58 protein-coding genes, 3 tRNA genes and 1 pseudogene (2 of these 62 cut by a window edge) are annotated in these 57482 nt (G+C 48.7%); 16 read left to right on the top strand and 46 right to left on the bottom strand.

The features are described 5' to 3' along the window. From R6242_RS09545 to R6242_RS09520, 6 genes are all read left to right on the top strand, one after another. Window positions 1-295, top strand: partial view of a hypothetical protein gene (locus tag R6242_RS09545; RefSeq protein WP_318426213.1) — the 3' portion only. It extends 197 nt beyond the left edge of the window; the window shows 295 of its 492 coding nt (coding positions 198-492); its start codon lies beyond the left edge, outside the window; it ends in the stop codon at window positions 293-295. After that, the gene (locus R6242_RS09540) at window positions 295-2169 is read left to right on the top strand and encodes a replication endonuclease (RefSeq protein WP_318426212.1); all 1875 of its coding nucleotides are present in this window, start codon (window positions 295-297) and stop codon (window positions 2167-2169) included. Before R6242_RS09545 ends, R6242_RS09540 begins: the two co-directional genes overlap by 1 nt. Window positions 2170-2238: 69 nt before the next feature. Continuing rightward, window positions 2239-2490, top strand: a complete 252-nt coding sequence (locus tag R6242_RS09535) for a hypothetical protein (protein WP_318426211.1) — start codon at window positions 2239-2241, stop codon at window positions 2488-2490. Beyond that, a complete protein-coding gene (locus R6242_RS09530) occupies window positions 2412-3554 on the top strand; it encodes a DNA cytosine methyltransferase (RefSeq protein WP_412099885.1) in 1143 nt (380 codons plus the stop codon). The genes R6242_RS09535 and R6242_RS09530 overlap by 79 nt, the downstream gene beginning before the upstream one ends. After that, window positions 3554-3769 carry a hypothetical protein gene (locus tag R6242_RS09525; RefSeq protein ID WP_318426209.1) on the top strand — a complete coding sequence of 72 codons (216 nt, stop codon included), beginning with the start codon at window positions 3554-3556 and terminating at the stop codon, window positions 3767-3769. Before R6242_RS09530 ends, R6242_RS09525 begins: the two co-directional genes overlap by 1 nt. Window positions 3770-4003: 234 nt before the next feature. Next, complete coding sequence (locus R6242_RS09520; RefSeq protein WP_318426208.1) at window positions 4004-5167, top strand: tyrosine-type recombinase/integrase; 1164 nt, start codon at window positions 4004-4006, stop codon at window positions 5165-5167. 28 nt (window positions 5168-5195) lie between these two features. On the opposite strand, the gene R6242_RS09515 is transcribed toward R6242_RS09520, so the two are convergent. The 10 genes from R6242_RS09515 to R6242_RS09470 all read right to left on the bottom strand — a co-directional run bounded on the left by R6242_RS09515 (window position 5196) and on the right by R6242_RS09470 (window position 13110). Beyond that, window positions 5196-5272, bottom strand: a tRNA-Pro gene (locus R6242_RS09515). Between the two features lie 39 nt (window positions 5273-5311). After that, a complete protein-coding gene (locus R6242_RS09510) occupies window positions 5312-5677 on the bottom strand; it encodes a MerR family transcriptional regulator (RefSeq protein WP_318426207.1) in 366 nt (121 codons plus the stop codon). Further along, a complete protein-coding gene (locus R6242_RS09505; RefSeq protein WP_046352592.1) occupies window positions 5643-5960 on the bottom strand; it encodes an integration host factor subunit alpha in 318 nt (105 codons plus the stop codon). The genes R6242_RS09510 and R6242_RS09505 overlap by 35 nt, the downstream gene beginning before the upstream one ends. 29 nt (window positions 5961-5989) lie before the next feature. After that, window positions 5990-8344: a phenylalanine--tRNA ligase subunit beta gene (pheT, locus tag R6242_RS09500; protein ID WP_318426206.1), complete on the bottom strand. Its 2355-nt coding sequence runs from the start codon at window positions 8342-8344 to the stop codon at window positions 5990-5992. Between the two features lie 106 nt (window positions 8345-8450). Continuing rightward, window positions 8451-9437, bottom strand: a complete 987-nt coding sequence (gene pheS, locus R6242_RS09495) for a phenylalanine--tRNA ligase subunit alpha (RefSeq protein WP_318426205.1) — start codon at window positions 9435-9437, stop codon at window positions 8451-8453. A gap of 139 nt (window positions 9438-9576) precedes the next feature. Further along, complete coding sequence (rplT, locus tag R6242_RS09490; RefSeq protein ID WP_130105454.1) at window positions 9577-9936, bottom strand: 50S ribosomal protein L20; 360 nt, start codon at window positions 9934-9936, stop codon at window positions 9577-9579. A gap of 16 nt (window positions 9937-9952) precedes the next feature. Beyond that, a complete protein-coding gene (rpmI, locus tag R6242_RS09485) occupies window positions 9953-10150 on the bottom strand; it encodes a 50S ribosomal protein L35 (RefSeq protein ID WP_046352269.1) in 198 nt (65 codons plus the stop codon). A gap of 166 nt (window positions 10151-10316) precedes the next feature. Continuing rightward, window positions 10317-10850 (bottom strand): translation initiation factor IF-3, encoded by a 534-nt coding sequence (gene infC / locus R6242_RS09480; RefSeq protein ID WP_374759883.1) that lies wholly within the window; start codon window positions 10848-10850, stop codon window positions 10317-10319. 42 nt (window positions 10851-10892) lie between these two features. Then, a complete protein-coding gene (gene thrS, locus R6242_RS09475; RefSeq protein WP_318426204.1) occupies window positions 10893-12797 on the bottom strand; it encodes a threonine--tRNA ligase in 1905 nt (634 codons plus the stop codon). A 236-nt stretch (window positions 12798-13033) separates the two neighbouring features. After that, window positions 13034-13110: transfer RNA gene (locus R6242_RS09470), tRNA-Val, on the bottom strand. A gap of 505 nt (window positions 13111-13615) precedes the next feature. Between R6242_RS09470 and R6242_RS09465 the strand changes: the two genes are divergently transcribed. Together R6242_RS09465 and R6242_RS09460 are read left to right on the top strand one after the other, a co-directional pair. Then, complete coding sequence (locus R6242_RS09465; protein ID WP_293935643.1) at window positions 13616-14317, top strand: NF038120 family PEP-CTERM protein; 702 nt, start codon at window positions 13616-13618, stop codon at window positions 14315-14317. Beyond that, on the top strand, window positions 14314-17457 hold the full coding sequence (locus R6242_RS09460) for a S8 family peptidase (RefSeq protein WP_318426203.1): 3144 nt from the start codon (window positions 14314-14316) through the stop codon (window positions 17455-17457). The genes R6242_RS09465 and R6242_RS09460 overlap by 4 nt, the downstream gene beginning before the upstream one ends. A gap of 71 nt (window positions 17458-17528) precedes the next feature. On the opposite strand, the gene R6242_RS09455 is transcribed toward R6242_RS09460, so the two are convergent. The 19 genes from R6242_RS09455 to tpiA all read right to left on the bottom strand — a co-directional run bounded on the left by R6242_RS09455 (window position 17529) and on the right by tpiA (window position 34082). Next, window positions 17529-17879 (bottom strand): hypothetical protein, encoded by a 351-nt coding sequence (locus tag R6242_RS09455; protein ID WP_318426202.1) that lies wholly within the window; start codon window positions 17877-17879, stop codon window positions 17529-17531. A gap of 76 nt (window positions 17880-17955) precedes the next feature. After that, a complete protein-coding gene (locus R6242_RS09450; protein WP_293935640.1) occupies window positions 17956-18252 on the bottom strand; it encodes a DUF2818 family protein in 297 nt (98 codons plus the stop codon). Next, the gene (nuoN, locus tag R6242_RS09445) at window positions 18252-19706 is read right to left on the bottom strand and encodes an NADH-quinone oxidoreductase subunit NuoN (protein WP_318426201.1); all 1455 of its coding nucleotides are present in this window, start codon (window positions 19704-19706) and stop codon (window positions 18252-18254) included. The genes R6242_RS09450 and nuoN overlap by 1 nt, the downstream gene beginning before the upstream one ends. A gap of 91 nt (window positions 19707-19797) precedes the next feature. Beyond that, the gene (locus R6242_RS09440; RefSeq protein ID WP_318426200.1) at window positions 19798-21297 is read right to left on the bottom strand and encodes an NADH-quinone oxidoreductase subunit M; all 1500 of its coding nucleotides are present in this window, start codon (window positions 21295-21297) and stop codon (window positions 19798-19800) included. An 84-nt stretch (window positions 21298-21381) separates the two neighbouring features. After that, window positions 21382-23436 (bottom strand): NADH-quinone oxidoreductase subunit L, encoded by a 2055-nt coding sequence (gene nuoL / locus R6242_RS09435; protein WP_318426199.1) that lies wholly within the window; start codon window positions 23434-23436, stop codon window positions 21382-21384. A 16-nt stretch (window positions 23437-23452) separates the two neighbouring features. Beyond that, window positions 23453-23758, bottom strand: coding sequence for an NADH-quinone oxidoreductase subunit NuoK (gene nuoK / locus R6242_RS09430; protein ID WP_099398500.1), 306 nt, complete (start codon window positions 23756-23758; stop codon window positions 23453-23455). A 14-nt stretch (window positions 23759-23772) separates the two neighbouring features. Continuing rightward, window positions 23773-24408 carry an NADH-quinone oxidoreductase subunit J gene (locus R6242_RS09425; RefSeq protein ID WP_318426198.1) on the bottom strand — a complete coding sequence of 212 codons (636 nt, stop codon included), beginning with the start codon at window positions 24406-24408 and terminating at the stop codon, window positions 23773-23775. 9 nt (window positions 24409-24417) lie between these two features. Further along, window positions 24418-24906, bottom strand: a complete 489-nt coding sequence (nuoI, locus tag R6242_RS09420; protein ID WP_046352280.1) for an NADH-quinone oxidoreductase subunit NuoI — start codon at window positions 24904-24906, stop codon at window positions 24418-24420. A 12-nt stretch (window positions 24907-24918) separates the two neighbouring features. Then, complete coding sequence (nuoH, locus tag R6242_RS09415) at window positions 24919-25965, bottom strand: NADH-quinone oxidoreductase subunit NuoH (protein ID WP_318426197.1); 1047 nt, start codon at window positions 25963-25965, stop codon at window positions 24919-24921. A 12-nt stretch (window positions 25966-25977) separates the two neighbouring features. Then, window positions 25978-28275 carry an NADH-quinone oxidoreductase subunit NuoG gene (gene nuoG, locus R6242_RS09410; RefSeq protein WP_318426196.1) on the bottom strand — a complete coding sequence of 766 codons (2298 nt, stop codon included), beginning with the start codon at window positions 28273-28275 and terminating at the stop codon, window positions 25978-25980. A gap of 22 nt (window positions 28276-28297) precedes the next feature. Then, on the bottom strand, window positions 28298-29587 hold the full coding sequence (gene nuoF / locus R6242_RS09405; protein ID WP_318426195.1) for an NADH-quinone oxidoreductase subunit NuoF: 1290 nt from the start codon (window positions 29585-29587) through the stop codon (window positions 28298-28300). Beyond that, window positions 29587-30060: an NADH-quinone oxidoreductase subunit NuoE gene (nuoE, locus tag R6242_RS09400; RefSeq protein WP_318426194.1), complete on the bottom strand. Its 474-nt coding sequence runs from the start codon at window positions 30058-30060 to the stop codon at window positions 29587-29589. The genes nuoF and nuoE overlap by 1 nt, the downstream gene beginning before the upstream one ends. Further along, on the bottom strand, window positions 30060-31316 hold the full coding sequence (locus R6242_RS09395; RefSeq protein ID WP_318426193.1) for an NADH-quinone oxidoreductase subunit D: 1257 nt from the start codon (window positions 31314-31316) through the stop codon (window positions 30060-30062). The genes nuoE and R6242_RS09395 overlap by 1 nt, the downstream gene beginning before the upstream one ends. Continuing rightward, complete coding sequence (locus R6242_RS09390) at window positions 31306-31890, bottom strand: NADH-quinone oxidoreductase subunit C (RefSeq protein WP_318426224.1); 585 nt, start codon at window positions 31888-31890, stop codon at window positions 31306-31308. The genes R6242_RS09395 and R6242_RS09390 overlap by 11 nt, the downstream gene beginning before the upstream one ends. A 28-nt stretch (window positions 31891-31918) precedes the next feature. After that, the gene (locus R6242_RS09385; protein WP_293936876.1) at window positions 31919-32431 is read right to left on the bottom strand and encodes a NuoB/complex I 20 kDa subunit family protein; all 513 of its coding nucleotides are present in this window, start codon (window positions 32429-32431) and stop codon (window positions 31919-31921) included. A 4-nt stretch (window positions 32432-32435) separates the two neighbouring features. Further along, window positions 32436-32804, bottom strand: coding sequence for an NADH-quinone oxidoreductase subunit A (locus tag R6242_RS09380; RefSeq protein ID WP_293936879.1), 369 nt, complete (start codon window positions 32802-32804; stop codon window positions 32436-32438). Window positions 32805-32878: 74 nt separating this feature from the next. Continuing rightward, window positions 32879-32963: transfer RNA gene (locus tag R6242_RS09375), tRNA-Leu, on the bottom strand. Window positions 32964-32997: 34 nt separating this feature from the next. Continuing rightward, entirely contained in the window at window positions 32998-33318 is a 321-nt protein-coding gene (secG, locus tag R6242_RS09370) for a preprotein translocase subunit SecG (RefSeq protein ID WP_293936881.1), read from the bottom strand. A 53-nt stretch (window positions 33319-33371) separates the two neighbouring features. Then, window positions 33372-34082 (bottom strand): triose-phosphate isomerase, encoded by a 711-nt coding sequence (tpiA, locus tag R6242_RS09365; RefSeq protein WP_318426192.1) that lies wholly within the window; start codon window positions 34080-34082, stop codon window positions 33372-33374. A 223-nt stretch (window positions 34083-34305) separates the two neighbouring features. Here tpiA and pstS point away from each other — a divergent pair, with 223 nt between their 5' ends. From pstS to pstB, 4 genes are all read left to right on the top strand, one after another. Further along, a complete protein-coding gene (gene pstS / locus R6242_RS09360) occupies window positions 34306-35346 on the top strand; it encodes a phosphate ABC transporter substrate-binding protein PstS (RefSeq protein WP_293936885.1) in 1041 nt (346 codons plus the stop codon). 105 nt (window positions 35347-35451) lie between these two features. Continuing rightward, entirely contained in the window at window positions 35452-36408 is a 957-nt protein-coding gene (gene pstC, locus R6242_RS09355) for a phosphate ABC transporter permease subunit PstC (protein ID WP_318426191.1), read from the top strand. Further along, window positions 36405-37253, top strand: coding sequence for a phosphate ABC transporter permease PstA (gene pstA, locus R6242_RS09350; protein ID WP_293936890.1), 849 nt, complete (start codon window positions 36405-36407; stop codon window positions 37251-37253). Before pstC ends, pstA begins: the two co-directional genes overlap by 4 nt. A gap of 25 nt (window positions 37254-37278) precedes the next feature. Next, window positions 37279-38049 (top strand): phosphate ABC transporter ATP-binding protein PstB, encoded by a 771-nt coding sequence (gene pstB / locus R6242_RS09345; RefSeq protein WP_318426190.1) that lies wholly within the window; start codon window positions 37279-37281, stop codon window positions 38047-38049. Window positions 38050-38176: 127 nt separating this feature from the next. On the opposite strand, the gene R6242_RS09340 is transcribed toward pstB, so the two are convergent. The 5 genes from R6242_RS09340 to rlmE all read right to left on the bottom strand — a co-directional run bounded on the left by R6242_RS09340 (window position 38177) and on the right by rlmE (window position 43734). After that, window positions 38177-38479, bottom strand: coding sequence for a BON domain-containing protein (locus tag R6242_RS09340; RefSeq protein ID WP_293936892.1), 303 nt, complete (start codon window positions 38477-38479; stop codon window positions 38177-38179). 201 nt (window positions 38480-38680) lie between these two features. Beyond that, complete coding sequence (gene glmM / locus R6242_RS09335; RefSeq protein ID WP_318426223.1) at window positions 38681-40042, bottom strand: phosphoglucosamine mutase; 1362 nt, start codon at window positions 40040-40042, stop codon at window positions 38681-38683. Window positions 40043-40149: 107 nt separating this feature from the next. Continuing rightward, window positions 40150-40974 (bottom strand): dihydropteroate synthase, encoded by an 825-nt coding sequence (gene folP, locus R6242_RS09330; protein WP_318426189.1) that lies wholly within the window; start codon window positions 40972-40974, stop codon window positions 40150-40152. Window positions 40975-41084: 110 nt separating this feature from the next. Further along, a complete protein-coding gene (gene ftsH / locus R6242_RS09325; RefSeq protein WP_318426188.1) occupies window positions 41085-43001 on the bottom strand; it encodes an ATP-dependent zinc metalloprotease FtsH in 1917 nt (638 codons plus the stop codon). 112 nt (window positions 43002-43113) lie between these two features. Further along, window positions 43114-43734 (bottom strand): 23S rRNA (uridine(2552)-2'-O)-methyltransferase RlmE, encoded by a 621-nt coding sequence (gene rlmE / locus R6242_RS09320; RefSeq protein ID WP_318426187.1) that lies wholly within the window; start codon window positions 43732-43734, stop codon window positions 43114-43116. A gap of 37 nt (window positions 43735-43771) precedes the next feature. Between rlmE and yhbY the strand changes: the two genes are divergently transcribed. Beyond that, the gene (gene yhbY, locus R6242_RS09315; protein WP_293936901.1) at window positions 43772-44086 is read left to right on the top strand and encodes a ribosome assembly RNA-binding protein YhbY; all 315 of its coding nucleotides are present in this window, start codon (window positions 43772-43774) and stop codon (window positions 44084-44086) included. Window positions 44087-44190: 104 nt separating this feature from the next. Here the strand turns inward: yhbY and R6242_RS09310 are convergent, their stop codons facing one another. From R6242_RS09310 to R6242_RS09290, 5 genes are all read right to left on the bottom strand, one after another. After that, window positions 44191-44634, bottom strand: a complete 444-nt coding sequence (locus tag R6242_RS09310) for a DUF4149 domain-containing protein (RefSeq protein WP_318426186.1) — start codon at window positions 44632-44634, stop codon at window positions 44191-44193. Between the two features lie 19 nt (window positions 44635-44653). Continuing rightward, window positions 44654-45136: a transcription elongation factor GreA gene (gene greA / locus R6242_RS09305; protein WP_046352301.1), complete on the bottom strand. Its 483-nt coding sequence runs from the start codon at window positions 45134-45136 to the stop codon at window positions 44654-44656. A gap of 125 nt (window positions 45137-45261) precedes the next feature. After that, window positions 45262-48483, bottom strand: coding sequence for a carbamoyl-phosphate synthase large subunit (gene carB / locus R6242_RS09300; protein WP_318426185.1), 3222 nt, complete (start codon window positions 48481-48483; stop codon window positions 45262-45264). A gap of 72 nt (window positions 48484-48555) precedes the next feature. Beyond that, complete coding sequence (carA, locus tag R6242_RS09295) at window positions 48556-49689, bottom strand: glutamine-hydrolyzing carbamoyl-phosphate synthase small subunit (protein WP_318426184.1); 1134 nt, start codon at window positions 49687-49689, stop codon at window positions 48556-48558. 168 nt (window positions 49690-49857) lie between these two features. After that, on the bottom strand, window positions 49858-50337 hold the full coding sequence (locus R6242_RS09290) for a glutathione peroxidase (protein ID WP_318426183.1): 480 nt from the start codon (window positions 50335-50337) through the stop codon (window positions 49858-49860). Window positions 50338-50360: 23 nt separating this feature from the next. Here R6242_RS09290 and R6242_RS09285 point away from each other — a divergent pair, with 23 nt between their 5' ends. Next, on the top strand, window positions 50361-50795 hold the full coding sequence (locus R6242_RS09285) for a DUF1841 family protein (RefSeq protein WP_318426182.1): 435 nt from the start codon (window positions 50361-50363) through the stop codon (window positions 50793-50795). Here R6242_RS09285 and R6242_RS09280 read toward each other — a convergent pair whose 3' ends face one another. The 3 genes from R6242_RS09280 to cyaY are packed head-to-tail and all read right to left on the bottom strand — an operon-like array spanning window position 50796 to window position 52946. Continuing rightward, on the bottom strand, window positions 50796-52226 hold the full coding sequence (locus tag R6242_RS09280; RefSeq protein WP_318426181.1) for a M48 family metalloprotease: 1431 nt from the start codon (window positions 52224-52226) through the stop codon (window positions 50796-50798). It abuts the gene before it with no gap. A 1-nt stretch (window position 52227) separates the two neighbouring features. Continuing rightward, complete coding sequence (locus R6242_RS09275) at window positions 52228-52635, bottom strand: DedA family protein (protein ID WP_318426180.1); 408 nt, start codon at window positions 52633-52635, stop codon at window positions 52228-52230. After that, a complete protein-coding gene (gene cyaY / locus R6242_RS09270) occupies window positions 52635-52946 on the bottom strand; it encodes an iron donor protein CyaY (protein WP_318426179.1) in 312 nt (103 codons plus the stop codon). Before cyaY ends, R6242_RS09275 begins: the two co-directional genes overlap by 1 nt. A 62-nt stretch (window positions 52947-53008) precedes the next feature. Between cyaY and lptM the strand changes: the two genes are divergently transcribed. Then, a complete protein-coding gene (lptM, locus tag R6242_RS22280) occupies window positions 53009-53134 on the top strand; it encodes an LPS translocon maturation chaperone LptM (RefSeq protein WP_412099867.1) in 126 nt (41 codons plus the stop codon). A gap of 185 nt (window positions 53135-53319) precedes the next feature. On the opposite strand, the gene R6242_RS09260 is transcribed toward lptM, so the two are convergent. Beyond that, the gene (locus tag R6242_RS09260) at window positions 53320-53760 is read right to left on the bottom strand and encodes an Lrp/AsnC family transcriptional regulator (protein WP_318426177.1); all 441 of its coding nucleotides are present in this window, start codon (window positions 53758-53760) and stop codon (window positions 53320-53322) included. 127 nt (window positions 53761-53887) lie between these two features. Between R6242_RS09260 and lysA the strand changes: the two are divergent. After that, a pseudogene (lysA, locus tag R6242_RS09255) lies at window positions 53888-55123 on the top strand (diaminopimelate decarboxylase); the annotation flags it as partial. A gap of 46 nt (window positions 55124-55169) precedes the next feature. Here the strand turns inward: lysA and R6242_RS09250 are convergent. The 3 genes from R6242_RS09250 to R6242_RS09240 all read right to left on the bottom strand — a co-directional run. Then, window positions 55170-55934 (bottom strand): class II glutamine amidotransferase, encoded by a 765-nt coding sequence (locus tag R6242_RS09250; RefSeq protein ID WP_318426176.1) that lies wholly within the window; start codon window positions 55932-55934, stop codon window positions 55170-55172. Between the two features lie 61 nt (window positions 55935-55995). Next, window positions 55996-56781 carry an enoyl-ACP reductase gene (locus R6242_RS09245; RefSeq protein WP_318426175.1) on the bottom strand — a complete coding sequence of 262 codons (786 nt, stop codon included), beginning with the start codon at window positions 56779-56781 and terminating at the stop codon, window positions 55996-55998. A 150-nt stretch (window positions 56782-56931) separates the two neighbouring features. Next, window positions 56932-57482: the 3' portion of a folate-binding protein gene (locus R6242_RS09240; protein ID WP_318426174.1), read on the bottom strand. Its footprint extends 433 nt past the window's final position; only the last 551 of its 984 coding nucleotides appear in the window; its start codon lies beyond the right edge, outside the window; it ends in the stop codon at window positions 56932-56934.

Below are 57482 nucleotides of genomic sequence, written 5' to 3'. Positions count from 1 at the left end.
CAAGCAAGCCGACTTACCGCTTAGCTCAGACAACCGCGCTTTACTCGCTCAAATACAGAATCTAGTCATTGAGTTTAATGCGCAGCTACGCCCACTGATCCAAGGCGCTACCTTCAGAAATATTGATGGTTTAAGCATGCTGCCCCTTACCCATTTATTGAATGCTTGCGGAGGTGGACTGGCTGAAATTAATCAGCGCTTTGATATAGACACCGCCGCCCGCATGAAGGCGCTACGCGCTTCACCACTCACTCGTGGCGAAGACCGCCGAGCACCACAGGCGATGGACGCGTAATGAGCGCCGCCGCACAAAGTCGCTGGCATCAGCAGGTTTACGCACAGCAAGCGCGTCAAGAAGCCGCCAATGTTGAAAAGCTTCTCATTGGCATGCCCGATCAGCTCAAGCACAGCTTGCGTAGTAAGTGGCGCAAATTAAGCAAAGCAGCGGGCCTCGCTGCTGTGCCCAACGCCAACGACTTTGTCCGCAAGTTTGCTAATAAATTACGCGCCACCTTGCTGCCAATTGAGTGCGACGACATCGAGCTGGGCGATATTGCCCGCAAGGCCGCAGAACAATGTGGCGATGTGGTGAGTAAGGCTAAAGCAGGCCGTAAAGACGATAGCTTGCTACGCCCCTATTTTATGCTTGAGGCGGTCAACATCGCTGCCGATCATGGGCTAGAACTCGATTTAAGCGGCATGGAGCCAGAGCAATTTGAGGCCATGACCAAGCGCTTATGCGATCCAACTTGGTGGCGTGGCCGTTTAAAACGTGCAGTGACGTTTACCGTAGAACATGCCCATATCAGGTTAGGCGATGTAGGTAAGCATCAAGATGCTTATGTCACAGCAGCCACCGCTTTACGCATCCGTATTCGTAATGAAAACAATAAAAAAGCACTGCAAAAGGCCGAAGCGACCAACGAGAAAGGCTTTACCGCCACGCTTGAAGAGCTAAGCCGTCGTGGTGTTTCTAATCCTGCTATTCGCCGCACTGAGCTAATGGTGCGGGTGCGCGGCATGGAAGAACTAGCCACCGAGCTGGGCATGCCTGGCTTCTTTGTCACATTAACTGCGCCGTCTAAATATCACGCTTGCAGCAAGAAATATAAAGCCTTTGGCGAGCCATCCCCACGCGATACCCATCAATATTTATGCAAATTGTGGGCCAATTTACGCGCCCTATGGAAGCACCGCGATTTATCCCCGTTTGGTATTCGTGTTGTCGAGCCACACGCCGACGGCACGCCGCATTGGCATTTGCTGCTGTGGTGCGAAGCCGACCGCGCCGATTTGATGCTGGCACTGTTTGAAGCCAAAGCGCTAGAAGAAGATGGCGACGAGGCAGGCGCTGATGAGCATCGCTTTACTATTGAAAACATCGACCCTAGCAAGGGTTCGGCGGTGGGTTATATCGCCAAGTATCTGTGCAAGAACATCGATGGCGCACATATGGATTTAGATTTTGAATCGGGTTACTCAGCCCCAATGGGTGCCGAGCTGGTTCGTGCCTGGGCAAGTGTCAACCGTATCCGCCAATTTCAAACCATTGGCCAGCCACCGGTCACGATGTGGCGCGAGCTGCGCAAAGCCGATTTATTCGAGCAAGAAAACCTCATTATCTTAAACGATTTGCACCGTGCTGCTGACGTGGGCGACTGGGCCAAGTTCGCTAAAGCATTTAAGCGTGTGCAGCACGGCTACAAGATTGGCTATGAAAATGCCTTAGTGCCGGATGAAAGCACCGGCGAACTCATCGACCCAGTTAACAAATACGGTGAAGTGCGCTCGATTGTCTCTGCCGTGGTGGTGCGTGCACCGAATGGCGTGATTGTTGAACGCATCAAAACCAAGTTACACGAATGGGACGTGAACTGGGGCCGTGACGACACGCTCAGCAAAGTCATAGAAAAGTCAGCCCTTGGTTTTGACTTGGCTGTTGATTCTCAGCGCAGCGGCGAAGCCGCGAGCACTTGGACTTGTGTAAATAACTGTTCGACCCCTGAACATAAAGCCGAATTTCAGAGGCTTACCGAGGTATTCCGCGCCGAAGATGCGGACTTTAAAGCAGAGTTTCCCGCTTTGATTGCAGCCGGTAGCTGGGGAATCAATGCCGAAGGCAAAACAGCATGGCTTCCCCCCGTATTTGATGAAGATTGGGGGGAGTAAGCAGCCTTGCATCTGTATTTGAATACGCAAAAACCAGCCGCAATAACCATCAATGAAAAGGAATTAACTATGAGCGACTCAATTGACCGCACATGTGATTTAGAAGAGAGGATGCGCAGCGATACCATCGCCCGCCATTTTGAAGCCGCCAAGCTTAGCCAAGACAAAACACCCCTGCCTAATGGTGAATGCCGCTGGTGCAGCGCTGTGGCCACAAACGACGCCGTCTTCTGCTGTGAGGAATGCGCCAAAGACTGGCAAGAACAAAACGCCAAGCGAATAAAAGCAAAGCAAATTGCAGGCATTACACATTATGGATAAGGAATATGAATGAGCTGGCTCTTTTCGCAGGCGCTGGTGGCGGAATACTCGGGGGTAAATTGCTCGGATGGCGCACTGTCTGCGCCGTTGAGCGTGATGCCTACGCCGCACAAGTTCTGGCGCAACGACAAAATGATGGCTGCCTCGCGCCTTTCCCAATTTGGTCTGACGTGTGTAGTTTTAACGGACGACCGTGGCAAGGAATTGTTGACGTCATATCTGGCGGATTCCCGTGCCAAGATATATCCGCAGCGGGATCTGGAACTGGAATTAATGGGGAACGGTCTGGACTCTGGCGAGAAATGGCACGAATTATCAGTGAAGTACGACCTAGCTTCGTCCTCGTGGAGAACTCACCAATGCTTGTTTCCAGAGGCCTTGCCTTGGTCATCAGTGATCTTGCCCAAATGGGGTATGACGCGCAATGGGGTTGTATATCAGCATCCGACCTTGATGCGCCCCATAAGCGAGACCGCATCTGGATTTTGGCCCACTCCAACAGTATGTGGAAATTACAATCTTCCGGGCAGCTCAAAGAATGCCGGCATGGGATTAGCAAGTGCAGTGAAAATGTGGAGCACCCCATCAGCAACCGACGGGACGAGGGGTGGAAAAATAACAGAGGGGATGAGCGGGACAAGCCTAGCTCAACAAGTAAATACACCTACAAAGTGGCCAACGCCACGCGTTTCAAGCAAGAACGGATCTGGGCCATCAAGAGTTGGCCATCGAATAGATCTTCAAACGGCGGTGAAAATGTGGCCTACACCAACCGCCAGCGATCATCACGACAGGGGGAATCTTTCCAACCCGTGCATCCAACGCCGAATAGCGATAAAAAAACAAATAGGCCTATCAATGTGTGTATCAGCAGAGAGTGGCCAACTGAACCCCGAGTGGGTCGAGTGGTTAATGGGCTGGCCTATCGGGTGGACAGAATTAAAGCCCTTGGGAATGGACAAGTTCCGAGAGTGGCAGCAACAGCACAACATATCTTAGGGCGTCCATATTTTAATGGTAAAGAACTCTTAGTAAAGCAATGCAAAGAAATAGCAGGTAGGTAATGGATATATTGCGAATAAAGGATCTAACCGAGAGCGGCCACTACTGGTGGCGTGCTCACCTAAAGCAGGAATGGCAGATTCTATATATCGCCAATCCAAAACGATTAACTTATGGCATGGCAGCTTTTGAATTCATCGGGCCAATACCCACACCAACACAAAATAATCAAAGGCAAGAAAATGCAGATACTGCCCAGGCTAATCAGAAAGCGTGATGCCCCAGCTTACTTGGGAATGGATGAACGAGAGTTCAATAAAAGCGTAGAGCCGCGTGTTCTAGCCGTCCCGATTGGCAACCAAGGGGTAGCCTTCGACAGGCTAGATTTAGATGAATGGGTCAAAGACTATAAGGCCTCATGCGGCTACCTAAAAATTGACGGCCAAAAAATACCCATGCAGACTGGCGATCGCAAAAGTGAGCCAGTTGATAAGCAAGCAAAGGAATCGACGTGGCAACAAAAGGGATTACAGGCCTCGTGCTCAGGTCGGGTACGTGGCACATCGATAAGCAAATCAAGGGGTACGGTCGACTTTGCGAAAGCACTGGAACAAGCAGCAAAGAAGAAGCGGAACGCTTCTTAATTCATCGCTTAGAAGGCTTACGCAAGTCGATTGTTTATGGCGAGCGCCAAGGCTGGATCTGGCGCGAAGCTGCAACTAAGTACCTTATTGATTTTGTAGACCAGCCGTCTATTAGTTTAACGGCATTGATCTTTTCACAACTTGATAGTTTTATCGGCGACTTGCCATTAAACAGAATCCACGATGGAACGCTGGGCGAATTCATTGCGGCCAGAAAAAAAGAAGTGGGTAACCGAACCATCAATATGGCAATTGAAAAAGTAATTCGTGTTTTAAACCTTGCTGCAAGAAAGTGGCGAGATGAGCAAGGGCTGACATGGCTCGAATCATCGCCGATGATTACCAAGCTGGATGAAAAAATAGATAAGCGCCAAGCCTACCCGCTTAATTTTGATGAGCAACGCTATTTGCTGCAAGAATTACCAGCACATCTTGAGAAAATGGCTTTGTTTAAAATGAATACAGGGACACGCGAGCAGGAGGTTACAAAACTGCGTTGGGAGTGGGAGATCAACATCCCAGAGCTAGAAGCCAGTGTTTTTGTAATACCGTGGAACTTTGGCGGACGATCAACAGCAAGGGGCGTTAAAAATGGTGAAGACCGCGTGGTAATCCTAAACGACGTAGCAAAAAGCGTCATTGAATCAATGCGAGGGATTAACGATGTTTATGTTTTTTCGTATAAAGGCGGCTGCTTAAACCGCATGAGCGACCATGCATGGCGAAAAGCACGCGTAAGAGCAGCCGAAAAGATGGCGCTCGAAACAGGAAGGTCGGTAAGTGAGGGATTTTCAAATGTAAGGGTGCATGACTTAAAGCACACATTCGGAAGAAGATTACGCGCCGCAGGTGTAAGCCACGAAGACCGACAAGTACTACTTGGCCACACCAACGGAAACGTAACAACACACTATTCAGCAGCAGAAATCGACCAACTAATCAAAGCAGCAAATACGGTCACGGACTTGATGTCCCGCAAAAGTCCCGCATTGACCTTAATTAGAAGCACTGCAAAAAGGAAAATAGCATGATAAAAACCTTATAAAACAAGACCTTAACTGGTCGGAATGAGAGGATTCGAACCTCCGACCCCTCGCACCCCATGCAAGTGCGCTACCGGGCTGCGCCACATTCCGAACTCAGGGACGCATTATATCTTACGGCCCCTTGCTTGGCTAGTCATCCAGCCACGCAAGTAGTGCTTCTAATTCATGACGCAATTCTGTCACTGTGGTGCCCTCACCTCTACTATCCCCTTCTGCTCGAAGTGTGGATAGTTGGTTGCGGGCACCGCTGATGGTAAAGCCTTGTTCATAAAGTAGTGAGCGGATTCGACGCACCAATAGTACTTCATGGTGCTGATAGTAACGCCGATTGCCGCGCCGCTTTACGGGCTTTAATTGCGTGAACTCCTGCTCCCAGTAACGCAGCACATGCGGTTTTACCCCGCACAGCTCGCTTACTTCACCAATGGTGAAGTAGCGTTTAGCTGGGATAGAGGGTAGATCACTGGTCGGTATGACGAGGCTGGTGCTTTGCATAGTGACTTTCGACCATTCCCTTCAGCTTTTGACTGGCGTGAAAGGTAACCACGCGCCGTGCGGAGATGGGGATTTCTTCGCCTGTTTTAGGATTGCGCCCAGGACGTTGTGGCTTGTCTCTGAGCTGAAAATTGCCAAAGCCGGAGAGTTTTACCGAATCGCCCTCAGAAAGGGACGTGCGGATTTCCTCGAAGAAGGCTTCGACCATGTCTTTCGCTTCACGCTTATTCAAGCCAACCTTATCGAACAACATATCCGCTAAGTCAGCTTTAGTAAGTGTCATCATAGTAGGGGGGGTATACTGCATTAGCATTAGACTCTCAACGTCGCACCGTTTACTTCAGCGGCACGGAGCATATCCGCGACAACGGCGTCGACTTCCTCATCAGTAAGAGTTTTGTGAGTATCTTGCATTAACATCTTGAAAGCAAGGCTTTTTTTACCCTCTGGAACGCCTTTTCCTCGGTAGACATCGAACACTTCCGATGCTATAAGGAGCGGGTTATTCAGATTGGTGAAGGCGGCTTGTAGTGTTGCCACAGACAAGCTTTCATCTACCAGCAAGGCAAGGTCACGGCGAACAACTTGTAGTTTGGATACAGGCTTCGCTGTAAGCTGTTCAACGCTTACAAGTGCAGCTACATCCAATTCAAACAAGACTGGCGCTGTGCCTAAATCGTACGATTGCACCCATTTAGGATGCAGCTCGCCAATCACACCAACCACGACGCCGTTTAACAACACTTCGGCAGCGCGGCCAGGATGTAGGGCTGGATGGTCGGCACGGCGGAATTCTGCTTGGCATGGAGCAAGCAATACTTCTACATCGGCTTTTACATCATAAAAATCAATTTGTTGCTTAGCGCTAGCCCACTGCTCTGCAGTGCGATGCCCCCAAGCTAAACCAGCTAGTTTTTCTGGCTGAGCGCTGGCGTCCTTGCCATGAAATACGCGAGCCAATTCAAACAGGCGTACACGCTCTTGCTTGCGTTTGATATTGCCTTGCAAGGCTGAGATCAAACCGCCAAATAGGCTAGAGCGCATTACACTCATTTGGCTGGAGATTGGGTTTAGCAATTTAATCGGGCTGGTATTACCCGCAAAATCTGCTTCCCATTTTTCTTCAACAAAGGCGTAGCTGATCGCTTCGAAATAATCTCGAGAAACCATTAATTTTTTCAAAGCAGAAGTTGCTCGAAGATTGCCCGGCTGCGGCAGCATCACCTGACGTGATGCAGATGGCGCAACGGGGATATTGTCGTAGCCAAATAGGCGGGCAATTTCTTCGATTAAATCTTCTTCAATCACAATATCGAAACGGAACGACGGCGGGGTTACGGTAATAACATCGCCTGCCACTGACGTTGGCAAGGCCAAACGTGCCAGCAGCGCAAGGATTTCATCAGCAGATAAAGAAATGCCCAACACCTTGGCCACGCGCGATACACGCAATGCCACAGCTGGGCGTGCTGGCAGCTCTGCCACAGCTTCTGTAACTGGGCCGGCTTCACCACCACAAATTTCAATAATCAGTTGGCTGGCACGCTCAAGCGCATTCAGCACATTAGCAAAATCAATGCCACGCTCAAAACGATGCGAGCTATCTGAGCTAAAACCAACGCGGCGTGAGCGCCCAGTAATGACACTAGGTGCAAAGAAGGCTGATTCTAAAAAGATATGGCGTGTGCCAGCGACTACAGCAGAATCTAAGCCGCCCATAATGCCAGCCAGCGCTAAAGGCTTCACGCTATCCGCAATCACCAGCATATCGGCTTCAAGCGTTAGCTCTTTTTCATTGAGCAGCGTAATCTTTTCGCCAGGCTTAGCAAAACGAGCCTGAATACCGCCTTCTAGCTTATCTGCATCAAAAGCATGCATAGGCTGACCAAGCTCTAGCAACACATAATTAGTTACATCAACAATCGCCGAGATCGAGCGTAAACCCGAACGCTCTAAGCGTTGTTTCATCCAATCTGGGGTAGCGGCAGCTTGGTTTACATTTTTGATCACACGACCAGCGTAGCGTGGGCAAGCGGCATCTGCATTTAATGCCACGGAGATCACGTCATCACAACAAGGTACGACTGCTGGTGTTTCCACAGATGTGAGAGCTGCATCCGTTAAAGCCGCCACTTCACGGGCAATGCCTTTAATGGATAAACAATCCGTGCGATTTGGCGTGAGCTTTAATGTCAGCAAGCGATCATTAAGCTGTAAATATTCGCGAATCGACATGCCAATAGGCGCATCGCTAGGCAAAATCATTAAGCCATCTACATCGCTGGGCATGCCTAATTCGTCACCCGAGCAGAGCATGCCAAAAGACTCAACCCCACGAACTTTAGCTTTTTTGATATTAAAATCGCCAGGCAAGGCCGCACCAACTCGGGCGCAAGGCACTTTAATACCTGGGGCCACATTCGGTGCGCCACATACAATTTGCAGTGGCTCAGCTTCACCCACATTTACAGTACAAACATTGAGTTTGTCAGCATTTTCATGCTTAGTAACAGACAGCACCTCTGCCACAAACACTTGAGTAAACTCAGGCGCTGCAGGGTCATTTTCTTCTACTTCTAAACCGGCCATCGTTAATAAATGCGCCAGTTGCTCAGAATTTAGTGCTGGGTTAACCCAGCTACGCAACCACTGTTCAGAAAATTTCATCACTCGCACCCACGACACGCGGAGAATTAAACATCCGCTAGAAAAAGCCAAGTCAGCTAAAGCAAGTATTACGCTTTAGCTGCACTCCTTTTTTAAACAGCAGCAATTACTTGAACTGCTCGAGGAAGGAAATATCGTTCTCGAAGAAGAGGCGCAAATCATTCACGCCGTAATACAGCATTGCAAAACGATCTAGACCAATACCAAAGGCAAAGCCTGTGAATTTCTCGCTATCAATACCGACATTTTTTAGTACATTAGGATGCACCATGCCGCAGCCCCCCACTTCCATCCAACCTTTAGACCACTTTACATCGATCTCGGCGGAAGGCTCGGTAAACGGGAAGAATGAAGGGCGAAAGCGCACTTCCAGATCATCACGCTCAAAGAACTGGCGCAGAAAGCTGACAATCACACTTTTTAAATCGGTAAATGAAACATCTTGATCAACCCACAGGCCTTCCATCTGATGGAACATCGGCGAGTGCGTAGCATCAGAATCAACACGGTAAACACGACCCGGCGCGATAATCTTAATCGGCGGCTCATGGCTTTCCATATAACGCGCTTGAATAGGGGAAGTATGCGTGCGCAATACTTCACCACCTTCCACGTAAAAGGTGTCTGCCATACCGCGAGCAGGATGATCTGGCGGCAGATTCAAGGCTTCAAAATTATAAAAATCTGTTTCGATTTCGGGGCCATCAGCCACAGCGAAACCCATAGAGTGGAATAGCGTTTCTATACGCTGACGCACCAGTGTTACTGGGTGCAAGCCACCACCAGCCAGCCCACGGCCAGGCAAGGTGATATCTAAGGCTTCAGCCGCTAATTGCTTAGCCAGCTTATCTTGAGCAATAGATTCTCTACGCGCATTAAGCGAGGCTTCAAATGCTTGCTTAGCCTGATTAACGATTGCACCAAAAGATTTTTTTTCTTCGGGTGGCAAGGTGGCTAACTGTTTTAAGAGCGCAGAAATCTCGCCCTGCTTGCCAATAAATTGCGCCTTGGCATTTTCAAGTTCGTTCGGGTCATTGGTTGCATTTAATGCAGCCAAGCCTTTTTCCAGAATCGCTTGTACGTTATCAACCATGATCTTGCGGCAATCTCAGGCAAATTGTTTTGCTCAAGCTGACGCATCAATTAAGACAGTCAGAAAAAGCAGCCCTTTGGTTAAACCAAAGGAATAAAAAAGGGAGGCCAGAAGCCTCCCCCTCTTGTCGACCAGCCGATTAGGCGGCTAATTTCGCCTTAGCTACTTCAACAAACTGGGCAAAAGCCGGTTTGTCAAAAATAGCCATATCAGCGAGAACCTTACGGTCAACTTCAATACCAGCTTTCTTCAGACCGTTCATGAAACGGCTGTAGGCCAGACCGCACTCACGGGATGCAGCGTTGATACGCGCAATCCATAGGCGACGGAACTGACGCTTTTTCTGACGACGGTCACGGTAAGCGTATTGACCTGCCTTCATGACAGCCTGTTTGGCTACACGATAGACATTTTTACGACGACCACGATAGCCTTTGGCCAGAGCGATGATTTTCTTATGACGGGCACGAGCTGTAACACCACGTTTAACGCGAGGCATGAGTCTTTTCCTTTAGTTATGCGTAGGGCAACATTGCACGGACAGAAGGCATGTTCGACGGATCGACCATGCTTGTACCGCGCAGCTGGCGCTTAGTCTTAGTGGTTTTCTTGGTCAAGATGTGACGCTTGAAAGCGTGACTACGCTTAACGCCACCACCACCGAGAACCTTGAAGCGCTTTTTAGCGCCGCTCTTGGTCTTCATCTTAGGCATGATGAACTCCTACTACTGAGTTAGATAGGGCGACAGGCGCCATAGCGGTTACCCGCTTTGCACTTAATACCTGCCACCACGTTTTTATTACGGCTGCTGGCTGACTTTAAAAACAATCAACCTTGCCAGACGCAGCCGCTAGCCCGGTCATTTTTTGCAAATGGAATTAGATGGCTTTCTTTTTAGGAGCCAACATCATCACCATTTGACGCCCTTCCAGACGCGGATACTGCTCAACCACAACCAAATCGCCCAGATCAGCTTCAACACGTTTCAGCTGAGCCATACCGATTTCTTGGTGAGCCATTTCACGACCACGGAAACGCAAAGTAATCTTTGCTTTATCGCCCTCGGCAAGGAAACGAGTCAGATTACGCAGTTTGATCTGGTAATCGTTCTCGTCAGTACCTGGACGGAATTTAATTTCCTTGACCTGGACCTGCTTCTGGTTCTGCTTGGCGGCGTGTTTCTTTTTCGAGTCCTGATACTTAAATTTGCCGTAATCCATAATGCGGCAAACAGGCGGCTGTGCTGTTGGTGCGATTTCCACCAGATCAACATTGGCCTCTTCGGCCAGAGCCAAAGCCTCGGAAAGGCTGACGATACCAAGCTGCTCGCCATCCACACCCTGCAAACGTAACTCACGGGCGGTGATTTCACCGTTAATCCGTGGTTCTTTATCCTGAGAAGCTATTGTGATTCTCCAAGTCGTTCAAAATCAAAACCGTGCGACGGCCATAGGTTAAAGCTGAGGCATTTCTGATTTTAGACGCTCAACGAGCGCTTCAATCGTTAACTGCCCTAAGTCTTCACCAGTACGGCTACGCACGGCCACTAGGCCTGCCTCTTTCTCTTTATCACCAATAATTAGCTGATAAGGAAGACGTTGCAGACTATGCTCCCGAATTTTATAGGTAATCTTCTCATTTCTCAAGTCCGCTTGAGCTCTAAAACCAAGAGACTTGAGTTTTTCGGTCACTTCTACGGCATATTCACGCTGTGCATCCGAAATATTCAGTACCACAAGCTGCGTTGGTGCTAGCCAAACAGGGAAAGCACCAGCGTGATTTTCGATAAGAATACCAATAAAACGCTCCATCGAGCCTAATACTGCGCGGTGCAGCATCAAAGGACGGTGTTTTGCGTTATCAACCCCAACATACTCAGCACCTAAACGCTCAGGCAAATTAGGATCGATCTGTAAAGTACCACATTGCCACACTCGACCTAGACAATCTTTTAATGAAAATTCAATTTTGGGGCCATAAAAGGCACCTTCACCTGGCTGATACTCGAAAGCCAAGCCTTTAGAATCAAGTGCAGCGGCCAATGCAGCCTCGGCATGATCCCAGCTTTCTTCTGTGCCAACACGTTTTTCCGGACGAGTGGAAAGCTTCACCAAAATTTCATTAAAGCCAAAGTCAGCATAGACCTCTTGCAGCAAATCAATAAATGATGCGGCTTCTGACTGCACTTGCTCTTCGGTACAGAAAATATGTGCGTCATCTTGCACAAAGCCGCGCACGCGCATAATGCCGTGCAAAGAGCCCGATGGCTCATTACGATGGCAAGAGCCAAACTCTGAAAAACGCAATGGTAAATCACGATAGGAGCGCAGGCCTTGATTAAAGACTTGAATATGTCCTGGGCAATTCATCGGTTTTACCGCGTAATCGCGTTTTTCTGACTCTGTAGTGAACATTGCATCGTGGTAGTTTTCCCAGTGGCCAGACTTCTCCCACAAGGAGCGATCCATCACCATCGGGGTACGAATTTCCTGATAGCCATGCTGATCAAGCTTCTTACGCATATATTGTTCAATCGTCTGCCACAGTGCCCAGCCCTTAGGATGCCAAAACACCATACCTGGAGCTTCTTCTTGCATATGAAACAAATCAAGCTGCTTGCCGATTTTACGGTGATCGCGCTTTTCTGACTCTTCCAACATATGCAAGTACTGCTCCAGCTCATCTTTTTTAGCCCATGCAGTGCCATAGATGCGGGTCAGCATTTCATTTTTACTATCGCCACGCCAGTAAGCGCCCGCTACCTTCATTAGTTTAAATACTTTTAACTTAGCTGTAGATGGCACATGCGGGCCACGGCAAAGATCAGTGAAATCACCTTCGCGATACAAGCTCAGCGCTTGATCGGCAGGAATTGACTCGATAATTTCAGCCTTATAAGCCTCGCCAATGGATTTAAAGTAAGCCACTGCATCATCACGAGACAACTCATAACGCTCAACAGGGATATCCTTTTTAGCCAATTCACTCATTTTCTTTTCGATTGCGAGCAAATCTTCAGGAGTAAATGGGCGTTTATAAGCGAAGTCGTAATAGAAGCCGTTCTCAATCACAGGGCCGATGGTGACTTGAGCGTCAGGGAACAGCTGCTTTACCGCATGAGCCAGCAAGTGAGCGGTAGAGTGACGAATCACCTCTAAGCCGTCGCTATCTTTATCGGTAATAATGGCGAGCTGAACGTCTTTATCGATCAAGTAACTGGTGTCGACCAAGGTGCCATCCACCTTCCCAGCCAAAGCGGCGCGCGCAAGACCCGCACCGATACTAGCAGCTACATCACCCACGGTAAGCGGGGCGTCGAATTGTCGTTCAGAGCCGTCTGGCAGGGTCACGATAGGCATAGTTTGTCCTGTGCTGCGCGTTAAGAGAAGGGTTGAAATGCTTTCTAAAAGAGTAACAGAAGCCGTAAAAAATGAACGAAAAAAAAGTGCGGCTTACGCCGCACTTTTTATAAATCAAGCCCCACGCACTCGCCGCTAGAATCACTCTGCAGTGGTGCTAGTTCGATCCATGGGGCTTAACTCCATCTGATGCAGATATGACTTAAATTTCACAATCATACCTATTGAATTTTTTTTGGTAGGGTTGGTGAGATTCGAACTCACGACCTCTTGGATGTCGACCAAACGCTCTAACCAACTGAGCTACAACCCTAGCGCTTTTAACTAATTTGCTTGTTCAGCAAGATCAGAGAGAGCGGATTCTAGATTAATTCTGCCGCCCACACAAGCAAAAATTTAAATTTCAGCCGTAAAATCTGAGCCAAAGCTAAACAGCTATAGCCCACCTCGCCACATGCAATTTATGTAAGCGGCATCAAAAAAACACTTCACTTTAGATTTATTCTGTTATTTCAAACAATTACATCAACACGGTCAGCCATGGAAATATGCAGTTCTTAGGCAAGGACTAGATAAGACTGCTGCAAAAGAGAGACAAATTAATAGCTTATGCTCACAACATCTGGACGCGCTGGCATTATTTGTTATTATTCACACAGCTTACTACATAAAAAAGCAATGTAAGTCGTTTCAAACACTTCTCTCCTTATAAAAATAATCGGGCAAAAAACCCATACCTGTTGGCATGTAGTTTTTATGTCTGAGTTTTGAGCACCCTACGCTGTTCATTCCAATCAAAGAGATACACAGGGAGTTATATGAAGAAATCACTCAAGATGGCACTGCTTACCGCTGCCATTGGCTTGGCCATGCCTGCTGCTCAAGCATCGCTGATTAATTTTGATACATTAAAAGGTGATGTTTTTGAAGGCGGAGATTTAATCCATGCAGACCCGCAGTTCAGTTTAAAAGTGCTGGGTGATGGGCTAGCAGGCGCGATTGCCACCAGCAGCAGCTGCGCGGTTCTTGATTGCCCAGCTGGCAATAACACCCCTTACTACCTTGGCCTAAATGATGGCGGACTGAGTATTTCCAGCCAATATGGTTTTAAGCTGAGTAGTTTTTCCAGCAGCTTTGCAGCTCCACTGAGTGCAGGTATTCCCTTTACTGTTGCTAATTTGATTGTCTATGGCAAAGGTCTTGGCGGAGAAACCTTTAGCGATAGCTTCACATTGCCTGGCCAAAATGCCAGTGGAAAATGGTCTTTTAGTGATTTTAAATACACCGCAAACAATCGTGTCTTTAAGGAAATCAGTTTTGCGGCATGCCTCACTACCACCACGGGTGAATGCGTTCCCTTTAGTAATAACCAAGCTCAATTCGGGCTGGATAATATTAATGTTACCGCCGTTCCTGAACCTGCTGAATGGCTGCTGATGGCACTGGGTCTAGCAAGTATCAGCATGGTGGTGCGCCGTAAGCACAAAGCTCAGAACAACTCTGCAGGGATTGCATCATGATGAAGCGCAGTATTATCAATTTAGCCATCGTCGCTTTGCTGAGCGCCGGAGCGGCAAGCTTTGCCTCTGCAGATGAAGCACGCCTGCCGTATATTATTCAGCTAGCAGACAAACCAGCGGCTTCCTACACCGGTGACATTAGTGGCTTAAAAGCCACAAAACCAGCGGCAGGCCAGTTGCTTGATATTAATGCCTACGATGTGCAGGCTTATATCAACTATATCGAAACCAAACAAAATAATGTGCTTGCCACTATAGCGAATGCACCAGTTGTGCATAACTATCAGGTTGTTTTCAATGGCTTCTCTGCCATGCTGACCGACGCTGAAGTTAGAAAGCTTAAAAACAGCGCCGATGTTGTGGCAATTACACTTGATCAGCCACGTAGTATCCAAACTAACTACACACCTAAATTCTTAGGCTTAGATAAACCTGGTTCAGGCCTTTGGTCACAGCTCAATGGCGCTGGCAGTGCTGGTGAAAACATTATTATCGGTGTGATTGACACCGGTGTATGGCCAGAAGATCCTTCTTTTGCCGATCGCGTGAATGCCAATGGTGAGGCCACACATGATGCCAACGGCAACCAGGTTTATGGCGCGCCACCTGCATCGTGGAAAGGCTCTTGCGAAAATGGTGAAGGTTTTGCTGCAGCTAATTGTAATAACAAGCTGATTGGTGCAAAAAAATTCAGAGCACAGTACGAAGCGCTGGTTAACAGTGGCGCAAAAGTACCGCACTGGAGCGACTACAACTCTCCACGTGACAGCGATAGCCACGGCTCGCATACCGCTTCAACCGCAGGTGGGAATGGCAAAGTAGCCGGAACAATTGGCGGCGCATCCATTGGTTACCTATCAGGCATTGCACCACGCGCCCGCCTTGCTACCTACAAAGTATGCTGGACATCTAACGACCCTATTCTTGCTGCCGGAAAAAACAACTGCTACGGCGGCGATAGCATTAAGGCGATCGAAGCGGCAGTGAGCGATGGTGTGAATGTATTGAACTACTCAATCAGCGGTGGTGAGCAGCTGAATGATCCCGTTGACTTAGCCTTTTTAGCGGCAACCAATGCAGGTGTCTTTGTGGCTGCATCTGCTGGCAATAGCGGGCCCGCCAATATGGTGGCGCATATCGGCCCATGGTTAACTACCGTTGCGGCATCAACCCACGACCGCGTACAAGAAAGCACCGTTACGCTTGGCAGTAAGGTTCTTAAAGGCGGCTCGGTTAACCCAGCCCCGCTAACAGCAAACTTAATTATTGCTAAAAATGCCGGTGTGACCGACTACGCCAGCCTATCTCCTGCCAGCAAAACAGCACTCGACCGCTGCTATGGCGATGCAGATGCTGTACCTGCCGACGCAAAGCTTGACCCTGCCAAAGTTGCAGGGAAAATCGTGTTATGCGATCGCGGCTCAACGGCTCTTGTTAACAAAAGTGCTGCCGTACAAAGCGCGGGTGGCGCAGGTATGCTGCTCGCCAACGTAGCAGGTGGCTCAGCAACTATCACCGCATTTTCACACGTGATTCCTACAGTACATCTGAGTGCTGCCGATGGCGTAACGGCAAAAACCTATGCAGCTGCAGCCAGTGATGCGGCTCAAGCGGTATTTAGCAAATCAATTACAGCTTCATCAGGTAATGCACCGCTTATGGCAGATTTTTCATCACGCGGCCCAAACCGTGCGGATGCAAATGTGCTTAAGCCCGATCTAACCGCACCTGGCGTTGATATTCTTGCCGCATCACGCCCTTTGCTTACAGAAGAGCAGCGTAATCAGGTGGCCAATGGCGCGGCAGCTCCGGCTGAATGGCAATCTATGCAAGGCACGTCGATGTCTAGCCCACACGTGGCAGGTCTTGGCGCACTACTGCATCAGCTGCACCCGACATGGTCGCCTGCGGCAATTAAATCTGCCCTGATGACTAGCGCATACACCACGCTGAATGACGGGCAACCTGGCCTGCAAAATGGCTTGTTGCCATGGGCTCAAGGTGCAGGGCATGTAAACCCTAATGTTGCCGCTGATCCTGGCTTAGTCTATGACGTCAGTGCAATTGATTATGACCGCTACCTTTGCGGGCAAAATCAGCTAAGCCCAGCTAAATGCAGTGTGATCGGCAGCATTCAGCCTTACAATCTGAATGTACCTTCATTAACCACCGCCAATGTTCTCGGTAAATTTACCTTTACCCGGACGGTGACCAATGTAAGCGATCGTGCCTCCATTTATACCGCACAAGCAGCAATCAGCGGCTTTACTGCCGCAGTCTCACCAGCAACACTGAGCCTAGCCCCAGGTGAGAGCAAATCCTTTACGGTAACGCTGAGCCGCACTACTGCGCCAAGAAACGTTTATCAGTACGGCGCTCTGGTTTGGTCAGATGGCACACATACCGTGCGTTCTCCTCTAACAGCTAAGGCTAGCCTGCTAGCTGCGGTTTCACAGCTCAGCAGCGAAGAAGCGTCAGGCAGCAAGGTCATTACGATTGCCACCGGCAGCGATGGCAAACTGACCTTGACTAAAGGCGGCCTAAAAGAAGCAACACTGAGCAGCGGTGCCATTGCTACTGATTCCGGCGCAAAAGACGGTGTACTGGAATGCACGGCGGGTAACAGTACCGCTGGCGTTAAAGTCCATAACTTCAGCGTTCCGACCAACAACCTTGTTAGCCGTTTTGCTCTCTATAACTCAGACACTCAGCACGGTGGTGAAGATGACTTAGATTTACTGGTCATGAACGCTGCGGGCGTCAAAGTAGGTGCTAGCGGCAGCGATGGTTCTAACGAAACAGTGCAGTTATTTAATCTGCCTGCCGGTAACTACAAGGCTTGCGTAGTAGGTTATGGTGTTAAGGGTGGTAACAGTAGCTACACCTTATCTAGCTGGATTATTAACTCTGGCGATGTCGGTGGTGAGTTTAAAGCACTGGCTCCAAGCAAAATCTACGTAGGCGGTACTGCCTCCGTAGGGTTTAGCTGGAAAAGCCTGCCAGTAGGTAAACGCTACCTTGGCAGCGTTGCTTACCTGATTGATGGTGTATCACAGACTAATACCGCGCTAATGGTAGAAACCAATGACCCACTACCAACAGCAGCATCAGTCACACGCGCTGTGGGTGCTGGTATATAAATCTTAAGCTGACAAAGCAAAACGGCGAACCTGAGTTCGCCGTTTTTTTTATCTGCTTTTTTTGCTACTTTTTAATAAGCACTTTCACCCTGTAATACGCATTGCTTCTTACTGCATACTACGGCTGGGCGGCTCACTAAGCTGCAATCAGACAACTCACCACTACTTTTAATCTGCTCCGCTCTCTCATCATTGTATTTTTTAGCTAAGAAAGCAATCTTGTCCGCCTTGCCTTCTGCCACAGACCATGGCCAATAAAACTCTGGCCCGCCACAAGATTTAAGCCCCAGAGCGAGTACTCGGCACTGCGTATCCTGCTCACAGCTGGCTTGGCCCATTTCCTTTTTGAGTGCTGACAAAAGATCATTCGCCGTCGCCAGCGTAGTACATAACATAAATAAGACCGCGCTCAATTTCTGCATAGGTTCACCTCTTTATGGCGGATCAGCAAACATATTTTAAACACAAAAAAGCCCAACAGCAGTTGGGCTTTTCTTATTAAATACCTGGTTTGCGCCAGAAATAACACCAGACAAACCCAGGCCAAGCAAATACGATAAACATCGCAAAAGTCGTGGCAAAGAAAGGCCAGCTCTGGGCATGCACCGGAGAAAGACGTCCCTCCAGTAATCTTGCCAATAAACCCAGCGCAATATAAAGCAGTACCAGCTCTAATAAACGCCAGTGAAAGCCCTTTACCTTTTTTGCCGGAATGCAAAAAATGATGCGCTCAAAAAAGAAAGGCAGGTTGGCAGCAATAAATGCCAACCCGCACAGCAAGTACACATTATTCATTACATTGGCACGAGCGATGAAGTGACGGCTTGTGACAATACCGCCATCAGGCGATCTGGCATCAGGCCCAATACCAGTAATAACAGGCAGTTTACGGATAACACCAACTTAGTATCCAAGCCAGCAACAATCGGTGCGGTATCTGTGGCTTCGTCAAAGTACATAATTTTAACGATGCGCAGATAGTAGAAAGCGCCGATCAGCGAGAAGATCACCGCCAATACCGCCAACCAGACATAGCCTAGATTAACAACGGCCTGTAATACCGACAACTTGGCAAAGAAACCAATAAAGACCGGAATACCTGCCATAGAAAACATCACAAACATCATCATGCACGCAAACCAAGGGCTGCGAGTGGCAAGGCCTTTGAAGTCGTCAATTTTATCGGCCTCAAAGCCTTCACGAGATAGCAGCATCACCATACCGAAACCAGCGGCAGCGGTAAGCATATAAACCATGGCGTAAAAGAACGATGCAGAATAACCAATCGGGCTAGCAACTAAAATACCTAAGAGCAAGAAGCCCATATGCGAGATGGTTGAATAAGCCATCATGCGCTTCATGCTAGTTTGCGCAATCGCAGTCAGATTACCAATCGCCATCGACAATACCGACAGCACAATCAGCATGCCACGCCAGTCAAAGGCATAACCTTCCATACCCTGCGCCAACAAACGAATCACAAAAGCAAAAGCCGCCAGCTTTGGAGCTGAACCAATCAGCTGAGTAATCAGCGTAGGCGCGCCTTCGTATACATCAGGCACCCACATATGGAACGGTACAGCACCCAACTTAAAGGCAATACCCGTTACCAAGAACACCAGACCAAATGCGGCCAACATGCGGTTGGCTTCACCACTGGCAATTTTATGTGCCATCACAAACACATCCAGCGAAGCGGTTGCGCCGTAAATCATTGACATACCGTAGAGCAACATCCCAGAAGCCAAAGCGCCCAGAATAAAATACTTCATCGCCGCTTCTGTGGAAGCAATTGAATCGCGTTGCAAAGCGACCAGCGCATACAAAGACAAAGAAAGTAATTCAAGCCCCATATAGAGCGTTAAGAAATTAACGCTAGAGGCCATAATCATCATGCCTGCCAAAGCAAACAAGGTGAGGGTAAACAACTCGCCACGGAATAAGCCACGAACAATGGCGTAATCACGGCCATAAATCAGCACCAGTGCCACACCTAAAACCATACCAAGCTTGGCAAGTTGCGCGATGGGGTCGCTGATAAACAGGCCATTAAAAGCCAGCTGCGGAACGGGATACATGCTGTTCACAACCAGCAAAGCCGTTACGGCCAACACCAAAAGAGTCAGCACATAAGTGATATGCCGCTTGGCATCAGACACAAATAAATCAAGAAGAAGTACCGCACAGGTAGCAAGCAGCAGGAAAATTTCCGGCATTGCCACCCAAGCATTAAGGCTCGTCCAGGTCATTATGCAACCCTATCAAATAATATTGTGGTCCGAAGGTATAAAACCTCAGGATAAAATCGGAAAGCCAATTCTGGCTTCCGACTATCGCTTATCAGTGCAATTTGCTTTGTGAAACATGCCAGATTAAATCATTCACTGACACATGCATCACATCTGCAAATGGCTTTGGATAGAGGCCCATGCCAAGCACAGCAACCGCCAGCACAGCAAGAATCAGGAATTCGCGGCTGTTTACGTCTTTAAGATGCTCAATATGCGCATTCGCCACTTCGCCAAACAGCACCCGCTTGTACATCCACAGGGTATAAGCTGCGCCAAAAATCAGCGTAGTTGCACCAGCAAAGGCGTACCAGAAATTCACCTGCACCGCCCCCAGAATCACCATAAATTCACCGGCAAAACCAGAAGTACCCGGCAGACCCGAATTAGCCATGGCAAACAACATCATAAAGCTGGCAAAGATCGGCATTTTATTGGCCACACCGCCGTAATCTGCAATTTTACGGCTGTGCACACGGTCGTACATCACACCGATACAGAAGAACATTGCGGCGGAAACAAAGCCGTGAGAAATCATTTGCAGTAATGCACCTTCTACCGCGTACTGGTTTAACTGCGTGCCACCGGCAAACATAAAGAAGCCCAGCGTGACAAAACCCATATGCGAGATCGAAGAATAAGCCACCAGCTTTTTCATATCGGTTTGAACGAGCGCAACCAAACCAATGTAAATCACTGCAACTAAAGACAGCGCCACAAACACCCATGCGTATTCACGTGCAGCGTCTGGTGCAATCGGCAGAGCAAACCGCAAGAAGCCATAAGCACCCAGCTTCAGAGTAATCGCCGCCAATACCATCGAACCACCGGTAGGCGCTTCAACGTGGGCATCCGGCAACCAAGTGTGCACCGGCCACATTGGCACTTTTACGGCAAAGGCAAAGAAGAAAGCGATCAACACTAAAGTCTGTGCCGTCATTCCTAAGGGTAGGCGTTGGAAGTCTGCGATTTCAAAGCTACCGCCAGTTTGCTGATACAGGTAGATAAAACCAACCAGTGTCAGCAAAGAGCCAAGCAAGGTGTAAAGGAAGAACTTAACCGACGCATAAACACGGCGCGGGCCACCCCAGATACCAATAATCAGGTACATAGGAATCAGCATGGCTTCAAAGAATACATAGAACAAGATTGCATCCATGGCGGCGAATGCGCCATTGATCAAGCCCGACATAATCAGAAACGCGGCCATATATTGCCCGACACGCTTTTCGATCACTTGCCAGCCAGCCAAAATCACCATCAAGGTAATAAAGCTATTCAAGATCACAAACAGCATCGAAATGCCATCAACCCCAAGGTGGTAGTTGATATTGAATGAAGCGATCCACGGCTTCAGCTCTTCGAACTGCATACCGCCATGTAAAGATTCAAACTGCGTGTACAGCGGAATGGTTACCAAGAAACTTAGCAAAGCGCCAATCAACGCCAGCCAGCGTGCGGCCGTCGCGTTTTTGTCCCCGCCTGTCGCGAGTACTACAAGGCCCGCCACGATCGGCAGCCAGATCGCGAGGCTTAGAAGATTACCCGTCATAGTCAACCTACTTGTTAATTTAATTCGTAAGGGGGATTCGATCTAGTAAGACCTTCCCCCCCGATCCCCGGCAAGATGCCGGCTTTAGGCCAGCAGGCCAGCAATCCACCATGTCATCAGGCCAATGGCACCAATAATCATGGCAAAAGCGTAGTGGTAGATATAACCGGTTTGCAATTTACGCGCCGCTGCAGCAAACAAGCCCACCACCTTAGCCGTACCATTGACAAGCAAGCCATCGATAATAAAGGTATCGCCTACTTTCCAGAACAGCGTACCCAGCACTCGGCCACCTGCGGCAAAACCGTTGATATACAGGTGATCCATATAGTACTTTTCATCGAGCAGCTTCTTGATCCCAATAGAAGTAAAGAAGCGATCGAGTGCCGCAGGAATACTTGGCTTCACTAAGTAGAAGTACCAGGCCACCACTACACCTGACAAGGCCAGCCAAAATGGCAAGCTAGTCAGCGAGTGAATACCCATCGCACCTGCACCGTGGAACTCTTCTTTTAGCATTTCCATAGTTGGGTGAAGTTCGTGATTAACAAAAATCACACCCTTAAAGAAATCACCGTAAAGCATAGGCTCAATCGCAAAGTAACCGATCACCAGCGATGGAATCGCCAGTAACACCAGTGGTAGAGTCACCACCCATGGTGTTTCATGCGGTTTTTGCCCTGGAGCCAAGCCATGATGATGCTCATCTGCATGCCCATGGTCATCATCATGTGCATGAGCGGCATCGTGGCCGTGTGCATCGTGCGCCTTGCCGAAACGCTCTTCACCGTGGAACACCAAGAAGTACATACGGAAAGAGTAAAACGCGGTCACAAATACACCAGCAACCACGGCAAAGTAAGCAAAGCTTGCGCCTGGCAGATGAGACTCCGCCACGGCTTCAATAATCGAATCTTTAGAATAGAAACCCGACAAGAAAGGCGTACCAATCAGTGCCAGCGATCCAATCAAGGAAGTAATCCAAGTAATCGGCATATATTTCTTCAAGCCACCCATATTGCGGATGTCTTGATCGTGATGCATACCAATAATCACTGAACCTGCAGCCAAGAACAGTAGCGCTTTAAAGAAAGCGTGTGTCATCAGGTGGAATACCGCTACCGAGTAAGCAGAAGCACCCAGCGCCACCGTCATATAGCCAAGCTGCGATAGTGTTGAGTAAGCCACCACCCGCTTGATATCGTTTTGGATAATCCCGAGAAAACCCATAAACAGCGCGGTAATCGAGCCAATCACCATCACAAAATTCAGCGCAGTATCAGATAGCTCAAACAATGGCGACATACGTGCCACCATAAAGATACCTGCCGTTACCATCGTTGCCGCGTGAATCAGTGCGGAAATCGGTGTTGGGCCTTCCATCGAGTCTGGCAGCCAAACATGCAGCGGGAACTGAGCCGATTTACCCATCGCACCGATAAACAGCAAGATGCAAGTCACCGACATCAAAGACCAAGTGACATTTGGGAACAGACTAATCGTGGCGTCTTTTAGCGCTGGTGCTTTAGCAAACACATCGGCGTAATCCAGCGAGCCAAAGTAAGCCAGTACCAGACCAATCCCGAGTAGAAAACCAAAATCACCCACACGGTTGATCAAAAAAGCCTTCATATTGGCAAAAGTAGCCGTCGGCTTTTTAAACCAGAAACCAATCAAGAGGTATGAAACCAGCCCCACCGCTTCCCAACCAAAGAACAGCTGAACGAAGTTATTCGCCATCACCAGCATCAGCATTGAAAAGGTAAACAAGGAGATATAACTAAAGAAACGCTGATAACCAGGGTCTTCCGACATATAACCGATGGTGTAGATATGCACCATCAAGGATACAAAAGTCACCACACACATCATCATTGCGGTGAGCTTATCGACCAAGAAACCAACGTTAAAATCAACGCCATTAACGGTCAGCCAAGTGTAAACCGTACCGTTAAAGTTATTCCCACCTGAAACCAAGTGGTTTAAAACATAAGCCGACATCAGGAACGAGGCAGCAACACCACCAATCGTGACCAGATGTGAGGCTCGCCGCCCGATCGCCCAGCCAAACAGGCCTGCGACCAGCGCTCCAAACAGGGGAGCCAGCGGGATTAAGAGATAAATCGTTTTCATATCCATTTGTAATCCAGTCCCCTTAACCCTTCAGGCTGTCGAGATCTTCGACGTTGATCGATCGTAGATTGCGGAATAACACAATCAGGATCGCCAGCCCGATTGCAGCTTCAGCCGCGGCCACCGTCAAGATAAAGAACACGAAAATCTGCCCTGCTGAATCGCCCAAAAACTGCGAGAAAGCAATGAAATTCATATTCACCGCAAGCAACATCAACTCAATCGCCATTAACAGCACGATGAGGTTTTTGCGGTTCATAAAGATACCGAAAATACTGATGGCAAATAAACAAGCCGCCAGTACAAGATAATGCGTCAACTCAAGCATGAAATATCTTCCCCTTAGGCTGCTGGTTTATCGTCGCTGGCAGGAACTTCTGCCAGCTCTTTCACTGTTGTGGCCATCTTCACGATGCGCAGACGATCACTCGCTTTGACGCGAACCTGATCACCCGGATTGATATATTTGCTGCTTTTACGCTTACGTAGCGTCAGCGCAATAGCGGCAATCATCCCCACCAACAAAATAAACGAAGCCAGTTGGAAAGGCAGGAAATACTGGGTGTAAATCAAACGGCCCAGTTCATGCACATTGCTGTAACCCGCTGGATGATCAATGATAGCAGCGCCATTCAGCTGGCTTGCGCCATGCGTAATCACGAGTACCATTTCCAGCAGCATAGTTCCGGCTACCAAACCTGCAATCGGGGCGAACTTCCAGAAGCCTTTACGCAGCTCCTCAAAGTTGATATCCAGCATCATCACCACAAACAGGAACAGCACCATAACGGCGCCCACATAAATCAGCACCAAGGATACAGCGAGGAACTCGGCCTTCATTAGCATCCACAGCATGGCTGCGGTAAAGAAAGACAAAATCAACAGCAGTGCGGCTTGTACTGGGTTTTTAGTAGTCACAACGCCAAGTGCAGAAATCAAGAGCACTAAGGCGAAGAAACAAAATAGAGCTTGTGTCATGTCCACCCCTTAACGGTACTTAGCGTCTTGCGCTTTGCGTTCTGCAATTTCGCTCTCGTACTTATCACCCACCGCCAGCAACATCGGCTTGGTGTAGTAGAGATCGCCCCGTTTTTCGCCGTGATATTCAAGAATATGCGTTTCCACGATGGCATCCACCGGGCACGCTTCTTCACAAAAACCACAGAAAATGCACTTGGTTAGATCAATGTCATAACGTGTGGTGCGGCGTGTGCCGTCCTCACGTTTATCTGACTCAATCACAATCGCTTGTGCTGGGCAAACTGCCTCACAAAGCTTACAGGCGATGCAACGCTCTTCGCCATTGGCGTAGCGACGTTGCGCATGCAGGCCGCGAAAACGCGGGCTGTACGGTGTTTTTTCTTCCGGGAACTGCACTGTGATCTTGGTCTGGAACATATGGCGGCCGGTAAGCATCAAGCCTTTTACCAGTTCCACGAGCAAGAACGTTTTAAAGAAATAAGCAATCTTTTCCATTGTCGGTCCTGTTTATTTCCAGAGAGACAGCGGCGTTTGCATCCAAGCGCCCACTACCACAATCCAAATCAAGGTCACTGGAATAAAAATCTTCCAACCCAAACGCATCAGCTGATCGTAACGATAGCGAGGGAAAGTAGCGCGGAACCACAAGAAGCAGAACAGCATAAAGGCTACTTTTAATACCCACCACAGTACCGACGGTGCGCCCAACATGCCCCAGCTTGCAGGGAACGGGCTTAACCAACCGCCAAGGAACATGATCGATGTCATGGCTGAAATCAGAATCATATTGGCGTATTCGGCCAAGAAGAACAGTGCAAAGCTCATGCCCGAATATTCGACCATATGACCCGCAACAATTTCTGATTCGCCTTCGGTCACATCAAACGGTGCGCGGTTGGTTTCAGCCACACCAGAAATAAAGTAGATCACGAACAAAGGCAGCAGCGGAATCAAGTTCCACGACAGAATAGAACCACCTGCCATACCTTGGCCCTGCTGATTAACGATTTCGGTCATATTTAAGCTGCCCGAAACCATCATCACGCCGACCAAGGCAAAGCCCATTGCCAACTCATAAGAAATCACCTGAGCCGCAGCGCGCATTGCACCAAGGAAGGCATATTTAGAGTTAGATGCCCAGCCCGCCAAAATTACGCCGTAAACGCCCATCGAAGTAATGGCCATCACGTAGAGCAAGCCGACATTCACATCGGATAAAACATAGCCAGGATAAAACGGCACCACGGCCCAAGCCGCCAGCGCCGGCACCAGAACCATAATCGGCGCTAAAAAGAACAGACCGGTGCTAGCAGCAGATGGAGAAATAATTTCTTTCAGCAGCAGCTTTACACCGTCGGCAATCGGTTGCAGCAAACCAAACGGACCAACCCGATTCGGGCCGATACGAATCTGCATATAACCGATGACTTTACGCTCGGCCAATGTCAGGTAAGCCACCGCGCCCATCAAAGGCGCAACGATGCAAACAATCTTGATGAGGGTCCAGAGGACAAACGCGATCTCTGCGCCAAACCACCCTTGTAACATTTCCATATTGGGCGCCCTTTAAGCTTTAGAAACCGACAGGCTGCTATACATGCCAGCCAGCTCTCGCGTCGCGGAATGGCTAGCTACCACACGAATCACATCGTCTACGAGGCCGTTATCCAGCTCAGCAAACAAGGAAACAGTTGCACCGCCCTGCTCAACTTTTGCTAGATCATTCACAGCCAAGCCCAATGTAGCGAGTGTTGCCGCATTTGCTTTCAGAGCAGGTGCTGCGGTGCTTGCTTGTAGGCTTTGCGCACGGCGAACCAAGCTATCTGTCTGATACATAGGCACTTCGCCTAAGCGAACTAGGCCACTAGCAGCGCGAGCCTTAACGGTAACGGCAGCAGCCGGTGCGTTGTTGAGGCGAGCGGCTGTATCGCCAGCAAGGGCTTCATCACGAATCTGTTCTGACGATTCGTAATCAAAGCCATTAAAGCCAAGCACATTGCCTAAGACGCGGAATACTTTCCATGCCGGACGCGTCTCGCCAAGAGGACGCACCACACCGTTAAAGCTTTGTGGCTTGCCTTCCATATTCACAAACGTGCCCGATGTTTCGGAGAACGGTGAGATCGGCAGAATCACATCAGCAAAATCCAGTGCGCAGCTATTAAAGGCCGACATCACCACAACCATTTCGGCGGACTTCACTGCCGCCAGCGCTTCTTGGCCGTTGTGTGTATCAAACTCGGTTTCAGCGTTTAACAGCACATAGGCTTTTTTCGGCGTAGCAAAGACATTGCCGCCAACCGTTGCACCGATCAGTTGAGCACCCACGGTATTAGCCGCTTCGCTCATCACACCTAGTGTTGCGCCAGCTAGCTCGGCCAATACAGCAGCTGCAGCATACAGCTCTGCAGCCCGTGGATTATGCGTTGCGATATTGCCTAGCAATACGGCTGATTTACCGGTTAGCGTTGCAGCAATCGCGCGCGCTGCGTCGGTGACTTCAACGCCCGTTAAATCGATATGCGCAGGAGCAGTCTTGCTGCTATCCGCTTCAAGCACGGCCTTAACCACGGCCAGTACGCCTTCAACCAACTGATCCGGGCGAACGACAGCTTGCGCGGCAACTTTAGTCAGCAAATCATCACTATGCACATTCACTAAAGAAAGCTTCATGCCTTTCTTTACGGATTGACGCAAGCGTTGTGCCAGCAGAGGCTGCTCTTGGCGTAATGAAGAGCCGATAACCAAGACTGCTTCAGCTACAGCCAAATCAGCAATCGATTGGCCCAACCAAGTAGCACCGGTAGTGTTCAGGCTGAAGTCGCTATTACGTAAGCGTGTTTCAACATTGTTTACGCCTAAACCTGCCATCAATTTACGTAGGGTAAACAGCTCTTCAACCGTGCTATTGGGCGTTGCCACTGCGGCAACCGCCTCAGCGCCATGATCTGCCACCACTTGTTTTAGGCCATTTGCCACGTATTCAAGCGCTGTTTGCCAGTCTGTAACTTGCCAAACACCACCTTGCTTAATCATTGGCTTTTGCAGACGCTCGCTGCTATTGAGCGCTTCGTAAGAGAAACGATCACGATCCGCAAGCCAGCATTCATTAATAGCTTCGTTTTCCAGCGGCAATACACGCATTACTTTGTTGTTTTTCACCTGCACTACGAGGTTTGAACCCAAACCATCGTGTGGGCTGACTGATTTACGGCGCGATAATTCCCATGTACGGGCGGAGTAGCGGAACGGCTTGCTCGTCAACGCGCCAACTGGGCAAAGATCAATCACATTACCGGAAATTTCTGACTTAACCGCCTTGCCAACAAAGGACATGACCTCGGTAAATTCACCGCGACCGGCCATACCCAGCTCTTGGAAACCGGCGATTTCTTCGGTAAAGCGAACACAGCGGCTGCAATGGATGCAACGCGTCATATCAGTAGAAATCAGCGGGCCTAGGTCTTTATTAACCACAACACGCTTTTCTTCTGTGTAACGCGAGCCAGACTGACCATAGCCAACCGCCAGATCTTGCAGCTGACATTCGCCGCCCTGATCGCAAATCGGGCAATCCAGTGGGTGATTAATCAGTAAGAATTCCATCACCCCCTGCTGCGCCTTCACGGCCTGATCAGAGTGGGTCCAGACTTTCATCCCGTCAGTGACGGGGGTGGCACAGGCAGGTAGAGGCTTAGGCGCTTTCTCAACCTGAACAAGGCACATACGGCAGTTTGCGGCGATAGACAGCTTTTTGTGATAGCAGAAATGCGGGATATGCACGCCAACCGAATTGGCTGCGTCCATTACCGTGCTACCACCTGGCACTGTCAGTTTCTTACCGTCGATTTCAATTTCCAGCATGCTCTACTCAATGGCTATTGAATCAAACCCAAGCCTGCAAAGCAGTCTTGTGTTCGATAAGGTATTCGAATTCGCTACGGAAGTGTTTTAGCATTCCGCGCACCGGGAAAACAGCTGCGTCGCCGAGGGCACAAATGGTTCGCCCTGCGATGTTATTACCGACACTGTCCAAGAGTTCCAAGTCTTCCGGAACGCCATGGCCCTGTGCGATACGATGAACAATCCGATACAACCAACCGGTGCCTTCACGACACGGTGTACATTGGCCACACGATTCTTCGAAGTAGAAGTAAGACAAACGCTCTAGCGCCTGCACCATACTCACTGTTTCGTCCATCACGATCACCGCGCCCGAACCCAGCATCGATCCCGCTTTCGCGATCGAATCGTAGTCCATTGTGCATTGCATCATGATGTCAGCAGGTAAGACTGGCGAGGATGATCCACCAGGAATCACCGCCTTAAGTTTTTTGCCATCTTTCATGCCACCGCACAGCTCAAGCAGCTCCGAAAACGGCATGCCCAGCGGTACTTCGTAGTTTCCAGGGCGATTTACATGGCCAGAAACCGAAAATAACTTGGTGCCACCGTTATTAGGTTTACCTAGCTCAAGGAATTTCTGCCCGCCTTCGCGGATAATATAAGGTACGGAGGCAAACGTCTCAGTATTATTAATTGTAGTTGGCTTGCCGTAGAGACCGTAGCTGGCTGGGAATGGCGGCTTAAAGCGTGGCTGACCTTTTTTGCCTTCTAAGGATTCCAGCAGAGCCGTTTCTTCACCACAGATATAAGCGCCGTAGCCATGATGGGCGTGCAACTCAAAGCTAAATTCTGAACCCAGAATTTTGTCGCCCAAGAAACCCGCTTTGCGTGCTTCTTCCAGTGCTTCTTCAAAGCGCTCATAAGCTTCAAACACTTCACCGTGGATATAGTTGTAACCCACGGTAATGCCCATCGCGTAAGCACCAATAATCATGCCTTCGATCAGCGCATGTGGATTAGACACAATAATGTCTAAATCCTTAAAAGTGCCTGGCTCGCCCTCGTCGGTATTACATACGAGGTATTTTTGCCCTGGAAAGCTGCGCGGCATAAATGACCATTTCAAGCCAGTCGGAAAGCCCGCACCACCACGACCACGTAGGCCAGATGTTTTCATTTGCGCAATGATTTCGTCTTGAGTGATATTTTCACTCAGGATTTTTTTCAGAGCAGCATAGCCACCACGCTTAACGTATTCGTCAAGCTTCCAGCAATTTGGATCTTCAAAGTTGACGTCTTCAAATACAACGCCGGATACGTAGACGGTCATTATTCGAGCTCCGCCAGTTTTTTGTCGATCGCCTCAGGCGTCATATGGCTGCACATGGAATGGTTGTTTACCAGCATCACTGGCGCATAACCACAGGCTCCCATGCACTCCCCTTCTTTCAGCGTAAATTTACCGTCAGGCGTGGTTTCATTAAAACCAATGCCCAATTTTTGCTTAATGTAATGCGCCGCAGTATAGCCGCCCGATAAAGCACAGGGCAGATTGGTACATACGGTGATCTTGTGCTGACCAACAGGCTTTAGATCGTACATATTGTAGAAAGTGGCCACTTCCAACGCCATCATCGGGGCAATGCCCAGGTAATTGGCGATGAATTCGATCATTTCATTGCTTAAGTAGCGATGCTCAGTTTGAGCAATACGCAGAGCACCCATAACCGCAGAGCGCTTTTGCTCCGCTGGGTACTTTGCTACTTCACGATCGATCAACGCTAGGGATTGAGTAGTTAACATCAGCGGTCAATCTCCCCGAATACAACGTCTTGAGTTCCAATGATAGCCACCACGTCGGACAACATATGGCCACGCGCCATTTCATCCAACGACGCCAAGTGCGCAAAGCCCGGGGCGCGAATTTTCATGCGGTAAGGCTTATTGGCCCCATCGGATACCATATAGATACCAAACTCACCCTTAGGATGCTCAATAGCAGCGTAAGCTTCGCCCTCTGGAACATGCATCCCTTCGGTAAATAATTTGAAGTGGTGAATTAGCTCTTCCATATTGGCTTTCATGCCGCCACGTGAAGGCGATGCCACTTTATGATTATCTACAATCACTGGGCCCGGATTAGCTTTCAGCCATGCCACGCACTGCTTGATAATGCGGTTGGACTGGCGCATTTCTTCAACGCGAACCAGATAGCGATCATAGCAATCACCATTAGTGCCCACGGGAATATCAAAGTCCATTGCACCGTAAACTTCATACGGCTGTTTCTTACGTAAATCCCACTCAATACCTGAGCCACGCAGCATAGGGCCAGTCAGCCCCAGCGCCAGAGCGCGTTCAGGCGTGATAATGCCAATGCCAACGGTACGTTGCTTCCAGATACGGTTATCTGTCAGCAGGGTTTCGTATTCGTCAACATAGGTTGGGAAGCGCTGGGTGAAATCTTCGATAAAATCGAGCAAAGAGCCTTCACGGTTGCCATTTAATTTTTTGATCGCAGCGGCATTGCGTACCTTAGAAGCTTGGTACTGCGGCATTTGATCTGGCAAATCGCGGTAAACGCCACCCGGACGATAATAGGCCGCGTGCATACGTGCACCTGACACGGCTTCATAGCAGTCCATCAGGTCTTCACGTTCACGGAAAGCGTACAAGAAGATGGTCATCGCGCCACAGTCAATGCCGTGCGCGCCAATCCACATTAAGTGATTCAGGATACGGGTGATTTCATCAAACATCACACGGATATACTGAGCACGCAGTGGCACTTCAATGCCCGTCATTTTTTCAATCGCCATGCAATAAGCATGCTCATTGCACATCATCGACACATAGTCGAGACGGTCCATATAAGGCAGCGATTGAATATAGGTTTTTGATTCTGCTAATTTTTCAGTACCACGGTGCAAAAGCCCGATATGCGGGTCTGCCCGTTCAACCACTTCACCATCAAGCTCTAGCACGAGGCGAAGCACACCGTGTGCTGCGGGGTGTTGTGGTCCGAAGTTAAGCGTGTAGTTGCGGATTTCAGCAGCCACCGTAGTTCTCCTCGCGGATGATACGCGGCGTTGTTTCACGCGGATCAATAGTGACAGGCTGGTAGATAACGCGGCCTTGTTCTGGGTCGTAACGCATTTCTACGTAACCTGAAAGCGGGAAATCCTTACGGAAAGGATGACCAACAAAACCATAATCGGTCAGAATGCGGCGTAAATCTGGATGGCCTTGAAACATAATCCCGAACAAATCAAACGCTTCGCGCTCAAACCAATTCAGGCCAGGCCACACAGTCACGACCGATGGCACAACCGGGAAGTCATCATCAGTACAGAACACGCGTACACGTAAGCGTACATTGTGTTTATACGACAAGAAGTGGTAAACCGCAGCAAAGCGATGGCCTTCCCATACAGCGTCTTTGTAAGCGCTGTAATCAACACCACAAACATCCAGACAGGATTCAAAGTGCAAAGCGGCATCATCACGCAGCATTAACGCCACAGCGGGCCACGCAGCAACCGGCACTTCAATGGTAACTTCGTCTAAAGCACAAACCATTTTGGAGAGGTTTATACCCCCCACCTCACCTAGAACGGCCTTCAGGCTGTCCATTAGGATAGAAAGTTTACGATCCACTGTCTTACCCTCGCTCACTTGCTACAACACCTGATCGTGCGATGGTGTTTGTACGCTTAATCTTATTCTGTAGCTGAATAATGCCGTAAAGCAAAGCTTCAGCTGTCGGAGGACAGCCCGGCACGTAGATATCAACCGGCACAATCCGATCACAACCGCGTACCACAGAATAGGAATAATGGTAGTAACCACCACCGTTGGCACAGGATCCCATCGAGATCACCCAGCGTGGCTCTGGCATCTGATCGTAAACTTTACGCAAGGCTGGTGCCATTTTGTTGCACAGCGTACCGGCAACGATCATCAGATCAGACTGACGTGGACTTGGGCGAAAAACGATACCGAAACGATCCAAGTCATAGCGCGCAGCGCCAGCATGCATCATTTCTACCGCACAACAGGCCAAACCAAAGGTCATAGGCCATAGGGAACCCGTGCGGGTCCAGTTGATAACGGTATCTAGCGATGTGGTTACAAAGCCCTTGTCTGCTGACGGCAAACTTGTTTGAGCATTCATTTTATTACTCCCATTCCAGTGCGCCTTTCTTCCACTCAAAGACAAAGCCCACAACCAATACGGTCAGGAAGATCATCATTGTAAGGAAGCCGAACATGCCGAGCTCTTTGAGCACAACAGCCCATGGCACAAGGAAGGCCACTTCGAGATCGAACAAAATAAACAGGATTGCAACGAGGTAGTAGCGCACATCAAACTGCATGCGCGCGTCTTCGAAAGCTTCGAAGCCACACTCGTAAGGCGAGCGTTTTTCAGGATCAGGCCGATTGGTCCCGAGAATCTTGCCCACCCCCCAGCCAAGAACCAGAGGGGCGACGCCCACCAAGAGTCCTACAGCCAGAAACATCAGGATGGGGAAATAGTTAGCGAGCATGGCACTCCCCAGATTTGCGGTTAAGGATATTTTTATATGTTGTATTCGCCCACATTGCGCGGACGTTTTGAATCTGGTGCCGACAGAGAGACTCGAACTCTCACAACCGAAGTCACTACCCCCTCAAGATAGCGTGTCTACCAATTTCACCATGTCGGCATTAAAAACAGATTAATCTTCCTAAATTAACGGCTTACTCAGGAATTTTACTTGGCTGTGCAGGCTGCTGTACTGCAGGCTTTTGCGTACCCATCACACCCAGATCAGACTTCTTAGCTGGGCTTACAAGTAAGACCAGAGCAAGACAGCTAGCAAAGAACAGCGTAGCCGTCACCGCAGTAGTCCGGCTTAAAAAATTAGCCGAACCTGACGATCCAAACAAACTGCCCGCAGAACCACTGCCAAATGCAGCGCCCATATCAGCACCTTTACCGTGCTGCATTAGCACCAAAACAATGGTAGCAATCGCTGAAACCACGTTAAGAATAAGCACGAGTGATTTAATAAGTTCCATTTATTTCTCAATTCTATGCGGCGCGCATTCTAGCAGGGTTTTCGATTCCTTGACTAGCGCGCAGCCATGCAGATTTCTAAAAACTCGGAAGCCGAAAGGGCCGCTCCGCCAACAAGTACACCATCTACCCCGTCTACTGCCAGAACCTCTTCAGCATTACTGCCTTTTACACTACCGCCGTACAACACTCGGGTGCGGGGCTCTAAAGTTTCTTTGATAAACGCGTGCATTTCTGCGATTTGCGCTGATGTGGCTATCACGCCGGTACCTACTGCCCATGATGGCTCGTAAGCAACCGCATAAAGCCCTATCGGCAAACCGCGTAAAACGGCTAATTCTGCTGCAATAATTTCTTTATGCCTGCCACTTGCGCGCTCATCTGCATCTTCTCCAACACAATACACGGGGAAAAGCCCTGCATCTAAACATGCACGCAGCTTACGCGCGGCATTTTCACTACTCTCGCCAAAATAACGACGACGTTCTGAGTGCCCCACAATAACCAGCTCGCAACCAATGTCTGCCAACATAGATGCAGAAACTGCGCCTGTGTAAGCCCCAACATGATACTCGCTGACGTCCTGAGCTCCAACCTGAACCTGACTATCTTTTAGTAAACTCTTAGCAAGCATGACATAAGGATAAGGGATACATACCGCCACGTTAGAGCCAAGCTTAGCGCGGGCCAACTCAGGCAATACCGAACGAACCTTACCGATGCTGCCATGCATCTTCCAGTTACCAATTACTAGCTGTCTTGTCATACGACGTGAAGCACCCACTTCAAAAGCTGCAGATTGTATTCCCACCCCTACCCCCAGTCAAACCGAGGCGTGCTTGATTCCATAAAGAACACGCGTCAATTTATTGATTTTCAAGAGAAGCTCACCCAAACTGAGTGACTTGTAATATTTCAGCAACAATCAGCAGCTAGCATAGCGAAATATCATTTCAATCCAAACGCTTTAGCCCTCGGAGTTATCTGTAATGGCACTTGTTCGCAAACTGATTGTTACCATCGGCCTTACTGCCGGCCTGTTCACACATGCTATCGCGGCAGACATTACTGGTGCAGGTGCGACCTTCCCGTACCCGCTCTACGCTAAGTGGGCTGAAATGTACAAAGCCAAAACCGGCACTGGCCTGAATTATCAATCGATTGGTTCTGGTGGCGGTATTAAGCAAATTCAAGCTAAAACGGTTGATTTTGGCGCGTCCGACATGCCACTCAAGCCAGAAGAGTTAAACAAACAAGGCCTGATGCAATTCCCTACCGTGATCGGTGGTGTAGTGCCGGTGGTAAATATTCCTGGTATTAAGCCAGGCCAGTTGAAAATGACTCCGCAAGTACTGACTGACATTTTCCTTGGCAAAATCAAGAAATGGAATGACCCAGCCATCGTTGCGATCAATGCTGGTGTTAGCTTGCCAGACCAAAACATTACTGTTGTTCGTCGTTCAGACGGCTCAGGCACTACCTTCGTATTTGCTGATTACCTATCAAAAGTATCCGCAGAATGGAAAGAAAAAGTAGGTGCAAACACCTCCTTGCAATGGCCTGTTGGTGTAGGTGGCAAGGGTAACGAAGGCGTTTCCAACTATGTACAACGTATTAAAGGTGCAATTGGTTACGTTGAGTTTGCTTACGCAAAACAAAACAAACTGGCTCACACCGCACTACAAAACCGTGACGGCGTTTTTGTTGAGCCTTCCGAAGAAGCCTTTATTGCCGCAGCAGCTGGCGCAGATTGGAAAAATGCCCCAGGCATGTATCTGCTGACTACAAACTCAGCGGGTAAAACATCATGGCCAATTGCTAACCCAACATTTATTTTGATGCACAAAAAGCAAGACAAGCCAGCACAAGCACTTGAAGTATTAAAATTCTTTGATTGGGCTTATGGCAATGATGCAGATAAAGTTGCGCTTGATTTAGATTACATTCCTATGCCAGATAGCGTAGTGAATATGATTAAAGCCAACTGGAAAGCGCAAATGACAGATGGCGCAAATCCAATCTGGAAGTAATTAGTCATTACAGTGGCGGCAGTACCGCTATACGTCTAAACACACAACAGGAGCCATAAAGCTCCTGTTGTGTTGTTATGAAGCATCGGTGTAATGGAGATTTTAATGCCGAATCAAACACAACGAATGAAACAGCAGCGATTTCAAGATATGCTGTTCGTCGGCAGTACACGTTTTTTTGCTTTTTTTGTACTTGCTTTATTAAGCGGTATTATTCTTTCATTGCTCTATGGCGCAATGCCAAGCATTAAGCATTTTGGCTTAAGCTTTATTACTTCAGAAAGCTGGAATCCTGTTACAGAAGAATTTGGCGCATGGCCCTCTATTCGCGGCACTTTAGTTTCCTCTTTTATTGCGCTGATTATTGCGGTGCCCGTTAGCTTTGGCATTGCCATTTTTCTAACCGAATTATCACCAACATGGCTGCGCCGCCCACTTGGGGTAGCGATTGAGCTGCTTGCTGGCGTGCCTTCCATTATTTATGGCATGTGGGGTTTATTTGTTTTTGCACCCTTATTTGCAGACCATGTGCAGCCTTGGCTGACTGAAACCACCGCAAATTGGCCGTTGATTGGGGGATTATTTGTGGGTGCGCCAATGGGTATTGGCATGTTCACGGCCAGCTTGATTCTTTCAATTATGGTTATTCCTTATGTTACCTCGGTGATGCGTGATGTATTTGAAGTTGTACCGCCAATGCTTAAAGAATCAGCTTATGGCCTAGGCGCAACAACTTGGGAAGTCGTTTGGAATGTGGTTGTGCCATTTACTAAAAATGGGATTATTGGCGGCGTCATGCTGGGCCTTGGCCGCGCATTAGGCGAAACTATGGCAATTACCTTTGTTATTGGTAATTCTCAGGCAAAAATGAATTCCCTATTTGACCCTGCCACCACCATCTCTGCCACGCTAGCCAATGAATTTACCGAAGCCAATGGTGAGCTTTATATTTCATCACTGATTGAATTAGGTTTATTACTGTTCTTTATCACCTTTATTGTTCTAGTGCTTTCTAAATTATTACTACTGCGTTTACAACGCAATGAGGGCGCTAACTCATGAGTAAGGCCATGAATATTTATAAGCGCCGCCGCGCAGTCAATTACCTAAGCTTAACACTTTCCATTTTTGCCATGGCCTTTGGTTTATTCTGGTTATTCTGGATTATGTTTACGCTATTTAAAAATGGCCTGCCTGGTTTAACCTTTGCTACATTTACTCAAACAACACCTGCTCCAGGCAGTGCAGGTGGTTTGTCTAATGCAATTTTAGGCAGCTTGCAAATGTCCATTGTAGGGGTTGCTATTGGCACACCGATTGGCATTTTGGCAGGCACCTATTTGGCTGAATTTGGTAATAAAGGCTGGTTAGCGCCTACCACTCGCTTTATCAATGACATTTTGCTTTCTGCCCCTTCGATTGTTATTGGCTTATTTATTTTCGAAATGTATGTAGCACGCGTGCAGCATTTTTCTGGTTGGGCGGGCTCATTTGCTTTAGCTATTTTAGTGATTCCGGTGGTATTAAGAACCACAGAAAACATGCTGCGCCTAGTACCAACCGCAATGCGTGAAGCGGCCTATGCCCTAGGTGCTCCACAGTGGAAAATGGTGCTTTTAGTTACATTACGTGCCGCTAAAGCAGGTGTTGCAACCGGTATTTTGCTAGCCATTGCGCGTATCTTGGGCGAAACGGCACCGCTGCTATTTACGGCACTAAATAATCAATTCTATTCAAACATGAATCAGCCGATGTCTAATTTGCCAGTTGTCATCTTTCAATTCGCCATGAGCCCTTATGACGAATGGCATCAGTTAGCTTGGACGGGTGCTTTATTAATTGGCCTATTTGTGCTCGGTTTAAATATTGTTGCGCGCGTGATGCTGCGTGAACCGAAACAAAACTAACAAACCAATACGGATAAGTTTAATCATGAAAAATCAAGCAAACCCAGCAAAACTTGCTATTAAAAACCTTAACTTCTATTACGGTAATTTTCATGCCCTAAAGAATGTAAACTTAGATATTCAAGAAGGAAAAGTCACTGCTTTTATTGGCCCATCTGGCTGCGGTAAATCTACCCTGCTACGCACCTTTAATCGCATGTACGATCTTTATCCAAAACTACGTGCAGAAGGCGAAATAATCTTAAACGGTAAAAACGTTTTAGATAATGATGTAGATTTGAATATGCTACGCGCCAAAGTAGGTATGGTATTTCAAAAACCAACGCCATTTCCGATGTCTATTTATGACAATATCGCTTTTGGTGTAAAGCTGTACGAAAATCTGCCTAAATCCGAAATGGATGACCGCGTTGAATGGGCCTTGCAAAAAGCAGCGCTGTGGAATGAAGCAAAAGATAAACTGAAGCAATCTGGTTTAAGTTTATCTGGCGGTCAACAACAACGCCTTTGTATTGCACGCGCAGTTGCCGTTAAACCGGAAGTATTGCTCTTAGATGAACCAACTTCGGCACTTGACCCAATTTCTACAGCACACGTAGAAGAATTAGTGCATGAATTAAAGCAAGATTATACGATTGCAATCGTGACGCATAATATGCAACAAGCCGCTCGTGTTTCTGATATCACCGCTTATATGTATTTAGGCGAGCTGATTGAAGTAGGTGAAACAGATAGTATTTTCACCACACCGAAAGTAAAAGCGACTGAAGATTATATTACGGGTAAATTTGGTTAATTTATTGCTCTCCTAAAGCAAATGGCAAGCCTAAGGCTTGCCATTTTTTTAATCTAAAACATCGTTACTCTAACTATTAATAGGCATAAAAAAAGGCAGCCTAAGCTGCCTTTTTTTATTTAAACAATTAGTTTTTTGGAACAATATTGTTGAATACGTAGCGCACGCCTTTTACATTTTCAGCCACATTACCTGCAAGGGCCATTTGCTCGCCTTCATCAACACTGCCTTCAATTGTTACATCGGCATCTTTACCTTTAACTTTTAAGTTAAACTTTTGTAAAACTAAATCGTTATCTAGATTACCTTTGACAGCAGCAGCTAATGCATCACCAGTCAATCCGGCAATAGCAGGTGCATCCGCAGCATTCACTGTGCCCATAGCAAATACAAAAATACTGGATACCAGAATCAGGCGTGCTAGTTTCATAAAATTACTCTCTCAGATTGTTGTGACAACAGATAACCCTGTTGTGGGTCATTAACTAGTACGATTCTAAAAGTATTAAGTTACAGAATTGTTTAATTACCATGACAAATCGTTAAAAGAATTTATTACAACAGTTCCCAATAAATAAGCCAGCCAAATTATAAATGCGCCGTTAAAAAGCGGGGCAATGCCCCGCTCTAATTATTCAGCATTTGCCTCGCTACTGACTACTTTGGCAATCTGCTCTGCCCATTCTCGTGCAATATTGGCATCAGTGTGCTCCACCATTACGCGAACCACCGGCTCTGTACCTGATGGGCGTAATAACACACGGCCAGCAGTACCCATCGCCGCTTCGGCCTTGCTTACTGCCGCTTTAATTAGCTCTGAGGCATGGCAATCAAAGCCCTTAGCAATACGGACATTTTTTAGCACCTGCGTTGACAGCACTAGATCATGGCAATACTGCGCCAATGTCTTGCCGCTTTCTTTGAGCGCCTGCAGCACTTGTAGGGCAGACACAATGCCATCACCGGTGGAGTGCTTGTCTAGGCAAAGCAAATGCCCAGAGCCTTCACCGCCTACCAGCCAGTTATTCGCTAATAATTTTTCAAGCACATAGCGGTCTCCGACTTTAGCACGCTCAAAACCAATCCCGCGTGCTTTCAGGCCATTTTCTACGCCCAAATTCGTCATCAAGGTGCCAACTACGCCTTCGCCCAATGTTCCTTTATCCTGGCGATAACACGCCAGTGCGTAGAGCAGCTGATCGCCATCTACAATCGTGCCATCACGGTCGATCATAATCAGCCGATCGCCATCACCATCTAAGGAGATCCCGAAATCTGCACCTTCAGCCAGTACCGCTTTACGGGCAGTTTCTGGGTGAGTAGCACCAACATCTTCGTTGATATTGTAGCCATTAGGCGTTACACCAATCTTGACGACTTCTGCCCCCAGCTCATGGAACACATGCGGGGCGATATCGTAAGTTGCGCCGTGTGCACAATCCACCACCAGTTTTAAGCCGCGTAGATCAAGCTCATTTGGGAAAGTGGATTTACAAAATTCAATATAACGGCCAGCCGCATCGTCTACTCGCCAAGATTTACCAATGCGCTTAGGCGAAACGCAAGGCTGTACTTGATCGATTGCTGCTTCAATCGCCAATTCAACGTCATCTGCCAGTTTTTTACCACCTGCACCAAAAAACTTAATCCCGTTATCGTGATAAGGATTGTGCGATGCAGAAATCACCACACCAGCAGATAAACGCAACGCACGGGTTAAATAAGCGATACCAGGGGTAGGAAGAGGCCCAGTCAGATATACATCCACGCCAGCAGCGTTTAAACCCGCTTGCAGCGCGGCTTCCAGCATATAACCTGACACACGGGTGTCTTTACCAATCAGCACCGCGGCATGATCACCATTACCACGCTTACTTTCTGCCGCAAGCACTTTACCAGCGGCATAGCCCAGCTTCATCGCAAACTCAGGTGTAATCGGATATTCACCCACTAAACCACGTACACCGTCTGTTCCAAAATACTTGCGACCCATCATTCACTCCGATAATAAGCTTGGCCAAATTTGCTTCCAGCTACTTTTACCCCAATTTTTAAACAGGGACATTGCTGGATAACAAAATATTTTAATAAAACTGGCGTTTATTGTAAGGCACGCCATACTTTTAACGCATCCACTGTTTCCCGCACATCGTGTACCCGAATCACCGCACTACCTGCCTGTGCAGCCATAAGCGCAGCGGCAATGCTAGCAGGCATGCGCTCATGCACAGCCTGGCCAGTAATCTGCCCTAACATACTCTTACGCGATACCCCAATCAATAAAGGGGTGGTTAAGCTTTGCAATAGCATGGGCAAACCACGAAACAGCGCCACATTATGTTCTAAATTTTTGCCGAATCCAAAACCAGGATCCAACAATAGACGCTGATGGGCAATGCCAGCAGCCAAAGCAGCATCCCGTCTTTGCCGCAAATAATGTGTTACCTCTGCAAGTACATCGCTATAGCTAGGTGTGGATTGCATATTTTGCGGCTCGCCCTGCTTATGCATGAGGCAAACTGCAGCATTACTTTTAGCCAGCAGCTCTAGTGCGCCCTCTTCTTCTAAGGCAGAAATATCATTCACTAGATCTACCCCAGAGTCTAAGGCAGCATGCATTACAGCAGCTTTACGAGTATCTACAGAAAGTGGCACATTCAGCGCTTGTAGTGCCGTAATGACGGGAATAACGCGGCGAATTTCTTCTACTTCAGACACAAAAGCTGCACCTGGGCGCGTTGATTCACCACCAATATCTAAAATATCCGCACCATCGGCGAGCAGTTTTTCAGCATAAGCGAGTGCGGCACCCACCTGTTGAAAATGCCCACCATCCGAAAACGAATCAGGAGTGACATTCACAATGCCCATCACCAATGGGCGATTCAACTGCAGACTAAAACGCCCACATTGCAATATATTCATCTTACCCCTCATCTTTAATGCAGTTTTTGGCGCCTTTTATACTACTGATACCTTTAGGTAGCACAAAAAAAGGCGGCCCATCAGGCCGCCATTTTATTCACAACTCAGTTTTAAGCTTCGGTTGCTGGAGTATTAATGACAGGAGTAGCTGGTGCTTCACCGCTTGGGCGATCACCACCACCCGCTGGCGTCTTCACTGGCAACGCTTTTGGGGGCTTAGGAGTGCGGCCTTGCATGATGTCTTCGATCTGCTCTGCATCAATGGTTTCCCATTCGAGCAGTGCAGCCGTCATGGCTTCAACTTTATCGCGATTATCTTCTAGCAAGCGGCGGGCTAAGCCATATTGCTCGTCGATAATACGGCGGATTTCAGCGTCAACCTGCATCATGGTCGCTTCAGACATATTCTTATGCGTGGTAACTGAGCGGCCTAAAAATACTTCGCCTTCGTTTTCGCCATACACCATCGGGCCTAAAGCATCGGTCATACCGTAACGCGTCACCATATCGCGGGCTAATGAAGTAGCACGCTCAAAGTCGTTTGATGCGCCGGTGGTCATCTGATTCATAAACAATTCTTCGGCAATACGGCCACCGAATAAAATCGCAATACGGTCCATCAGATAGCCACGATCATAAGCATAGCGATCGGCTTCAGGCAGCTGCATGGTTACGCCCAGTGCGCGGCCACGAGGAATAATGGTCACTTTATGCACCGGATCAGACTTAGGCAAAAGCTTAGCCACTACCGCATGGCCTGATTCGTGGTACGCAGTATTGGTTTTTTCTTCTTCGCTCATCACCATAGAGCGGCGTTCCGACCCCATCATGATTTTATCTTTAGCCGATTCAAAATCGTCCATATCCACTAGACGTTTTACTCGGCGAGCAGCAAACAGCGCCGCTTCATTCACTAAGTTTGCAAGATCAGCACCGGAGAAACCAGGTGTACCACGCGCAATCACCTGTGCATCCACATCGTTAGAAATAGGCACTTTGCGCATATGCACGCCAAGAATCTGCTCACGGCCACGAATATCCGGCAAGGAAACCATGACTTGGCGATCAAAACGACCTGGACGCAGCAGCGCAGGATCAAGCACATCAGGGCGGTTAGTTGCTGCAATCACCATAATGCCGGAATTGCCTTCAAAACCATCCATCTCAACCAACATCTGGTTCAGTGTTTGCTCGCGCTCATCATTACCGCCGCCCATACCGGCACCGCGCTGACGGCCTACCGCATCAATTTCATCGATAAAGATAATGCAAGGTGCGTTTTTCTTAGCGTTTTCAAACATATCACGAACGCGGGCAGCGCCCACACCCACAAACATTTCAACGAAATCAGAGCCCGAGATACTAAAGAATGGCACTTTAGCTTCACCAGCAATCGCTTTCGCCAGCAAAGTTTTACCCGTACCTGGAGGGCCAACCAGCAAAATACCGCGTGGCATACGGCCACCTAAGCTTTGGTATTTAGTTGGATCACGCAAGTAATCTACGATTTCTGATACGTCAGCCTTGGCTTCATCGCAGCCCGCCACATCAGCAAAAGTAATCACATTGGTCGCTTCATCTAAAAGACGCGCCTTTGATTTACCAAAGCTAAATGCACCGCCTTTACCGCCACCTTGCATCTGGCGCATAAAGAACACCCATACGCCAATCAAGAGCAGCATAGGGAACCAATTGATGAATAAATTCATCAAGAAGCTTGGTTCTTCCTCAGCTTTGGCCGCAAATTTGACGTTATGCTTGATCAGCGTATCAACCATACGGAAATCAAACGGAGCCAGTGTAGAGAATGCGCTGCCATCGTTGCGCTTGCCTTTAATAATCTGGCCGCGAATCGGGTTTCCCTCGATTTCTGCGCTGGCAATTCGATCAGCCTCTACATCAGCCATAAACTGCGAATACGCCACCTGCCCACTTGCATCTTGCTTGCGGGAAAATTGGTTAAAGACTGTCATCAGTACCAGACCAATGACGAGCCAAATGGCGATGTTCTTGCCGAGATTGTTCACGGCGCTACTCCTGATTATCCCCTGGCAGCCTACCGAGCGAGTGTAATACACACGCTAAAGCTAGACCGGCTGCTCGGGATGAAAGAAAAAAATTCTACACGTTTAATACTATTCAAGCTTTTTTCTGTTTGCCGAGCAAATAAGTTTCATTGCTGCGATCGCGTGAGGCCTTAGGATTACGCGTAACCACCGTCGTAAATGTTTCACGCATCGCAGTCATGTACTCGGTAAAACCATAACCTTGGAATACCTTGACCAGAAAAGATCCGTTTGGTTTCAATTGCTCACGAACAAATTCTAAGGCTAGCTCACACAGCAGCATGCTGCGCGCCTGATCCATAACGGCATTCCCCGTTATATTGGGGGCCATATCACAAATCACAAGGTCTACCTGACGCCCCGCAAGCAATTCAGTGTAATGCGCTAGTACTTCATCATCACGAAAATCACCCTGAATAAAATCAACCCCACGGATCGGCGTCATATCTAGTAAGTCTAGCGCAAAAACGCGGCCTGAATCACCTACATTCTGACTAGCAACTTGCGACCAGCTTCCTGGCGCTGCGCCAAGATCGGCAACCCATAGTCCTTGTTTAAGTAATTTATCTTTTTCATTGATCTCTAGCAGTTTGAAAGCAGCGCGTGCGCGGTAGCCCTCTTTTTTTGCTTGATGGACATAATGATCGTTGACGTGTTCCTTCAACCACGCATTACTGGAATTGCTACGAGCCATGAGGTAAAATTGCCTGTTTAGTCAAGGATTTGAAACAATGGAACTCACATCGGATCAGCGTCGCCATCTGAAAAGCTTGGCTCATCATATCGATCCAGTCGTGATGATCGGTAATAATGGCCTAGCAGACGCGGTAATCCGCGAAATTGCTGTTAATTTAGATGCACATGAACTCATTAAAATTCGAGTTTTAGGTGATGATCGTGCCCTGCGTGAAGAATACATGCAAAAGATCTGCTCTGAACTCGGAGCGGTTGCCGTTCAACACATTGGTAAGTTATTAATTGTTTACCGCGCATCAAATACTGATAAGCCTCGGATCGTACTACCCAAGGCAAAAAAAGCCAAATAAACGGGCTTTAATGTAAATAGGGCGACTCAGGTCGCCCTAATACTTTAGTGGTTTTTTGCCATGTATGCATAAAACACATTGCCGCAGCAGCTCAATTTGCTCGCTTAGCGATCAGAATCAGACCAGATGTAAATTATACCAAACACGCTTTGCAAGAGATAAATCAAGCTAGAAAGGGTATGCCATTGCGCTAATCCCCCTCCAAACATCCCTTCTGCGGCCGTGCTTACAGCAGGCTTTAAGCTAGCAATCATTGGGAAAATCGCAAACTGGTTTACCAAGGTGCATAACAGCATCCCTATCACCAGCCAGAATTTTCCACTTTGAAAGCCACGCATGCCCATCTGCCAGACACACCAAATAGCCAGATAGATGCCCGCTACAATTCCTACCCAACCAATCGCATGAAATAGCTTACCGGCCACCATCCCTGCTGTGGCTTTGTCTAAGCCAGCAAAAAGCGCAGGGGCTGCGATGACGCCGATGGTCCACATACCGCCAATCCACAGTACGGTGAGTAGGTTTTTTAAACCTGAACCTAAGCCCATTGCATTCCCTTTGGCAGTATTAGATGTATTTTACATCGAGTACTTCGTACTCACGGATGCCGCCCGGTGCCATCACTTCGGCTACATCACCGGCATATTTACCGATTAGCGCGCGGGCAATCGGGCTAGACACTGAGATTTTAAATTCTTTGATTTCAGCTTCTTCATCACCCACGATTTGGTAAGTGACTTTATTGCTGGTTTCTAAGTCTTCTAAATCAACCGTTGCGCCGAATACTACGCGGCCTTCAGCGGTTTCAGCAAGGCTAGCTGGCTCGATTAACTGTGCATTAGAAAGCTTGCTTTCTAGCTCAGCAATACGCCCTTCCACAAAGCCCTGCCTCTCTTTCGCTGCATCATACTCAGCGTTTTCCGATAAATCACCGTGTGAGCGTGCTTCGGCAATTGCTGCAATCACTGAAGGGCGTTCAACGCTCTTTAGGTTTTGCAACTCGGCTTTCAGTTTTACCGCACCTTGTACGGTGAGCGGAATTTTTATCATTTCTTTACAGTCTCCATCCAAAAAGAAGAGCCGCCGTCACAAGTGGACGGCGGCTTTTACTTAAGTTCTAGTGCTTATGCTTCATTAAAATGAAGCACCATCCACGAACCTTAGGGCGTAAATTATCAGTGTTTGATCGTACGATGCAAGCCCTGCAGATCATAAACTCGCATTTCACCTAAATCACGCATACCAATACACGCTGCTTTGGCACCGGCAATCGTTGTAAACACAGGTAAGCGAGCCTTCATGGCTTCATGGCGAATCGAGTAAGAATCTTGAATGGCTTGACGACGTTCGTCGACAGTATTCACTATCATGGCGATTTCACCATTCTTGATCATATCCACGATATGTGGGCGGCCTTCAGTTACCTTATTCACGTTTTGCACAGCAACACCAGCCCCAGCAATCGCTGCAGCCGTACCCTTGGTTGCAAAGACTTTAAAGCCCAGCGCTACGAGTACATTTGCACATTCGATCGCGCCGTTTTTATCGCCATCACGCACTGAGATAAACACATTGCCCTGTGTAGGCAAAGCAACACCTGCAGCTAATTGTGATTTTACAAAGGCTTCGGCAAACGTGGCGCCCACGCCCATGACTTCGCCGGTCGATTTCATTTCTGGGCCCAGAATTGAATCCACACCAGGGAATTTAATAAACGGGAATACCGCTTCTTTTACCGAGTAATAAGGTGGAATCACTTCCTTGGTCATGCCTTGCGAAACTAAGCTTTGGCCAGCCATGCAACGCGCGGCAATCTTAGCAATCGGTAAGCTGGTCGCTTTAGAAACATAAGGCACGGTACGGGATGCACGTGGGTTGACTTCCAGCACAAACACCACCGCATCGTCTCCCTTGCCCTGAATCGCAAATTGCACATTCATTAGGCCAACCACATTCAAACCATGAGCCATAGCTACAGTTTGGCGGCGCAGCTCGTCCTGAATTTCTTTGGACAAACTAAATGGTGGCAATGAGCAAGCCGAATCGCCCGAGTGCACGCCTGCTTGTTCGATGTGCTCCATAATGCCGCCGATCAACACATCGGTGCCATCACAAATGGCATCCACATCCACTTCAATCGCATCATTTAAGAAGCGATCCAGCAGCACTGGGCTATCGTTAGAAACCTTCACGGCTTCACGCATATAGCGTTCTAGATCGGATTGCTGGTGTACGATTTCCATCGCACGGCCGCCCAATACATAGGACGGGCGCACCACCAGTGGGTAGCCAATTTCAGCGGCCAGTAATAGCGCATCACGCTCATTACGCGCCGTGCGGTTAGGCGGCTGACGCAGGCCTAAGTCTTGCAGCAGCTTCTGGAAGCGCTCGCGATCTTCTGCTGCATCGATCATATCCGGCGTTGTGCCGATAATCGGTACGCCATTGGCTTCTAAAGCACGCGCTAGTTTCAGTGGCGTTTGGCCACCGTATTGCACGATCACGCCTTCCGGCTTTTCGATATTAACGATTTCTAGCACGTCTTCGAGCGTTAGCGGCTCAAAGTACAGGCGATCCGAAGTATCGTAATCGGTGGATACGGTTTCCGGATTGCAGTTAACCATAATGGTTTCAAAGCCATCTTCGCGCAGCGCCAACGCCGCGTGTACGCAGCAGTAGTCAAACTCAATACCCTGACCAATGCGGTTTGGGCCACCGCCAAGGATCATGATTTTGCGTTTATCAGTCGGGGCCGCTTCGCACTCTTCTTCATAAGTCGAGTACATATAAGCGGTATCGGTCGAAAACTCTGCCGCGCAAGTATCTACCCGCTTATACACTGGGCGAATTTTCAGCGCATGACGCGCCTTACGCACTGCCGCTTGATCTGTTTCTAGCAAGGCGGCTAAACGACGATCAGAGAAACCTTTACGCTTAAGACGACGCATGGTTGCGTAATCGATGCTTTCAACGGCTGTGCCGCGAATCGCGTTTTCTTCTTGAACCAAATCTTCAATCTGACGCAGGAACCATGGATCAATCTTAGTTAAAGCAAAGACTTCATCTAAGCTCATGCCCACGCGGAAAGCATCGGCTACGTACCAGATACGCTCTGGACCAGGATTAGCGATTTCTGCTTCGATCACGCTGCGATCGGTAGTCATCTCATCAAAACCAGACATGCCGGTTTCTAAGCCGCGCAGGGCTTTTTGCATGGATTCTTGCACCGAGCGGCCAATCGCCATCACTTCACCCACTGACTTCATTTGCGTGGTCAGCTTGTCATTGGCTTGCGGGAATTTCTCGAAAGCAAAGCGCGGGATTTTAGTTACCACGTAGTCAATCGAAGGCTCAAACGAAGCAGGTGTTTTGCCACCCGTGATTTCGTTTTGCAGCTCATCCAGCGTAAAGCCCACGGCCAGTTTGGCCGCTACTTTAGCAATTGGGAAACCGGTTGCTTTAGAAGCCAGCGCAGAAGAACGGCTTACGCGCGGGTTCATTTCAATGACGATCATCTCGCCATTTTCTGGATTGGTGGCAAACTGCACATTCGAGCCGCCGGTATCCACACCAATCTCACGCAATACCGCCAAAGAGGCATTACGCATGATTTGGTATTCTTTATCCGTGAGGGTTTGTGCAGGGGCAACGGTAATTGAATCGCCAGTGTGCACACCCATCGGGTCGAAGTTTTCAATTGAGCAAATAATGATGCAGTTGTCGGCGCGATCGCGAACGACTTCCATTTCATATTCTTTCCAGCCCAATACCGATTGCTCGATCAGCAGTTCATTGGTTGGTGAAGCTTCAAAACCACGATCACAGATTTCTAGGAATTCTTCGCGATTATAAGCAATACCGCCGCCCGAGCCGCCCATGGTAAACGATGGGCGAATCAGCGTTGGATACCCCACCGTTGCCTGCACGGCAAGGGCTTGTTCCATATTATGCGCAATGCCTGATTTTGGCGTAGAAAGGCCAATTTTAGTCATTGCATCTTTAAACTTGCCGCGATCTTCGGCTTTATCGATGGCATCGGGCTTAGCACCGATCATCTCTACATTGTACTTTTCCAGCACGCCCTGACGCCATAAATCCAAAGCGCAGTTCAGTGCTGTTTGGCCGCCCATAGTAGGCAGTAGCGCATCTGGACGCTCTTTCTCAATGATTTTTTCGACAACTTGCCAAGTAATTGGCTCGATGTAGGTCACGTCCGCCATATTGGGGTCGGTCATAATGGTGGCAGGATTACTGTTCACCAAAATAACGCGGTAACCCTCTTCACGCAGCGCCTTACACGCTTGTGCGCCGGAATAATCAAACTCACAAGCCTGGCCGATCACAATCGGGCCAGCACCAATGATTAAGATGCTTTTTAAATCTGTACGTTTTGGCATTGCTCTTCCCTCAAACTGCTTACGCTGCGCAAATTTATCGAATACGGCCAGCCCAAGACTGGCCACATTTACTTAAACTGGCTTACGCTCAGCCATCATTGCGATAAATTTATCGAACAAATACGCCACGTCATTCGGCCCTGGGCTTGCTTCTGGGTGGCCTTGGAAAGAAAACGCCGGTTTGTCGGTGAGTGCAATCCCTTGCACAGTGCCGTCAAACAAGGAGCGATGCGTTACTTTCACATTGGCTGGCAAGCTGGTCTCATCCACCTGAAAGCCATGATTCTGGCTGGTGATCATCACATGCTTGCTGGCTAAATCTTGTACCGGATGATTAGCACCGTGGTGACCGAACTTCATCTTGCTGGTTTTTGCACCACTGGCAAGACCCAAGAGCTGATGCCCCAGACAGATACCAAAAACAGGGATATCTGTGGCTAAGATGGCTTGAATCGCCTCAATTGCATAATCACAAGGCTCAGGATCGCCTGGGCCATTGGATAAAAACACGCCATCAGGCTTCAGTGCCAGTACATCAGCAGCGGGTGTTTGCGCAGGCACGACGGTGAGCTTGCAACCGCGCTCAGCCAGCATACGCAAGATGTTGTACTTCACACCGTAATCGTAAGCCACAACATGGAATTCTGGGTTTGTTTGCTCGGTGTAACCCGCACCCAGTTTCCATTCGCGCGCTGTCCATGCGAATGATTCTTTGCATGTCACAACCTTAGCAAGATCTTGCCCTGCCATCGAGCCAAACGATTTGGCTTTTGCCACGGCAGCGGCTGCATCGATATGCTCACCAGTGACGATACAACCTGGCTGCGCGCCTTTGCTGCGTAAAATCCGCGTTAGTTTACGGGTATCAATATCTGCAATCGCAACAACATTATTCTTAACGAGATACTCGCCAAGGCTCATATCAGCGCGGAAATTAGAATGGAGGAGTGGTAAATCACGAATGATCAGGCCAGCGGCAAACACGGAATGCGACTCTACATCTTCCGGGCTTACGCCATAGTTACCGATATGTGGATAGGTCAACGTGACCATTTGCTTGGTATACGATGGGTCTGTCAGGATTTCCTGATAACCGGTCATCGCCGTATTGAACACGACCTCACCAATGGTTGTGCCATCGGTTCCGATGGAAATACCATGAAAGAGGGTGCCGTCGGCAAGCGCAAGAAGGGCTGGTTTTGACACAGGCGGCTCCTGGGCGTTGCGCCCACAAGATTGAGTTCGGATATTTCTGAGGATGGCAAAACGGGATAGCTTCCGCTATCCCGCTTCGCACAAAATTGAGCCACATTATACCGCAAAAGCCCTTATCTATCAATGCGAAGCCAAGATCATTACGAATAGATTGCAGGCTTACAGCAGCTTTTCAATCTCAGCCGCCAACTCAGATGGTTTTGTCATGGGAGCAAAGCGATCAACTACTTTACCTTGCTTATCTAGTAAAAATTTACTGAAATTCCACTTTATGGCCTCGATACCCAATAGTCCCGGCTTTTCATCCTTCAGCCAGTTATAGAGCGGCGCGGCGTTTTCACCGTTCACATCCACCTTGGCAAACATAGGGAAATCAATGCTGTAGTTGGTGGTGCAAAAATCTAGGATCTCTGCCTCGTTACCTGGCTCCTGCGCACCAAACTGATTGCATGGAAAACCCAGCACCACCAAGCCACGGTCTTTATACTGTGCATAGAGCGCCTGCAAGCCTTCATACTGCGGGGTAAAGCCGCAGTGGCTGGCTACATTCACCACTAAAATCACCGAGCCAGCGTACTGCGCTAAATCAACCGTTTCCCCGCCTATCCCTTGCACGCTAAAATCATAGATATTGCTCATTATTGATCCTTTGTAGAGAACATATGTTATTTAACCCATCAAGGGACGAAGCCCGCCGATTTTTTATTCAGGCATGGCAAAAGCATCAAGCGCACGCCCCACTGGCTGATATTGAAAAAATCATCGCAGGGATCTTGCTGCACCACCCCGAATATCAACCCATTCTATCCGAAGAATACTTAGATAAAGACTGGCCACCTGAATATGGCGAAACTAATCCGTTTTTGCATATCAGCATGCATCTGGCAATTGAAGAGCAAATCTCAATCGACCAACCTGCCGGGGTAAAAGCCTTATACCAGCAGCTATGCGAAAGATTATCGCTAGAGCACACCGCCCTGCACGCCATGATGGATGGCTTAGGCGAGATGATGTGGCAAGCGCAAAGAAACAACACCCCGCCCGATCCAGCAGTTTATCTAGAGATATTGCGGTTTAAGGTGGGGCAGTTGAAATAGCTACTTACTTAAAGGCATTTGCAATTGCTTCAGCTCTTTCAAGCGTGCTTCCACGGCGGAGAGCAGATAAAAATCCGTATTACCGGTGTTTTGCGCCTGCTGTAATTGCTCGATGGCGGCGGTGTATTCGCCAAGGCGGGTGTAGTACTCGGCTTGGGCCTGATGCTGGCGCACCTCATCGCCACGCGCGCCTTGGATTTTAGAAATACGTTGATAGAGATAAGCGTCCGAAGGATAAAGCTCGATCGCATATTGCGTGCTGGTCAGTGCGTCGGCCAGTTGATTATTGGCAATCAGCGCATCGATTTCGCCGTAAACCAGGGCTCGGCTGGCAGGAAAGCGTTTGCTGGCGTCTTTAAATATTTGCAGCGCTTCCGCTGGGTGCTTTTGCGAAAGCCGGATACTGCCTGCCAAATATTCTAATGAAGCATGCGTTTTACCCAGAGCTTGCTTGGCTTTTTGTAAAGTAGCCCACGCCCCATCGGCATCAAAGACAGCTAGCTGCGCTTGGGCAAGACCATATAAATGTGCAGGCAGATGAGCGTATTTTTTTTCACTGAGTGTTTTGCGATAGTAATTGAGCGCCTCCTGCTCATCCATCTGCAAAAAACGCGCTTTTTCCCGCACAAACAAAAAATCTAAGGAGTCTTTTACCTGCTGATAAGGCTTATCTTTAAGCCTAGATTGCGCATCACTAATCCGCTTATAGGTAACGGGGTGAGTGCGCAAAAACTCTGGCGCATTGCCCTCGCCTAAGCGCGTACTTTTTTGCATGCGGTCAAAAAACATCGGCATAGCCGCTTGATCAAAACCGGCTTTTTGCAAAGTTTGCATGCCAATTCGATCGGCTTCTTGCTCAAATTGATAGGTGTAATCCAGCTGGCGCTGAATCATATAAGCTTGGCTGCCCATTAAACTGGCCATTGCCACATCGCCGCTGCCTTGGCTGGCCGCCACAATAGCCAAGCCAAGCGCCGCCAGTGTCACCCACGGTGCCATTTTTTGCCCTTCTAATAATCGGGCAAAGTGATGCTGGGTAACGTGGGCAATTTCGTGCGAAAGCACCGAGGCTAATTCAGATTCGTGCTGCGCCAGCACCATCAAGCCGGTATGCACCCCCACCAAGCCGCCCGGAATAGCAAATGCATTAACTGAGCGGTCCAGCATTGGGAAGAATACAAACGAGATTTCTGTTTCACCGCTGGCGTCTTGCAAACGCCCCCCTAGTTGCCTTAAATAGGCCACCAGCTCAGGGTCTTCGCTCATCGCGCCGCTGCGCCGTAGCTCGCGCATGGCCGACTCACCAATTTGCCGCTCTTGCAACGGGCTCAGGTTTTCTTGCGAAGATTCGCCCAAATTGGGTAAATCTGCTTGCACAGGGGCAGCTATTAAACTGATGGTCAGCATTAAACCGATTAATCGTCGTGACAAATCAAGCTCCTACTAAATTCACGGCAAAGACGAGCAATAGATAGCGAGCCGCTTTACCCAGCAACATCCACAGCGCCACCTGCCGCCAAGGCCAGCGCAGCCAACCTGCCACAGCGCAGAGCACATCCCCAACGATAGGCAACCATGTCAGCAATAAACTCACTGGGCCAATCCGCTGAGCCCAAGCCACAGCTCGGCCCTGAGGAGCCTTCGGTAATCGACGCCCCATCCACACCGTAAGCAGACCACCAAGGGTGTTGCCTGCCGTCACCACCAAGAGTGCGGGCAGTACAGCTTGGGCATTAAAATGCAGGTAGGCCAGCAAGGCCGCTTCAGAATTGCCCGGCAGCAAGGTGGCAGATAAAAAAGCTGAAGCAAATAAGCCCGACAGCCACGCTGGCTCAATCATCAAAAACGGAAATCTTCCTGAGCATGGGCGCTGATTGCCTTGCTTAGATCAGCAAAGAACTCGCCAGCCTCACGGGTGCTTTGCCAAACGCCATCCGCCAAGCGATAGTGATAGCCGCCGGAGCGCGCCGCAATCCACAATTCTTGATTTGCGCTATGGCGATTGACAATGATTTTGCTGCGGTCTGCAAACTCAATTTCTAATACATTGCCAGACAGCAAGGTATCGACATCCAGCTCGCTGTTATCCAGCGCGGCTTCAATTTTTGCGAATACGCTATCGCTGAGGTCAAGAAACTCGGACTCGGTCATTCAATCTATTCCCTGCATGTTAGAATTGTGATTCTGCCACTAAATACTGACCAGTAGCCAAAATGATACGTGCGCTGTTATTACTATTGACCATTGCCACTCTTACAGCTTGCGGATTTAAAGGTGGGCTATACCTGCCTGAAAAACCTGCCAGCGCCACGGCCAGTGCACCAGCTGCAGCCAAATAGCTCCAATAAGTACTTGTGCAAAAGTTTTATGGCAAGGCGTCGAAGCCGCAGGCAGTACAGTTAGTACGACAAGGCAAGACAACGATGCAAGAAAACTTTTGCCCATCTACTTATGTAGGGTGGGCACGCTTTTGTGCCCACGTGCTCGAATGGTAATTGCGTGGGCACAGGTGCCCCCCCCCCCCCTACAGAATAGAGATGGTTTTTCCCAGCACATGGGTGGTTAATACAATGGCGGTGGAGGTGGAGCCAAAAGCGTTCAGCGCATTGATAATGCGCTGCAAGTGTTCTACATCCGTTGCCAACACCCGCATCACCGCGCCGTCTTCACCGGTGACGGTATAGCAATCAATAATTTCTGGGCAATCTGCCGCAAACTGCTCATAAGGCCTGCCCTGCTGGGTAGAAAGCCTGATCATCGCCGTAATCTGATAGCCCAGCGCCCGTGGGTTGATATCGGCACGATAGCCACGAATCACATTATTACTCTCCAATCTTTTAATCCGCTCCGACACCGCAGGCTGGCTTAGATGCACCTGCCGGCCAATTTCTGCGTGCGATATTCTGGCGTCTTGCTGCAAAAGTTGCAGGATTTTCTGGTCAAAAGAGTCAATTTTAGGATTCATAGGTTTTTATCGCTTATTTCAAGGCAATCCAAGGACTACTCGGTAATATACCGATGATTAGCCCTTCATACCAAGGCAATCACTTGCTAAATTATAAGTATCTCACCCACATAGCCGCCAGAGCCACACCATGATTACTCACAGCCAGATTGCCCAGATTGCCGATCAATTTTCTACCCCATGCTGGGCCTATGACGCCAAGGTGATCCGCGCGCAAATCGCCCGTCTACGCCAATTTGATGTGATTCGCTTTGCGCAAAAAGCCTCTAGCAATGTGCATTTATTGCGCTTGATGCGCGAGGAAGGCGTACTGGTGGATTCGGTTTCTGTAGGGGAAGTCGAGCGTGCGCTAGTGGCAGGCTACAAACCAGATGATGCCGCCCAACACGCGCCGATTGTTTTTACCGCAGATTTGCTCGATAAAACCGCGCTGCAACGGGTAGTTGAGCTGAATATCCCAGTGAACTGCGGCTCGCCGCAGATGCTAGAGCAACTGGGCCAAGCACATGCGGGCCACCCTGTTTGGCTGCGTATCAACCCAGGCTTTGGTCACGGCCACAGCCGTAAAACCAATACCGGTGGCGAGCAAAGTAAACATGGCATCTGGTTTGAGCATCTTGCCCATAGCCTATCCATCATCGATCAGTACGGCCTAAAGCTCATTGGCCTGCATATGCATATTGGTTCGGGCGTGGATTACGACCATCTGCAAAGTGTATGTGATGCAATGATTGCCCAAGTAAAAAGCTGCGCTCATGATTTATCGGCGATCTCTATTGGCGGCGGATTATCGATTCCTTATCAAGCTGGCGAGGATGTGGTCAACACCGATCATTATTTCCAAATTTGGAATAGTGCAAGGCAGGAAATTGAAGCCTTTTTAGGCCATAAAATCAGTATGGAAATCGAGCCTGGCCGCTTTTTAATGGCGCAATCGGGCTGCTTAATTTCTGAGCTGCGTGCACAAAAACAAGTGGGAAGTAACTTTTTTGCGCTAGTTGACGCGGGTTTTAATGATCTGGCCCGCCCCGCCATGTATGGCAGCTATCACCGTATCAGCTGCTATGCACCCAATGGCACGCCCCGCAGCAGCGCCACCCGAGCCACCGTGGTGGCTGGGCCGCTATGCGAATCCGGTGATGTATTTACCCAGATTGAGGGTGGAGAAGTCACTAGCCAAGATTTGCCTGCTTGCGAAATTGGCGATCTGTTTGTATTTCACGATACCGGAGCCTACGGCGCCAGCATGTCGTCCAACTACAACTCGCGCCCTTTAATCCCGGAAGTATTGGTCGATGGCGAAACCATCACCCAAATCCGCCGCCGCCAGACGGTACAAGAATTAATTGCACTAGAACTATAAGCAAACGACTCCAGGCTAAGGGTGGACGTTTTATCCTTAGCTTGGTTTAAGCCGTTGGCATTCCATCCACAAAGCACAGCAATTCACCTACTGCCATTTTGATCCATTTTTCATTATCGGTCAGTGGCTGGGTGGCAATCACCGCAACCCTATCATTTTTGCTAGTCACTTCAGAAAAATCGATACTGACATCGGTATCATTTAAATGCGCCAGAGTAAACGGCGCTTGCCTCACGATGTAGTGCAAGTCGGTGCTGCAGTGGGCAAAGAGGGCGCTGCCATCAGAAAGTAAGAAATTAAAAGTGCCGATCGCCATCAATACCTGCGCCAGCTCCGCCAATGCTTGTTTTAATACCGCCAAGGGTGGGCAGCTCACAAAGCGTTGGGCTAGCTCAGATAAAATCCAGCAAAATGCATGCTCGCTATCCGTGCTACCCACCGGCAAAAAACGACTACTGGTTAAACTTGGCCGCTCAGGCAAATTGCCATTATGCGCAAATATCCAATAACGCCCCCATAGCTCACGCCGAAAAGGATGCGTATTGGCAAGGCTAACTTGCCCCTGCGTGGCCTTACGAATATGCGCAATCACATTGGTCGATTTAATGGGATAAGCGCGCACAAACTCAGCAATCGGCGAGCTTACCGATGGCAGATAATCCAAAAACATGCGGCAGCCATCGCCTTCAAAAAAAGCGATTCCCCAGCCATCCGAATGTTGATCGGTTAAACCACCACGCTGGCGAAACCCTTCAAAAGAAAACACAATATCGGTAGGCACATTGCAATTCATACCGAGTAATTGGCACATAGGTATTCCTTTTACAAAAAAAAACGCCCACTCATGGGCGTTTTTCGATGATTAGCACTACTTATTCACCGCTTGAGCCCGCACCATGGCTAAAGCCACAATCTACCATGACGACTTCACCGGTCATACCTGACGACAGCGAAGACAACAAGAAAGCGGTTACATTGCCGACTTCTTCTTGAGTCACATTGCGCTTCATTGGCGTGCCTTCAGCTGCTTTTTTAAGCAGTGTATTGAAATTAGCAATACCAGCAGCGGCCAGTGTTTTGATCGGCCCAGCAGAAACGGCATTCACACGAATTGCGCGATCAGGGCCTAATGCTGCAGCCATATAACGTACATTGGCTTCTAGCGATGCTTTTGCCAAGCCCATTACATTGTAGCTTGGGATAGCGCGCTCAGAACCCAGATAAGTCATGGTTACTAGCGAAGCACCATCGCTCAGCATTGGGCGCGCGGCCTTAGCTAAAGCAGCAAAGCTGTAAGAGCTGATGTCATGCGCAATATGGAAGGATTCACGCGTTACCGCATCCAGATAATCACCTTTCAGCGCTTCACGTGGGGCAAAGCCAATCGAGTGAACCAAGCCATCGATCGCATCCCAATGCTTAGCAAGCTCTACAAATAGATCAGCAATTTGCTCATCACTTGCTACATCACAGGGTAGTACCAAATCAGTATCAAAGTCTTTTGCCAGATCAACTACACGCTGACGCAAGTTTTCACTTACATAAGTGAAGGCCAGCGTAGCGCCTTCACGTTTAGCTGCCTGAGCAATGCCGTAGGCAATAGAGCGGTCTGACAATAGACCGGTAATCAAGATTTTTTTGCCGGCGAGAAAGCCCATACAAACACCTTTAATATATGTAATTAAGACACAGAGGGCGGATTATAGACGAAACCGCGTCAATGTACGCCAATGAAGCAAATCAATTACTTGCATCACTGGCGATAAAAGTAAGATAAGCACTGCAATCCAGCATGCAAATGTGCTATTTCACGCTAGTGCATAGGGTAGATCAAGGATTTCAAGCACGGGGCCATCCACTGCCGCTAGGTGTAAACCATGCTCTAAGCTAGCAATTTGTGCCACCACCAGCACTTCCCAACGGCCTTGACCCACCTTAGCCGCCAACATCAGCTTACCACTTGCTTGGCCGTTCATTTCACTACTAAATACCTCTTGCCCAGCTTCAGCATGCTCTGTTGCAAGGCTAGCACGATACATACGGCGCTTTAATTTGCCCAAATATTGGGTACGCGCCACAATTTCTTGGCCTGGATAGCAGCCTTTGGTAAAACTCACACCACCGATGAGCTCCATATTGGCCATCTGCGCCACAAAAGCTTCCTGCGTTGCCGTGGTAATCCAAGGCGCGCCTGCGCGAATATCGCTTAAACGCCATAGTGATTCATCCGCTGGCAAAATCCCCGCCGCCAGCAACTGCTGCCAAAGCCCCAGGGCAGCATCGCTGGCAATAGCCAATTGATAGCGCTGCCCTGGCAAAGCAATCACCGTGCATTGCTCGCTGTGTACGCTGCTAAAAT

The organism is Iodobacter sp. CM08, from assembly GCF_033446605.1.
Taxonomy (GTDB): Bacteria; Pseudomonadota; Gammaproteobacteria; order Burkholderiales; family Chitinibacteraceae; genus Iodobacter.
This window is presented reverse-complemented; position numbering and strand designations above follow the sequence as displayed.

Excerpts from the sequence above, each read along its gene's own strand:
- cyaY (WP_318426179.1), bottom strand. The coding sequence starts at position 52,946 with ATGACCGAGTCCGAGTTTCTTGACCTCAGCGATAGCGTATTCGCAAAA.
- pstB (WP_318426190.1), top strand. The coding sequence starts at position 37,279 with ATGAAAAATCAAGCAAACCCAGCAAAACTTGCTATTAAAAACCTTAAC.
- R6242_RS09250 (WP_318426176.1), bottom strand. The coding sequence starts at position 55,934 with ATGTGCCAATTACTCGGTATGAATTGCAATGTGCCTACCGATATTGTG.
- pheT (WP_318426206.1), bottom strand. The coding sequence starts at position 8,344 with ATGAAATTTTCTGAACAGTGGTTGCGTAGCTGGGTTAACCCAGCACTA.
- secG (WP_293936881.1), bottom strand. The coding sequence starts at position 33,318 with ATGGAACTTATTAAATCACTCGTGCTTATTCTTAACGTGGTTTCAGCG.
- R6242_RS09380 (WP_293936879.1), bottom strand. The coding sequence starts at position 32,804 with ATGCTCGCTAACTATTTCCCCATCCTGATGTTTCTGGCTGTAGGACTC.
- rpmI (WP_046352269.1), bottom strand. The coding sequence starts at position 10,150 with ATGCCTAAGATGAAGACCAAGAGCGGCGCTAAAAAGCGCTTCAAGGTT.
- R6242_RS09310 (WP_318426186.1), bottom strand. The coding sequence starts at position 44,634 with ATGGGCTTAGGTTCAGGTTTAAAAAACCTACTCACCGTACTGTGGATT.
- nuoI (WP_046352280.1), bottom strand. The coding sequence starts at position 24,906 with ATGGAAAAGATTGCTTATTTCTTTAAAACGTTCTTGCTCGTGGAACTG.
- nuoH (WP_318426197.1), bottom strand. The coding sequence starts at position 25,965 with ATGGAAATGTTACAAGGGTGGTTTGGCGCAGAGATCGCGTTTGTCCTC.
- R6242_RS09285 (WP_318426182.1), top strand. The coding sequence starts at position 50,361 with ATGTTATTTAACCCATCAAGGGACGAAGCCCGCCGATTTTTTATTCAG.
- R6242_RS09450 (WP_293935640.1), bottom strand. The coding sequence starts at position 18,252 with ATGAATAATGTGTACTTGCTGTGCGGGTTGGCATTTATTGCTGCCAAC.
- rlmE (WP_318426187.1), bottom strand. The coding sequence starts at position 43,734 with ATGGCTCGTAGCAATTCCAGTAATGCGTGGTTGAAGGAACACGTCAAC.
- pheS (WP_318426205.1), bottom strand. The coding sequence starts at position 9,437 with ATGGTTGATAACGTACAAGCGATTCTGGAAAAAGGCTTGGCTGCATTA.
- R6242_RS09455 (WP_318426202.1), bottom strand. The coding sequence starts at position 17,879 with ATGCAGAAATTGAGCGCGGTCTTATTTATGTTATGTACTACGCTGGCG.
- rplT (WP_130105454.1), bottom strand. The coding sequence starts at position 9,936 with ATGCCTCGCGTTAAACGTGGTGTTACAGCTCGTGCCCGTCATAAGAAA.
- pstA (WP_293936890.1), top strand. The coding sequence starts at position 36,405 with ATGAGTAAGGCCATGAATATTTATAAGCGCCGCCGCGCAGTCAATTAC.
- nuoN (WP_318426201.1), bottom strand. The coding sequence starts at position 19,706 with ATGACCTGGACGAGCCTTAATGCTTGGGTGGCAATGCCGGAAATTTTC.
- R6242_RS09385 (WP_293936876.1), bottom strand. The coding sequence starts at position 32,431 with ATGAATGCTCAAACAAGTTTGCCGTCAGCAGACAAGGGCTTTGTAACC.
- nuoG (WP_318426196.1), bottom strand. The coding sequence starts at position 28,275 with ATGCTGGAAATTGAAATCGACGGTAAGAAACTGACAGTGCCAGGTGGT.
- nuoE (WP_318426194.1), bottom strand. The coding sequence starts at position 30,060 with ATGTTAACTACTCAATCCCTAGCGTTGATCGATCGTGAAGTAGCAAAG.
- R6242_RS09530 (WP_412099885.1), top strand. The coding sequence starts at position 2,412 with ATGCGCCAAAGACTGGCAAGAACAAAACGCCAAGCGAATAAAAGCAAA.
- R6242_RS09510 (WP_318426207.1), bottom strand. The coding sequence starts at position 5,677 with ATGCAAAGCACCAGCCTCGTCATACCGACCAGTGATCTACCCTCTATC.
- R6242_RS09260 (WP_318426177.1), bottom strand. The coding sequence starts at position 53,760 with ATGAATCCTAAAATTGACTCTTTTGACCAGAAAATCCTGCAACTTTTG.
- lptM (WP_412099867.1), top strand. The coding sequence starts at position 53,009 with ATGATACGTGCGCTGTTATTACTATTGACCATTGCCACTCTTACAGCT.
- nuoK (WP_099398500.1), bottom strand. The coding sequence starts at position 23,758 with ATGCTTGAGTTGACGCATTATCTTGTACTGGCGGCTTGTTTATTTGCC.
- R6242_RS09525 (WP_318426209.1), top strand. The coding sequence starts at position 3,554 with ATGGATATATTGCGAATAAAGGATCTAACCGAGAGCGGCCACTACTGG.
- glmM (WP_318426223.1), bottom strand. The coding sequence starts at position 40,042 with ATGGGTCGCAAGTATTTTGGAACAGACGGTGTACGTGGTTTAGTGGGT.
- R6242_RS09505 (WP_046352592.1), bottom strand. The coding sequence starts at position 5,960 with ATGACACTTACTAAAGCTGACTTAGCGGATATGTTGTTCGATAAGGTT.
- R6242_RS09340 (WP_293936892.1), bottom strand. The coding sequence starts at position 38,479 with ATGAAACTAGCACGCCTGATTCTGGTATCCAGTATTTTTGTATTTGCT.
- pstS (WP_293936885.1), top strand. The coding sequence starts at position 34,306 with ATGGCACTTGTTCGCAAACTGATTGTTACCATCGGCCTTACTGCCGGC.
- R6242_RS09540 (WP_318426212.1), top strand. The coding sequence starts at position 295 with ATGAGCGCCGCCGCACAAAGTCGCTGGCATCAGCAGGTTTACGCACAG.
- tpiA (WP_318426192.1), bottom strand. The coding sequence starts at position 34,082 with ATGACAAGACAGCTAGTAATTGGTAACTGGAAGATGCATGGCAGCATC.
- thrS (WP_318426204.1), bottom strand. The coding sequence starts at position 12,797 with ATGCCTATCGTGACCCTGCCAGACGGCTCTGAACGACAATTCGACGCC.
- yhbY (WP_293936901.1), top strand. The coding sequence starts at position 43,772 with ATGGAACTCACATCGGATCAGCGTCGCCATCTGAAAAGCTTGGCTCAT.
- carB (WP_318426185.1), bottom strand. The coding sequence starts at position 48,483 with ATGCCAAAACGTACAGATTTAAAAAGCATCTTAATCATTGGTGCTGGC.
- R6242_RS09465 (WP_293935643.1), top strand. The coding sequence starts at position 13,616 with ATGAAGAAATCACTCAAGATGGCACTGCTTACCGCTGCCATTGGCTTG.
- R6242_RS09290 (WP_318426183.1), bottom strand. The coding sequence starts at position 50,337 with ATGAGCAATATCTATGATTTTAGCGTGCAAGGGATAGGCGGGGAAACG.
- R6242_RS09460 (WP_318426203.1), top strand. The coding sequence starts at position 14,314 with ATGATGAAGCGCAGTATTATCAATTTAGCCATCGTCGCTTTGCTGAGC.
- R6242_RS09440 (WP_318426200.1), bottom strand. The coding sequence starts at position 21,297 with ATGACGGGTAATCTTCTAAGCCTCGCGATCTGGCTGCCGATCGTGGCG.
- pstC (WP_318426191.1), top strand. The coding sequence starts at position 35,452 with ATGCCGAATCAAACACAACGAATGAAACAGCAGCGATTTCAAGATATG.
- R6242_RS09390 (WP_318426224.1), bottom strand. The coding sequence starts at position 31,890 with ATGGACAGCCTGAAGGCCGTTCTAGGTGAGGTGGGGGGTATAAACCTC.
- R6242_RS09535 (WP_318426211.1), top strand. The coding sequence starts at position 2,239 with ATGAGCGACTCAATTGACCGCACATGTGATTTAGAAGAGAGGATGCGC.
- R6242_RS09245 (WP_318426175.1), bottom strand. The coding sequence starts at position 56,781 with ATGGGCTTTCTCGCCGGCAAAAAAATCTTGATTACCGGTCTATTGTCA.
- R6242_RS09425 (WP_318426198.1), bottom strand. The coding sequence starts at position 24,408 with ATGACACAAGCTCTATTTTGTTTCTTCGCCTTAGTGCTCTTGATTTCT.
- nuoL (WP_318426199.1), bottom strand. The coding sequence starts at position 23,436 with ATGGATATGAAAACGATTTATCTCTTAATCCCGCTGGCTCCCCTGTTT.
- greA (WP_046352301.1), bottom strand. The coding sequence starts at position 45,136 with ATGATAAAAATTCCGCTCACCGTACAAGGTGCGGTAAAACTGAAAGCC.
- folP (WP_318426189.1), bottom strand. The coding sequence starts at position 40,974 with ATGAATATATTGCAATGTGGGCGTTTTAGTCTGCAGTTGAATCGCCCA.
- nuoF (WP_318426195.1), bottom strand. The coding sequence starts at position 29,587 with ATGACCGTCTACGTATCCGGCGTTGTATTTGAAGACGTCAACTTTGAA.
- R6242_RS09275 (WP_318426180.1), bottom strand. The coding sequence starts at position 52,635 with ATGATTGAGCCAGCGTGGCTGTCGGGCTTATTTGCTTCAGCTTTTTTA.